The following is a 55147-nucleotide window of genomic DNA, read 5'->3' on the forward strand; positions in this document are numbered from 1 at the left end:
TTCCTCGACGCGGTGGCCGACACCCTGCCGCGCTCCCCCGCAGCCGCACTCGCCGCGGGCGCCCCCGCGTTCGCGGCACGGGTTCCGCGGCGCGCTCCCGAACTGCGCGACTGGGCGGCCGACGTGGCCGCCGGGCACGATGCGGGGGTACGGATCTCGCTGCGCGTCGAGGTGCCGGGGCTCGCCCAGGTCACGGACGGCGAGACCCTGCTGCCGTTCCGCGCCGTGCTGCAGATGCACAGCGTCAGCGACCCCGCGCTGGTCGCGGACGCGGCCCAGGTGTGGGCGGGTGCGGGCAAGGCGTTCGGGGCGCGGGCCCGGATGGACGCGCTCCTGTCCCTGCGGCGCGCAGCGCGCGCGTGGACGCCGCTCACCCCTCTGCTCTCGGCGTCCGTCCCGGACGCCGTGGAGCTGGCCGACGACGAGGTGACCGAACTGCTCGGGGAGGGCGCCCGCGCCTTGTCGGCGGCGGGTGTCGAGGTGCACTGGCCGCGGGAGATGGCTCGCAGACTGACGGCCCGCGCGGTGATCGGACCGCCCAAGGGCGATGGCCCCGACGCGCTCTCCTCGGACGCCCCGTCGTTCCTGTCGGCCGACGCGCTGCTGGCGTTCGACTGGCGGTTCGCCCTCGGCAACCAGGAGTTGAGCCGCGCGGAACTGGACCGGCTCGCCGAGGCGAACCGGCCCGTCGTGCGCCTGCGCGACCAATGGGTGCTCATCGATCCCGGGGAGGCCCGTCGCGCCCGCGCGCACGAGGACCGGAAGGTGACGCCGGTCGACGCGCTCAGCGCCGTTCTGACGGGCTCCACGGAGATCGACGGCCGCCGGGTCGAGGTGCGGCCCGCCGGCTGGCTGGCGACGCTCAGGGACCGCCTCGCGGACCCCGAGAACTCCGAGAGCACGGACATGGTCGGTCAGCCGGCCGGGCTCGCCGCCGACCTGCGCGACTACCAGCTGCGCGGTCTGAACTGGCTCGCCCGCATGACCTCCCTCGGCCTCGGCGCCTGTCTCGCCGACGACATGGGGCTCGGCAAGACGATCACGCTGATCGCGCTGCACCTGCACCGGCAGGACGCACGGGAGACCGCGGGCCCCACCCTCGTGATCTGCCCGACGTCCCTCATGGGCAACTGGCAGCGCGAGATCGAGAGGTTCGCACCCGGTACCCCCGTGCGCCGCTTCCACGGCGGCCGCCGGTCCCTGGAGGGCCTCGCGGACGGCGAGTTCGTGCTCACCACATACGGCACCATGCGGCTGGACGCCGCTCAACTGGCCGCGCAGAGCTGGGGCATGGTCGTCACGGACGAGGCGCAGCACGTGAAGAACCCGCACTCGGCCACCGCCAAGGAGCTGCGCACCATCGGCGCCCGCGCGCGCGTGGCGCTCACCGGCACCCCGGTCGAGAACAACCTCAGCGAGCTGTGGGCCATCCTCGACTGGACCACGCCGGGACTCCTGGGCCGCCTCGGCACCTTCCGCACCCGCTACGCGAAGGCCGTCGAGGGCGGCAAGGATCCGGCCGCCGCCGAGCGCCTGTCGAGGCTCGTCCGCCCCTTCCTGCTGCGGCGCCGCAAGTCGGACCCGGGGATCGCCCCCGAGCTGCCGCCGAAGACGGAGACCGACCGGGCCGTGCCCCTCACCAAGGAGCAGACCGGGCTCTACGAGGCCGTGGTGCGCGAGACGCTCGCGGAGATCCAGGAGGCCGACGGTTTCGAACGGCGTGGCCTGATCGTCAAGCTGCTCACCGCCCTCAAGCAGATCTGCAACCACCCGGCGCAGTACCTCAAGGAGGACAAGCCGCGCATCCCCGGACGCTCCGGGAAGCTGGAGCTTCTCGACGAACTCCTGGACACGATCCTGGCCGAGGGCGCGAGCGTCCTCGTGTTCACCCAGTACGTGCAGATGGCCCGCCTTGTCGAGCGTCACCTGGCACAGCGCGGCATCGCCACGCAGTTCCTGCACGGCGGCACGCCCGTCGCGGGGCGGGAGGCCATGGTGCGGCGCTTCCAGGACGGCGAAGTGCCCGTCTTCCTGCTCTCCTTGAAGGCCGCGGGGACCGGGCTCAACCTCACGCGCGCGGAGCACGTCGTCCACTACGACCGCTGGTGGAACCCGGCCGTGGAGGCGCAGGCCACCGACCGCGCGTACCGCATCGGACAGACCCGGCCGGTGCAGGTGCACCGGCTGATCGCCGAGGGCACCATCGAGGACCGCATCGCCGACATGCTGGTGCGCAAGCGGGAGTTGGCGGACGCCGTGCTGGGGGCGGGCGAGTCGGCGCTGACGGAACTGACCGATGCCGAACTGGCCGACCTGGTCGAGCTGCGAGGGGGCGCCCGATGAGTGACCACTACGACGAGTACGGCCATGACGCCGCGGCCACGGACCCGGACGAGGAGCGCACGTTCGCGGCGCTGCCCGTGGCGGGCGGAAGGAGCTTCGCCGAGACGTGGTGGGGGCTGGCCTGGCTGAAGGCGCTGGAGGACACGGCGCTCGACCTGAAGCAGCTCAAGGCGGGCCGCAGGCTGGCGCGGGCGGGGGCGGTCGGCGCCGTGTCGGTGCGTCCCGGCCGGATCACCGCGGTCGTCGAGGACCGCGGCGGCGCCGTGCACCGCTCGGACGTGCTGCTGCAGCGGCTCGGCGAGGACGACTGGGACCGCTTCCTCGCCATGGCCGTCGAGCGGGCCGGACACATCGCGGCCCTCCTCGACCGCGACATGCCGCCGCACCTCGTGGAGGACGCCGCCGCTGCCGGGGTCGAACTCCTGCCCGGCATCGGGGACCTGGAGCCGCGCTGCGACTGCGACGCCTGGGACCACTGCGCGCACACGGCCGCGCTCAGCTACCAGCTGGCACGCCTGCTCGACCAGGACCCGTTCGTGCTGCTTCTGCTGCGGGGGCGCGGCGAGCGGGCGCTGCTCGACGAGATCCAGGCGCGCACCACCGCGCGCGCCGCACCGGAGTCCGGGACGGCGCCCGAGGCGGAAGGGGCGGAAGGAGCGGAAGGGGTGGACGCGGCCGAGGCGTACGCGTCCGCCTTCGTGCTGCCGCCGCTCCCCGACCCGCCCGAACTGCCGACCGAGCCGGGGCTTCCGCCGTCCCTGGACACGGAGACGGCTCCCCCTGAGGGCACCGACGTCGCCGCCCTCGGGTTCCTGGGCGCGCAGGCCGCCGCGGAGGCCCACCGGCTCCTCGCGGACGCGCTCGCCCCCGGGCACGGACAGCGGGCGCCCTGGCCGGAGCCGACCGCCGCGCAGGACGCCGTACGGTTGGCCGCCGCGCGACCCGGGCGGCACATCGCCGAGCGGCTGGCCGCCGGGTCGGGCCGGGACCGCGAGGGCATGGCGCTCGCGGTGCGTGCCTGGGAGCACGGCGGCGCGGCCGCGCTCAGCGTCCTGGAGGACGAGTGGACCCCGGACCCGGACACCGCGGCACGCGCGCGTGCGGCGCTCGCGGCGGCCTGGGAACCGGACGAACGCCCCGCGCTCAGGGCCACCCGCGCCCGCTGGACCGTCTCGGGCGGCGCTGCCCAACTGCGCCTGGGCCGCGACGGACGCTGGTGGCCCTACCGCAAGGAGAGGGGGCGCTGGGCCCCCGCGGGCCCGGCCGCGTCCGACCCGGCGTCGGCGCTGGCCATGGCGCTGGAGGCGGGCGAGGAGTGACGCGACGCGGATGCGGGCCCGGAGCAGCCGGGCCCGCACGGCGATCCCGTGCCTAGCGGATCGCCATGCCCGACAGCGTGCGGGCGATGACCAGGCGCTGGATCTCGCTCGTGCCCTCGAAGATCGTGTAGATCGCCGCGTCGCGGTGCATGCGCTCCACGGGGTACTCGCGGGTGTAGCCGTTGCCGCCGAGGATCTGGATCGCCTGGGCGGTGACCTTCTTGGCCGTCTCGCTCGCGAACAGCTTCGACATGGAGCCCTCGGCGTTCTCGAACTTCTTGCCCGTGGTCGCCATCCAGGAGGCGCGCCACACGAGCAGCCGCGCGGCGTCGACCTGCGTCCGCATGTCGGCGAGCTGGAAGGCGACGCCCTGGTTGTCGATGATGGGGCGGCCGAACTGCTCGCGCGTCTTCGCGTACGCGAGCGCCTCCTCGTAGGCGGCGCGGGCGGTGCCGACGGCCATGGCGCCGACGGCCGGGCGCGAGGCCTCGAAGGTCGCCATGGCGGCGTTCTTCACGCGCTCGCCGCCCTTCCTGGCCTTCTCACGCGCGCGGGCGAGGCGCTCGTCGAGCTTGTCCTTGCCGCCGAGCAGGCAGGAGCCGGGCACCCGGACGTTCTCCAGGACGACCTCGGCGGTATGCGAGGCGCGGATGCCGTGCTTCTTGAACTTCTGGCCCTGGGACAGGCCCGGGGTGTTCGGCGGGACGATGAAGGAGGCGTGGCCCTTGGAGCCCAGCTCGGGGTCGATGGAGGCGACCACCACATGGACGTTGGCGATGCCGCCGTTGGTCGCCCACGTCTTGGTGCCGTTGAGGACCCACTCGTCCTTGGCCTCGTCGTAGACGGCCCGGGTGCGCATGGCGGCGACGTCGGAGCCCGCGTCCGGCTCGGAGGAGCAGAAGGCGGCCACCTTCACATCGTTCACGTCGCCGTACATCTGCGGGATCCAGGTGCCGATCTGCTCCTCGGTGCCGTTGGCGAGGACGCCCACCGCGGCGAGGCCGGTGCCAACGATCGACAGGGCGATGCCCGCATCGCCCCAGAACAGCTCCTCCATCGTCATCGGGATGCCGAGACCGGAGGGGTCGAAGAACTGCTGCGCGTAGAAGTCGAGGGAGTAGATTCCGAGCTTGGCCGCTTCCTGGATCACCGGCCAGGGGGTCTCCTCGCGCTCGTCCCACTCGGCGGCCGCGGGGCGGATCACATCGGCGGCGAAGCCGTGCAGCCAGTCACGGACTTCCTTCTGCTCGTCGTTGAGATCCATCGTGAACTCGGCCATGACCCCTCCAGGACTGCGAACACTGCATAGGTTACTTACGGTAACAGGAGTCTGTTACCGACCAGTAGACCATGTCAACCTCCGAGCGCACGTTCGATACCGGTCCTGGTGCGGGTGTTACCTTTCGCGGTGCGTCGAGCAATCGCAAGGGCGGGGAGATCGTCATGGAGACCACACAGCGGACCGATCAGCGCGCGGAACAGCAGTCCGCCGCGGAGCGTCGGCGGCGCGAGCTGCTCGAGGCCGCGGACCGCGTGGTGCTGCGGGACGGTCCTGGCGCCTCGATGAACGCGATCGCGGCCGAGGCCGGGATCACCAAGCCGATTCTCTACCGGCACTTCGGCGACAAGGGCGGGCTGTACGCCGCCCTCGCCATGCGCCACACGGACGCCCTGCTCTCCTCCTTGCGGGCCGCGCTCGACGCGTCCGCGGAGCGCCGTGAGCGCGTCGAGGCGACCCTGGACACCTACCTGGCGGCGATCGAGGCCAGACCGCAGGTCTACCGGTTCCTGATGCATCCGGCGGAGGGCTCGCCCGGCGACTCCGGGTTCGACGTGGGACGCCACTCGGCGCCTCTCCTGCGCCGCATGGGCGAGGAGCTGGCGGAGGTCATAGAGGAGCGCGTCGACCTCGGTCCGGCCGGCCAGCAGCTCGCCCGCGTCTGGGGCCACGGAATCGTCGGCATGATGCACGCCGCCGGTGACTGGTGGCTCGGCGAACGGCCGTGCACCCGCGCCGAACTGGTGCAGGGCCTCGCCGACCTGCTCTGGGGACGGCTCGCCGCCGCGGGCGACAAGGCGGGCGGTCCCGGGTTCTAGGACCCCGGAGAAGACCGCGGGGAACCGGCCTTCGCCCAAGGCGCCCATGCCGCCTGGCGCAGCACCCGGCGCCTGCGCCAGCCGGTGACCCGGTCCGTGTACGTACGGCCTTCGAGGTGGTCGCACTCGTGCTGGAGGCAGCGGGCGAACCAGCCCGTGCCGTGGATCACCACAGGGGCGCCGGTCGCGTCGAAGCCCTCCACGCGCGCGTGGTCGAAGCGCGGGGTGCCCGCTTCGAGGCCGGGGAGCGACAGACAGCCCTCGGGGCCCCGGATCACGTCGCCGTCGGCCTCGGTCAGGCGCGGGTTGACGACATGTCCGATGTGCCGCACATCGTCGTCGTCCTCGCAGTCGTAGACGAAGACCTGGAGGGCTTCGCCGACCTGGTTGGCGGCGAGGCCGACGCCCTGGGCCGCGTACATCGTGGCGAACATGTCCTCGACGAGGCGCGCGAGCCCCGGACCGAAGTCGGTGACCTCCGCGCAGGGTTGGTGCAGCACGGGATCGCCGAGCAGTGTGAGGGGTCGTACGCGCCCGGAAGCGCCCTGGATCGAGCCGTGTCGCATGGCCGTAAGGGTACGGTCCCCAGGGCACCCCGATCCGCCGGTGGTGCCGGAGTTCGGGCTTGTCAGAGGATCTCGATAGGCTGAGGCCGGAAAGCGATGCCCGGGCAGGCGCGGCGCCGTACGCAAGGAGGACCCAGGAATGTCAGGCAACTCGGAGTCGATGACTCCGCGGGCCAAGCTGGCCGTGACGGCCGGGAAGGCCGCGGCCGCGGTGTCACGGGCGGCGGGCCGCGGCAGCGGATCGGTGATCGGCGGCAAGGTCGCGCTCAAGTTCGACCCCGAGCTGCTCGGACGGCTCGCCCAGCACCTCGACGTGGTGCTCGTCTCCGCGACGAACGGCAAGACGACGACCACGCGTCTGATCGCCGAGGCGCTGCGGGCCAGCGGCCCGGTCGTGTCGAACGCGCTGGGCGCGAACATGCCCGCCGGTATCACCTCCGCCCTGGCCGGCGGTTCCGACGCCAAGTTCGGCGTCATCGAGGTCGACGAGAAGTACCTGGCGGGCGTCGCGCGCGACACCGCGCCGAAGGCGATCGCCCTGCTGAACCTCTCGCGCGACCAGCTCGACCGCGCCGCCGAGACCCGCATGCTCGCCGAGAAGTGGCGTGAGGGCCTGGCCGGCTCGAAGGCCATCGTGGTGGCCAACGCGGACGACCCGCTCGTGGTGTGGGCCGCCTCCTCCTCGCCGAACGTGGTGTGGGTCGCCGCCGGTCAGGAGTGGAAGGACGACGCCTGGTCCTGCCCGGCGTGCGGCGGCGTGATGCAGCGCCCCGGCGACGACTGGTTCTGCGGCGAGTGCGGCTTCCGGCGCCCCACCGCGAGCTGGGCGCTGCAGGGCGACTACGTCCTGGACCCGCACGGCTCCGCGTGGCCGATCCACCTCCAGCTGCCGGGCCGCGCCAACAAGGCGAACGCGGCGTCCTCGGCCGCCGTCGCCGCCTGCTTCGGCGTTCCGCCGCAGGTCGCCCTGGAGCGCATGTACCAGGTGCAGGCCGTGGCCGGGCGCTACGACGTCGTGCAGTTCCAGAACCGCGACCTGCGGCTGCTGCTCGCGAAGAACCCGGCGGGCTGGCTCGAAACGTTCACTCTGATCGACCCGCCGCCCACCCCGGTGATCCTGTCGGTCAACGCGCGCGGCGCGGACGGCACGGACACCTCCTGGCTGTGGGACGTCGACTACACGCGCCTCGCCGGCCACCCGATCTGCGTGATCGGCGACCGCAAGCTCGACCTCGCGGTCCGCCTGGAGGTCGCGAACCTGGACTTCCGGGTCTGCGAGACGCTCGACGAGGCGGTACAGATGTCCCCGCCCGGACGGATCGAGCTCATCGCCAACTACACCGCGTTCCAGGACGTCCGCCGCCGCGTGGGCAACTGACCGGACCCAGACGAGGATCACTTAAGGATCATGAGCATGAGCGACAACAGCCTGCGTCTGGTGTGGGTCTACCCCGACCTGCTGAGCACCTACGGCGACCAGGGCAACGCCCTGGTGGTGGAGCGCCGCGCGCGTCAGCGCCGCCTCCAGGTCGAGCGGTACGACGTGCGCAGCGACCAGCCGGTGCCGACCTCCGGCGACATCTACCTGATCGGCGGCGGCGAGGACCGGCCGCAGCGCCTGGCGGCCGAGCGGCTGCGCCGCGACGGCGGCCTGCAACGCGCGGTGGGCAACGGCGCGATCGTCTTCTCGGTGTGCGCCGGGTACCAGATCCTCGGCCACGAGTTCATCAACGACCTCGGTGAGCGCGAGCCCGGCCTCGGCCTGCTCGACGTCGTCTCCACGCGCGGCGAGGGCGAGCGGTGCGTCGGCGACGTACTGGGCGACATCGACCCGAACCTGGGCCTGCCGCCGCTGACCGGGTTCGAGAACCACCAGGGCGTCACGCACCTCGGCCCGTCCGCGCGGCCGTTCGCCCGCACCCGCATCGGCAAGGGCAACGGCACGGGGGACGGCACCGAGGGCGCCTTCAACGACACGGTGTTCGGTACGTACATGCACGGGCCCGTCCTTGCGCGCAACCCGCTGATCGCCGACCTGCTGCTGAAGCTGGCGCTCGACGTCAACGCGCTTCCTCCGGTGGACGACCAGTGGTACGAAGCGCTCCGCAATGAGCGGATTGCTGCCGCTACCGCTCAGCCCGCCTGAGCGCCTGAGCGCCCGAGCGCCTGCCCAGCGCGCCCCCTAAAGGGCGCCTCCGCGCCCATCTGAGCGGGGCTGTCCACCTGGCGGACGGCTCTACCGGAGATGTACTCGGGCGCGGATAAGGTAGCCGGAATTCAGCCGGACGGTGTGGTCCGGTCATCGGCCCACGTTTGCAAAGGTATTCCGGGCTTATGCGTATTGGTGTCCTCACCTCCGGCGGCGACTGTCCCGGTCTGAACGCGGTGATCCGTTCGGTCGTCCACCGTGCCGTCGTCGACCACGGCGACGAGGTCATCGGCTTCCACGACGGGTGGAAGGGCCTGCTCGAGTGCGACTACCGCAAGCTGGACCTGGACGCGGTGGGCGGCATCCTCGCCCGCGGCGGCACCATCCTCGGCTCCTCCCGGGTGCAGCCCGCGCATCTGCGGGACGGTGTGGAGCGGGCCAAGGGCCACGTCGCCGATCTCGGCCTTGACGCGATCATCCCGATCGGCGGCGAGGGCACGCTCAAGGCGGCCCGGCTGCTCTCCGACGCCGGTCTGCCGATCGTCGGCGTGCCGAAGACCATCGACAACGACATCGCCGTCACCGATGTGACCTTCGGTTTCGACACGGCCGTCGGGGTCGCCACCGAGGCCCTGGACCGGCTGAAGACGACCGCCGAGTCGCACCAGCGGGTGCTGATCGTCGAGGTCATGGGGCGCCACACCGGCTGGATCGCGCTGCACTCCGGCATGGCGGCGGGCGCGCACGCGGTGGTCGTGCCGGAACGCCCCTTCGACATCGAGGAGCTGGCCAAGAAGGTAGGCGAGCGGTTCGAGGCGGGCAAGAAGTTCGCCATCGTCGTCGCCGCCGAGGGCGCCAAGCCCCGGGTCGGCTCCATGGAGTACGACGAGGGCGGCAAGGACGTCTACGGCCACGAGCGCTTCGCCGGGATCGCGCGCCAGCTCTCCATCGAGCTGGAGCAGCGGCTCGGCAAGGAGGCCCGTCCGGTGATCCTCGGCCATGTGCAGCGCGGCGGCACCCCGACCGCGTACGACCGCGTCCTCGCGACCCGGTTCGGCTGGCACGCCGTGGAGGCCGTGCACCGGGGCGAGTTCGGGAAGATGACGGCCTTGCGCGGCACCGACATCATCATGGTGCCGCTCGCCGAGGCCGTCGAGACGCTGAAGACCGTGCCCGCGGAGCGCTACGCCGAGGCGGAGTGCGTCCTTTGACGACAGTGCGTTCTGTAGCCGGCGTGCACCCCGTAGCCACCTGAGTGATCTTTTTGTCGTTCCTTTAAGCAAGCTGCCCCCGGCCGAAACCTCGGCCGGGGGCAGTTCTAGTCTGGTGGCGCACAATCCGTACGAAACGCGAGCAACAGGAGCCGGCGGATGGATCACAGCGGGCACGGCATGATGACGGATCTGCCGCCGTTCACGCTGGGGCGCGGCCTCGGCTGGTCGGCCGACCCCTTCTTCCTCGTCGGCTGCCTCCTGGCGCTCGCCCTGTACGGATGGGGTGTCGTCCGGCTCGGGCGGCGCGGCGACTCCTGGCCGGTGTCGCGGACCGTCGCGTTCGTCGTGGGCGTCCTGAGCATCGGCCTCATGATGTGCACCAAGCTGAACGACTACGGCATGGTCATGTTCAGCGTGCACATGGTGCAGCACATGGTCATCAGCATGCTGTCGCCGATCCTGCTGCTCATGGGCGCGCCGATCACCCTCGCCCTGCGGGCGCTGCCGGTGGCCGCCAAACGCGGCTCCAAGGGCCCCCGCGAGCTGCTCCTGATGCTGCTGCACAGCCGCTACATGCGGATCATCACGCACCCCGCGTTCACCATCCCGCTGTTCATCGCGAGCCTGTACGCGCTCTACTTCACGCCGCTCTTCGACTTCCTCATGGGCTCGAAGGTCGGCCACATCGCGATGATGGTGCACTTCCTCGCCGTGGGACTGGTCTTCTTCTGGCCGATCATGGGCGTCGACCCCGGCCCGCACCGTCCCGGCTATGTGATGCGGATGCTGGAGCTGTTCGCGGGCATGCCGTTCCACGCCTTCTTCGGCATCGCGCTGATGATGGCCAGCACGGCGATGGTCGGCACGTTCGACGACCCGCCCGCCTCGCTCGGCATCGATCCGCTCTCCGACCAGGTGGCGGCGGGCGGCATCGCGTGGGCGTTCAGCGAGGTGCCATCCGTCCTGGTGCTGCTCGCGCTGCTCTTCCAGTGGAAGAAGTCCGAGGAGCGCCAGGCGCGCCGCAAGGACCGCGCCGCGGACCGGGACGGCGATCAGGAGCTGGCCGCGTACAACGCCTACCTGGCCTCGCTGAACGCGCGCGGACAGTAGCGCCACCGCCCCCTCACGGGTGACTATGGCCTTCTGGCCGCGGTCCGGGCGTCGCACGGCGCGTACGCCGTCCGGGCTGCCGGGAGGAGCGTGCGTGATGCCCGGTTCCACGAAGACGATGGGCGTGTTCACCGTCGGCGGTCTGGTGGCCGTCACCGCCTACACGGTGGCGCTCGGCAGCAACGGCTGGCTGTGGTTCGGCTGGGTCGTGCTCGGACTCATCACGGTGGCGATGGTGGCCTCGCGCAGCGCATGATGCCGCCCGATGCGGGCACTGTGGGCACCCACGCGCGCGTGCTGCCGTCCTACTACGCATGGGGGAGGCGACCGGCATGTTCTACCGGCTGCTCAAGTACGTGATCCTCGGGCCGCTGCTGCGGCTGATGTTCCGGCCCCGGATCGAGGGGCTCGAACACATCCCGGAGTCGGGGGCGGCGATCGTCGCGGGCAATCACCTGTCGTTCTCCGACCACTTCCTGATGCCGGCGATCATCAAGCGGCGGATCACGTTCCTGGCGAAGGCCGAGTACTTCACCGGCCCCGGCGTCAAAGGCCGGCTGACGGCGGCGTTCTTCCGCAGCGCGGGCCAGATCCCGGTCGACCGCTCCGGCAAGGAGGCGGGGCGGGCCGCGATCCGCGAGGGGCTCGGTGTGCTGCGCCGCGGCGAGCTGCTCGGCATCTACCCGGAGGGCACGCGCTCGCACGACGGGCGGCTCTACAAGGGCAAGGTCGGCGTCGCCGCGATGGCGCTGAAGGCACAGGTCCCGGTGGTGCCCTGCGCGATGATCGGCACGTTCGAGGCACAGCCGCCCGGCCAGAAGATCCCGAACATGCGGCGCGTGACGATCCGGTTCGGCAAGCCGCTTGAATTCTCCCGCTATGCCGGGATGGACGGCGAGAAGGCCATTCTGCGCGCCGTCACCGACGAGATCATGTACGCGATCCTCGAACTGTCCGGGCAGGAGTACGTGGACAAGTACGCGGCGCTCGTGAAGGCGGAGGCCGAGGAGGCGACGGCGCGCAGGTTCCCGAGGATGCCCCTCAGCTGACCCGCTGTCCGCCCCGCACTCTGCGCTGAGCAGATCGCCCCTCCCCGCGCGCGACGGCTGGGCGGTGACGGCGGCCTCGCGACCGGATCGGCTCCGCGGTCGTCCTCTCCAGTGGCGCGGTCTACGAGGACGGGCGCGGCCGGAACTTCGACACACAGGAGGAGCCGGACGGCATGCCGTGCCACCCCGCGCCGGTACCGGAGACGTGGCGGACGGTGGCGGTGGGCGACGCGACGTACGGGACGCGCAAGGTGCGCCTGGAGCGGAATCTCCTCGCGCTCGGCGAGAAGCTGCCGACGACGCTTCTGCGGGCGGGCGCGGTGTACGGGCCACACGGCCGCACACCGCGCGAGCCGAACTTCGTCAAGCAGATCCTCGACGGGCGCCACGCGCGCGTGCTCGCGTACGGCGGGGAGAGCCGCTTCGACCCGGCGAGCGTGGAGAACCTGGCGGAGCTGGTGCGGCTGGCTGCGGCCCGGCCGGGCTCGCGGGTGCTCAACGGGGCGGCCCCGGACTGCCCGGCGGTCGCCGAGATCGGCGCCATGATCGACACGCTGATGGGGGTGGAGACCGAGACGGTCCTTGTGGACGGCGCTCCCCCGGCGCCGACGGTCGATGGTCGATGGTGGCGAACTGCACGACCGGGCCCTTCGACTACGCGGCCGAGGACGCCTGGCCAGCCGCGCGGCGCTGACGGCATGAAGCAGCCCGGCCCCCGCCAGGAGAGGCGGGGGCCGGGCTCTGCGTGTCAGAGGGGCATCACGGCTTCGGGGTGGCGTGCGGGGCGCACGTCACGTCCTTGCTGTCGGTCTTGCCGGTGAGCAGGTAGGTGTCGACCCGGTCGTTGATGCAGGGGTTGGTCAGACCGGTGACGCCGTGCGAGCCCGCGTCCTTCTCGGTGATGAGACGGGAGCCCTTGAAGCGCTTGTGCAGCTCGACGGCGCCCTCGTACGGGGTGGCGGCGTCGCGCTCGGACTGGACGATCAGGACCGACGGCAGACCCTTGCCGGTCTTGACGTCGATCGGCGTCTGCTGCTTCGTCCTCCAGGTGGCGCAGGGCAGGTTCATCCACGCGTTGGCCCACGTCATGAACGGGTAGTCCTTGTGGAGCCGCGTGTTGTCCTTGTCCCACTTCTGCCAGCTGGTGGGCCACTTGGCGTCGGCGCACTCGACGGCCGTGTAGACCGCGTTGCTGTTCTCCGAGGCCGCGTTGCCCGCCGTGTCCGACATGTCGGGGGCGATGGCGTCGATCAGGGCCTGCTTGTCACCGGCGACGTACTTGCTCCACGTCTGGGCGACCGGCACCCACGACGAGTCGTAGTACGGCGCGCTCTGGAAGAAGCCGATCAGCTCGGCCGGGCCGACGACCCCGCCCAGCGGGCTCCTCTTCGCCTCGGCGCGCAGCTTCAGGTACTGCTGCTGCACCTTGGCGCGGGTGTCGCCGAGGTGGAAGGTGGCGTCGTTCTTGGCGACCCAGTCCTGCCAGTCCTTCCAGCGGCCCTCGAAGGCGATGTCCTGGTTCAGGTTGGCCTGGTACCAGATGTTGTCCTTCGCCGGGTTGACGACGCTGTCGACGATCATACGGCGGACGTGGGTCGGGAAGAGCGTGCCGTAGACGGCGCCCAGGTAGGTGCCGTAGGAGACGCCCAGGTAGTTGAGCTTCTTGTCGCCGAGGGCGGCGCGGATGACGTCGAGGTCGCGCGCGGTGTTCGGCGTCGTCATGTGCGGCAGCATCTCGCCGCTGCGCTCGTAGCAGCCGTCCGCGTACTCCTTGGCGAGCTTGCGCTGGGCGCGCTTGTCCGCCTCGCTGTCCGGGACCGGGTCGTCCTTGGGCGCCTTGACGAACTCCTGCGGGTCGATGCAGGAGATCGGCGTCGAGTGGCCCACGCCGCGCGGGTCGAAGCCGACGAAGTCGTACGCCTTCGCCGCCTTGGCGTAGATCGGATTCTTGGTCGTCACGCGCGTGGGGAAGCGCAGACCCGAGCCGCCGGGGCCGCCCGGGTTGTAGACGAGGGAGCCCTGGCGCTCGCTCTTGGTGCCCGTGTTGGCGATCCGGTCGACGGCGAGCTTGATCTGCTTGCCGTTCGGCTTGGCGTAGTCGAGCGGCACGGTGACAAAACCGCACTGGATCGGCTTGGCGAAGCCCCAGTCGGCGGGGCAGTCCTGCCAGTCGATGCCCTTCTTGGCGGCCTTGGCGGCGGCGACGGCGGCACCCACCGCCTCACGGGCCTGGCTGTGACCGCCGGTCGAACGCTGCTGCTCGGCGTTGGCGGGAGCGGCGACCGCCCCCGCTATCAGCGCCACGGCGGCGAACGCGCCCGCGGAGCCGATCACCACGTTCCGGCTGCCGCGACCCGTCTGTCGAGTCCGTCTCAAGTGAGGCCTCCCGCACATCGATACGATCGTTACGTCGATCGTGTTGCCGATCGGTACGCGGATCCTGTCGTGTGTGGGGTCCCTGACAACAGGGATGACGGGCGTTCTTTACCAATCCGATAAACGGTATGGCCACCCCGCTGACCGGTCAGGCCCACCGGGCGAGCGCGGCGTCCAGGGTGCGGCGCAGGCGCAGCGCGTCCGGGGCGACGGCGGTGACCAGGACGGCCGGGCCCGCGAGCGGGGTGAGCGCGGCGGTGCCGTCCGCGTCCAGGACGGTGGCGGGCGGCGGATCGGCCTCGAACTCCGGCCGTACGACGACGAGCTGGCCCAGCGCGCGATGGCCGGCCAGGACCGCAGGGCCGTCCCAGCCGCCCGGGGCGCCGGGGCCGCAGGCGAGCTCCTGGTCGAGCAGGGGGCGTCCCGCGCGGTGGAGTGTCAGGCGGCTGGTGAGGCGGCCCGGCTGCTCGCCCGCGCGGCCCAGGACCTGCTCCTCGCGCAGCACGAGGCGGGCGTCCGGGGCCAGCTCCGCGCGCGTGGTGACGCGCAGGTCGCTGCCGTTCACCGAGATCAGTTGCTCGGGCAGCCAGTCGAGGCGGGCGCCGTCGGCGACGGTGAGCCGGACGTCGTAGCGGGCCTCCCCCTTCGCCTGGCCGGGCAGGGCGAGGGTGGCGGCGACCGAGCCGACGTGCAGGTGGGCGCCTTCTTCCGCGCGGGCCTCCACGGTGAAGTGGTCGCCGCCGAGGGGGCCGCTCATGGCGCCGACGAGCATGACGCGGGCCTCGCCTCTGTCGGCGCCCCGGACGCGGCGGAGGGCGAACGAACCCTCGCTCTCCAGCACGGGCAGGGCGGTGCCGCCGCGTCCGTCGCCGCGGGCGGCAAGGCGGGCGGTGGAACGGACGCCCACGCGCGCGTGGCCGAGCGCGCTCACGCGGTCCACGCGGCGTACTGCTCCCGCACCCAGGCCGCGACCTCCGCCACGCCGCCCTCGGAGCGCAGGGACTGCAGCACGACGGGGAGTTCGGCGCGGGCCGCCTTGGCGTCGGCGGCCATGCGCGCGAGGTCGGAGCCCACGTAGGGGGCCAGGTCGGTCTTGTTGATGACGAGGAGGTCGGCGGTCGTGACGCCGGGGCCGCCCTTGCGCGGGATGTCGTCGCCGCCCGCGACGTCGATGACGAAGATCTGGGCGTCGACCAGGCCCTTGGAGAAGGTCGCGGTGAGGTTGTCGCCGCCGGACTCGACGAGGACGAGGTCGAGCGGCCCGGCGCTCCCGGCGAGGTCGTCCTCCAGGTCCTCGACGGCTTCGAGGTTGGCGGAGATGTCGTCGCGGATCGCGGTGTGCGGGCAGGCCCCGGTCTCCACGGCGGTGATCCGCTCGGGCGGCAGCACGGCCTCCCGCAGCAGGAACTCGGCGTCCTCCCGCGTGTAGATGTCGTTCGTCACGACAGCGAGGGAGAGTTCGTCGCGCAGGGCACGGCAGAGCGCGGCAACGGTCGCGGTCTTCCCGGACCCGACAGGTCCACCGAGCCCTATGCGCAGGGCGCGCCGGGTCCCGTCGGCCCGATGAGCATCGGCGGAGAGGGCGGCGGGGCCGTCGTGGGAGTGGGAGTGGTCGAGGTGCATGGGGCGGCTCCGGGGTCGTGGTGGGCGGTTTCGTGGGTGAGTCCTGGTCAAGGACGCGGGCAGCGTCGGGCGGGTGGCACGGGCCGCGGCTCCGGGACCGTGCGCGGCCGGCGCGTACGTCATGACGCGAACAGGCGGACCGGCCACCCCGCATGGGCCTCCGCCCCGATCTCAAGGAGCGGCGCGGACCCCGCGGGGAGCGCGTCCGGGCCCTCTGTCGTGGCGCGGCTCGCCGCCTCCACCGCCGCGTCCACCACCAGGTCCACGTCGGGCGCGAGCCGCGCCAGGGTGCGGGTCGCGTCGAACGGGTCGAGGCTCAGGAGGCGTACGACGGCGGTCGCGGGGCCGCTGACGGTCTCGTACGCGGAGCAGTACGCCGCGTCCTCGGGGCCGAGTCCGGCGGCCCGGGCGGTGAGGCCGAGGACGATGGGCTGATGGGCGCCCTTAGGGAAGCGCCGCGCGACCGCGTCCAGTTCGGGGGCGGGCCAGGTGGCCCGGGCGGCTCTCAGCAGCTGCCGGCCGAGTTTGCGCGCGGTCGTGCGGAGCGCCGCCGACGGGGTGCGGGCGTCGGCCGCCGCGTCGAGGGCGACGGGGTCGATGCCGAGCGCCGCGGCGGCCGCGAGGGAGGCCGCCACGGCGCCGCTGGTGTGCAGGCGGCCACGGCAGAACTCCTCCAGGCTCGCGGCGTCGCGGACGCGGCCCGCCTTGACCGCGGCCTCCGCCCCGCCGGAGTGGGCGTGCCCACCGGCGGGGAAGCGGCCGTCGGCCAGGACGAGCAGGGTCGCGCGCGTCATGACGTACTCACAGGGCGGCTCAAGGGAATCGGCGGTTCGAGGACTCAGAAGAGGAAGTACCGCTGGGCCAGCGGCAGTTCCGTGGCGGGCTCGGGTTCGACGAGTTCGCCGTCGATGGTCACGGCGAACGAGTCGGGGGCGACCTCGACGCGCGGCAAGGCGTCGTTGTTGCGCATGTCCGCCTTGGTGCGACCGCGGGTCGAGAGGATCGGAACGAACGTCCGTCCGAGGCCGAGGCGGTCCGGGAGGCCGTCCTCCAGCGCCCACTCGCTCGTGAAGTTCACCGAGTTCGCCGCGGGCGCCGCACCGTACGCGCCGAACATCCGGCGCGGCAGCACCGGCTGCGGCGTCGGGATGGACGCGTTCGCGTCGCCCATCTGCGCGTACGCGATCTGCCCGCCCTTGATGACGAGCTGCGGCTTCACGCCGAAGAACGCCGGGTCCCAGAGCACCAGGTCGGCGAGTTTGCCGGGCTCGACGGAGCCGACCTCGTGCTCGATGCCCTGCGCGATCGCCGCGTTGATCGTGTACTTGGCGACGTAGCGGCGGGCGCGCTGGTTGTCGGCGCGGGTGTCGCCGGGCAGGGAGCCGCGGCGGCGCTTCATGACGTGGGCGGTCTGCCAGGTCCGCATGATGACCTCGCCGATCCGCCCCATGGCCTGCGAGTCCGAGGACATGATCGAGATGGCGCCCAGGTCGTGCAGGATGTCCTCGGCCGCGATGGTGGTGGGCCGGATCCGGGACTCGGCGAAGGCGAGGTCCTCGGGGACCGCCGGGTTGAGGTGATGGCAGACCATCAGCATGTCGAGGTGTTCCTCGACGGTGTTGACGGTGTGCGGCCGGGTCGGATTGGTGGAGCTGGGCAGCATGTTGGGCAGCGACACCGCGGTGATCATGTCGGGCGCGTGCCCGCCGCCCGCGCCCTCGACGTGGAAGGCGTGCAGGGTGCGGCCGCCGACGGCGTCGAAGGTGTCCTGGACGAACCCGGCCTCGTTCAGCGTGTCGGAGTGCACGGCGAGCTGCGCGCCGGACTCCTCGCAGACGTCGAGGCAGGCGGAGATCACGGCCGGGGTCGCGCCCCAGTCCTCGTGGATCTTGAACCCGAGGACCCCGGCGCGCAGCTGGTCGCGCATGGACGCCTTGGACATCGTGTTGCCCTTGCCGAGGAACCCGATGTTGACGGGCTGTGCTCCATGGCCTCGAACATCCGGGTGAGGTGCCAGGAGCCGGGGGTGATGGTGGTCGCCTTGGAGCCCTCGGCCGGTCCCGTGCCGCCGCCGATCAAGGTCGTCACGCCGGAGGCGAGCGCCTCGTCGACGATGGTCGGCGAGATGAAGTGGATGTGGGTGTCGATGCCGCCCGCGGTGACGATCTTCCCGTTGCCCGCGACGATCTCCGTCTCCGGGCCGATGACGAGGTCGGGGTGGACGCCGTCCATGGTGTCGGGGTTGCCGGCCTTGCCGATCCCGGTGATGCGGCCGTCGCGGATGCCGATGTCGGCCTTGACGATGCCCCAGTGGTCGATGATCAGGGCGCCGGTGATGACCGTGTCGGGGGTGCCCTCCGCGCGCGTGGCGCGCGATTGGCCCATGGACTCGCGGATGACCTTGCCGCCGCCGAAGACGGCCTCGTCCCCGGAGCGGCCGGGTCCGCCGGAGCGGTCCTCCTCGATCTCGACGAGCAGATCGGTGTCGGCGAGGCGGACGCGGTCCCCGGTGGTGGGTCCGAACAGGTCGGCGTAGGCGGCGCGGGAGAGCTCAGGCATCGAGGGGTCCTCCGGTCTCGCCGCGCAGGCCGGGGACGGTGCGGGCGCCCGCGAGCGGTACGAGTCCGACCTCGACGGGGATGCCGGGCTCGAAGCGGACGGCCGTTCCGGCCGGGATGTCGAGACGACAGCCGCGGGCCGCGGCACGGTCGAGTTCGAGGCCGGGGTTGGCCTCGGCGAAGTGGTAGTGGGAGCCGACCTGGATCGGCCGGTCGGCGGCGTTGAGCACCGTCATACGTATGACGTCGCGGCCCTCGTTGAAGGCGACGGGTTCGTCGGCGAAGAGGATCTCTCCTGGGATCACGGTCGCGGTCCCGTCAGACGATCGGCTCGTGGACGGTGACGAGCTTGGTGCCGTCCGGGAAGGTCGCCTCGACCTGGACGTCGTGGATCATCTCGGGGATCCCCTCCATGACGTCGTCGCGGGTCAGCAACGTACGCCCGGAGGACATGAGTTCGGCGACGGTACGGCCGTCGCGGGCGCCCTCGAGGACGTGCGAGGTGATGAGGGCGACGGCCTCGGGGTGGTTGAGCCGCAACCCCCTGGCCCGCCGTTTGCCGGCCACGTCGGCGGCCACATGGATGAGCAGTCTCTCCTGCTCGTGCGGGGTCAGTTGCACGCGTCCCACCTCACAGTCTCGCCATGGGCCGTGCGGGGCCCGGCTGCCGCGGCCACCGCGACGGGTATAGATGTAACACACAAGTAGCGCGCATGATCTTGCGCATCCTGGTTACGAAAACCCCTGGTGGCGTGCGGTGCAGGCTAGTTGGGCGGAGTTTCAACGAGGTTAACCGTCGCTTGACCACCCCATTGCCGTCAGCTGACCTCACCCATACTCATCAGGCCGCGCAGCCCGACCTGCAACGTCTCGACCGGCATCTCGCCGAAGAGCGCCTGCTGGGTGAGGAACCCTTGCGCCGCGGACATCATCGTGCGTGCCACCGCGTCCGGATCCGCGTCCGAGCGCATCATCCCGGCGTCCTGATACCCCCGCACGATCTCGATCCAGACCGCGCGGACCCGCTCGAAGCCGTCCCGGATCAGGGCGGCGAGATCCTCGTTGCGCAGCGTCTCCGTCCACACCTGCACCACGAGGCGCGGGAAGTACGACGTGCCGTCGATCCGCAGACCCGGCCGCTCCCGCAGCACCTCCCCCATGACGATGCCGACGAGCTCGTACGGCGGAGGAGGCGGGGTCCGCAGACCCGCCGCCACCTCGAAGCCGGCCCGTACGTCGTCGAGCACCTCCGTCACGATGGCGTGGATCAGCTCGTCCTTGCCGCGGAAGTAGCGGTAGACGGCGCCTGCCGAGAGGTCCACCTCCTTCAGGACGTCCTGCATCGACGTGGCGTGGAAGCCGTTGCGGGCGAAGCAGAGGGCGGCGCCGTCCATGATCTGGCGGCGCCGGGCGTCGAGGTGCTCTTGGGATACGCGGGCCATGGTCGCCAACGTAAAACGAACATTCCTTCTTGACAAGCGTGCGCGGCCTCGGGACAGTGAGGGCACAACGTAAAACGAACGCTCATTCTCTTAACTGCAAGCCGAAGCTCACCGCTGGAGCCCTCATGCCCTCCTCCCCGACCCACGGCCGCAACGTGATCACCGTGGTGCTGCTCGTCCCGTTGCTCGCCGCGCTGGCCCTCTGGGCGTTCGCCTGGCCCGCAGCGCGGACCGCGCCGCGGGACCTCCCGCTCGGCGTCGCGGGGCCCGCCGCCGCGGCCGCTCCCCTGGACCGGCAACTGCGCGCGCAGGACGGGGCGTTCGAGGTGCACCGGTACGCGGACGAGGCCGCCGCCCGCGCGGCGATCGAGGACCGGGTCGTATACGGAGCGGTGGTGGCCGCGCCGGACGGGCCCCGGGTCCTGACCGCCTCGGCGGCCAGCCCGGTCGTCGCACAGCTGCTGCAGCAGGCCGTGACGGCGCAGGCACCTCAAGGCGCCCGGGTGACGGCGGTCGACGTCGTACCGGCCCCCACGGCCGATCCCCGCGGCGCGGCGCTGAGTTCGAGCGTGCTGCCGCTGGCGATCGCCGGGGTGGCGGGCGGGTCCGTCGTGACGCTGCTGCGGCTGCGCGGGGCGCGGGCGGCCGGCGCGCTGCTCGCCGCCTGCGCGGTGGTCGGCGTCGCGGCGGCCGCGCTCGCGCACAGCTGGCTCGGCGTCCTGACGGGCGACTGGTGGGCGGAGGCCGGGGTGTTCGGCCTGTCGGCGCTCGCGGTGGGGGCGACGGTTGCCGGGTGCGCGGCGCTGTTCGGACCGGCGGGGATCGGCGTGGGCGCGCTGCTGATGGTGCTGCTCGGCAACCCGTTCTCCGGCGTGGCCTCCGCGCCCGAGCTGCTGCCCGAACCGGTCGGCCCCCTCGGCCAGTTGCTGCCGCCGGGCGCGGGCGGGACGCTGCTGCGCTCGGTCGCCTACTTCGACGGGGCGCGGGCCGCGGCACCGGCGCTGACGCTCACCGTGTGGGCGCTGCTCGGCCTGACGGCCGTCCTGCTCGGGGCGCGTCGCGGGCGGCCGGCCACCGAGGCAGCCGAGCGGACGACGGAGCCGGCGCAGGCCCCGCTCCCCGTGAGCTGACCGGGCTGACCGGGCTGCCGAAGAGCGGCCCACGGTCACCGACCGGCCGTGCACCCCCGCTGTAGCGGACGGGGGTGCACGGCCTTCTCGTGCGTGGCGTGCGTGGCGTGCGTGGCGTGTGACGTGCGCGCCCGCGCTACCTGACGTCCGGCCCCCGGTGCTCCGCCGCGATACCGAACCGCCGGCGTTCGCCCGGAGCGGACGGGAGGGGATCGACGCGGGAGACGGAGCTGATCATCGGCTCCTCCGCGGGCTCGGCGGCGGCGCGGTCGAGGGCTTCGAGTCGCTCCAGGTCAGCGGCGGAGACGAGGGCGACGAGGGGCTTGCCGTGCCGGGTGACCACGACGCGTTCGGCCCCGTACACGACGCGGTTGATCAGATCCGCCAGCTCGGCCCGGGCTTGCGTCACCGGAATCTCGTAGGCCATGCTCCCCATCGTACGAGATGTACGTCCTGTACATTTTTTACAGCCGCTGAGCCGCAGCGAGGCGCGAAGCGATGAGCACAGGAGGCGCGAGCACCATGACCCGTCCGTCCGGCCGCCATGTCCTGCCCGAGTTCACGGAACGCACCACCTCGGGGCACCGCACGCTCGACCCGTACGCGAAGCTGCTCGAGGAGCGCATCGTGCTGCTCGGGACGCCGATCGACGACACGTCGGCCAACGACGTGATGGCCCAGTTCATGCACCTGGAGTACGCGGCGCCCGACCGCGACATCTCGCTGTACATCAACTCCCCCGGCGGCTCGTTCAGCGCGATGACGGCGGTCTACGACACGATGCGATACGTCAGTTGCGAGGTGGAGACGGTGTGTCTCGGGCAGGCCGCGTCCGTCGCCGCCGTGCTGCTCGCGGCCGGGGCGCCGGGCAAACGCCTGATGCTGCCGGGCGCCCGCCTGGTGCTCGACCAGCCGGCGCTGCCCGAGCCCGCGCGGGGCCAGCCCACCGATCTGGAGATCCAGGCCCGCGAGATGGTGCGGACGCGTGAGCGGCTCGAGGAGCTGCTCGCGCGCCACACCGGGCAGGAGCGGGAGCGCGTCAGCCGGGACATCGAGCGGGACACCGTGCTCGACGCGCGGCAGGCGGTGGAGTACGGCCTGGTGGACCGGGTCGTGCGGAACCGCGGGAGCGTGCCCGGCGCGCAGGCCGGGCGGTGACCCGCCGGTGTTCCCGCCCGAACTTCCGCCCCTGCCCGCCCTGACCCGCGCCGAGTGCGCGCTCGTGGACAGCTATCTGGCGGTGGTCGACCTGCTCGCCCGTATCAATCCGGCGCGCGGCGAGGACACGTACCGGGGGCTGCGCGCGGCGCAGGCGCTGGTGAGCCGGGCGACGGAGCTGCGCGAGGCGCTCGAACTGATGCACCGAAGGGGTGAGAGCGAGGTGCACGCCGCAACCCTGGAGCGGGCTCTGCGCGTCCTCGACGGTGAGAGGCGCACTCAGCGGATCACTTTGCCGCCTGAGACGGTCGCGTGAGGTCATCGAAGGTCGAGTTCGGTCAACCGCGGTCGGTCGAGGTCCCCTTCGGTCGCTTTCGACACGAACGGTCGGCGCCCATACCGAAACGGCCCAGATGGTGGACCGCCGAACAGCCTAGATTCCCGTACGTCGACGAGGCGGCCCGAGTTGCGCTCCGGCCGTACGCGCACAGCGGAATCAGGCGTTCCGTGCCTGGTGCGCGCGTGGTCGGGGGTCGTTGCCGGGGCTCGAAAGGCGCACTGTCCACCTGAACGGGTCAAGCGTGAGGAGCCTCACTTACCGCCGGTTCAACTCGGATTCCACCCCACATGTGCGTGAAGATCCCTTCGACGACGACAAGCCCCCGCCGCCGCGGCGGGGCGGTCCGTGCGGACGCCGAGTCCTGCCGCCGTACGGATGCCAGGTCGACAGAAGTGCATCGGCAGGAGTGGAGGACCCAGGCACGACGGGCCACCGGCCCACCTTGACGAAGGTGGTGTCCGAGCGGCCCTTGGGGTGAAGCCGCGCACGCGGCCGGGCATCTTCGCCTGCCCGAACCCGACAGGTCATCCTTCACAGGCGGCTGACGAAGGGTTGCGCATGACTGCGCTCAATCGTGTTCCGTCGCTGCTGACCCGGGCCGGCACCGCGTCGGCCCTCACACTGGCGGTCGCCGGTGCGGGGCTGATGGTCCCCGGCACCGCGTCCGAGGCAGCGGCGGCCACGGCCTCGACCAAGGCTCTGAAGGTCGCGGCCTCGAAGAAGGGTGCACCGTACAAGTGGGGGGCTTCGGGCCCGCACTGGTTCGACTGCTCGGGGCTCACGCTCTACTCGTTCAAGCGGGCGGGGAAGAAACTGCCGCGCACCGCGGCCCAGCAGTACAACAAGACCCGTCATGTCTCCGCGTCCCACCGCAAGACAGGTGACCTGGTCTTCTTCCATTCGGGCCGGAGCGTCTACCACGTCGGCATCTACGCCGGGAAGGGACGCATCTGGCACTCGCCGAAGACCGGTGACGTCGTGCGGCTGCAGAAGATCTGGACGAAGAGCGTCTGGTACGGCCGGGTGCGCTGAGCGCGCCCTTGCGTGACACCGTGGGGGCGGGCCTGGCGCCGGGCACGTCCCCACACCCACGCGCACACGTGTGACCCGGCCACACCGCCTCAGCAGGCGGTGCCGCGGCGGGACACGCCGCCGTTGAGCCCGGTGATCCACGGCAGCGAGATCCATACGGTCTTGCCGCCCTCCGCCGTGGGCGCGACCGACAGGCGTCCGCCGCACTCCGCGGTGAGGCTGCGGACGATCACCATGCCCCGCCCGTTGTCCTGCGCGACGGCGGCGGGAAGTCGCTTGGGATAGCGCGGGTGGCTGTCGGTGACGCCGATCCGCAGCTGTTCGTCGCGTTCGAGCTCCACGTCGATGGTGAACGTGGGCGACTGGCCCAGGGTGTGCTGCACGGCGTTGGTCGCGAGCTCCGAGACGATCAGGCGCACCGTGTCCGCCGCGTCGGTGTCCCCCGGCAGCCCCCACTCGGCCAGCACGGTGCTCACGTACCGGCGGGCGGCGGAGACCGAGGCGGCGGTGCTCGGCAGCGTGACGGATGCTTCCTGGTGGTCTGCCATGGCGACGTCGTCCCTTTCCCACCGGGGCCGCACCTGCGACTCTGGCGGTGCGCTGGCGTGCGGCCTCCGACTTCTGCTTCGCGCCAGACTGCCATCTGGATGCCCTCCGGTGCTGACGATCCCGCGAGAAATGCATATATCTGTCGCTCGATGCGGTGAACTCTGCGACGGTAGACCGTATTTGGGCGCGCGCACACCGGTTCCTCTACCGTCTGCTCAAAGGCCGTGCTGATCGGGATGGGAAGGAGCCCGGTGACGCGGCCCGTGGAGCGTTGAGGAGTCGGCATGAAGTACGGTCCCGCGGTGCGTCGTCGCAAACTCGGTTCGGAGCTGCGCGCGTTACGAGTCCAGGCCGGTCTGACGAGCGGCCAGGCGGCCCGGCTCGTCGGCTGGCACCAGTCGAAGGTGAGCCGGATCGAGACAGGACGCAGCGGCGTGAAAGCGTCGGACGTGCTGCGGTTGCTCGACGCGTTCGAGACAGCCGATCCGCACCGGCGCGACCTCGTCGTGGCGCTGGCCGGTGCGGAGGATACGGGCGGTCAGCACTGGTGGCAGGCGTACCGGGGGCTGCTGCCGCCGTCGTACCGCGACTTCATCAGCCTGGAGTCGCAGGCGTGCCGGATCCGGACGCTGGAGACGAGCGTGGTGCCGGGGCTTCTGCAGACACCCGAGTATGCGCGCGCGGTCACACGTTCCGTGCTGCCGGACTCGCCCGACTCACATGTCGAGGCGCTGGTCGAAGTGCGGCTCGCACGTCAGGAAGTGCTGCGGGCGCAGCCCCCGTTGCAGTTGAGCGCGGTGCTCGACGAAGGGGTATTGCGCCGCGAAGTGGGAGGACCGGGGATTCTGCGGCGGCAGGTGGCACACCTGGCCGAGGTGGCACATATGGAACATGTCCGGATTCAGGTGCTCCCATTCTCCGCGGGTGGCCACATCGGCCTCACCGGCCCTTTCGTTGTGTTTTCATTTCCGAACACTTCTGATCTGGATGTGGTTGTTCTCGACCATTTGACGAGTAGCCTCTACCTGGAACGGAAAGAAGACCTCACGGCGTACACCGACGCCTTCGATGCTCTTCTCCTCCGTGCCATGTCACCCGAGGACTCGTTGGAATTCATCGCACAGATCGCCGGATAACGAGGACGAGGACGCCGACACCTCGCCCCCGCCCGGCACTGCGAAGGGGGCACCATGAATGCACTGCCTCGGCATGTTCCTTCCGTTCCCTCAAGCTCGTCGCTGAGCGGCGCGCGGTGGCGGCGCAGCAGCCGCAGCACCGGCGCCAACAACTGCGTCGAGACAGCCCCCCTGACCTCGGGGCACACGGCCGGACTCGTGGGTGTCCGCGACTCCAAGAACACCGCGGGACCCGCGCTGCTGTTCGCCCCCTCCGCATGGGAGGGGTTCATCGACTCCTTACGGTGAACGCGCCGGTCGGAGCCGTGCGGCTGATCACCCGAACCGCCTCGCCGAGCTGTTCACCGGTGAGGTCGGCGCGGGCGGTCAGCCGCAGCCGTGAGACGCCGTCCGGCACGGACGGCGGACGGAAACATCCCACCGACAGACCTTCCGCACGACACTCCGCGGCCCAGCGCACCGCCTCGTCCGGTGACGGGGCCCGCACCGAGACGACCGCGGCGTCCGGCCGCACCGCCGACAGGCCTTCGGCGGTGAGCAGTTGGTGCAAGGTGGTCGCCACTTCGCGGGCGCGGTCCGCGCGGTGCGGCTCACGGCGCAGCAGACGCAGGGCGGCCAGCGCCGCCCCGGCCGCGGCGGGCGCGAGGCCGGTGTCGAAGATGAACGTACGGGCCGCGTTGACGAGGTGCTCGATGACGTGCGCCGGGCCGAGGACCGCGCCGCCCTGACTGCCGAAGGACTTGGAGAGGGTGACGGTGACCACCGTGTCCGGGGCACCCGCGAGCCCCGCCGCGTACGGGGCGCCGCGGCCGCCGGGACCGAGCACGCCCAGACCGTGCGCGTCGTCGACGAGCAGCCCCGCCCCGAACTCGCGGCACATTACGCCCAGTTCGGTGAGCGGCGCCCGGTCCCCGTCGACGGAGAACACCGTGTCCGAGACCACGACGGCCGGTCCTTCGTGGGCGGCGAGGGCCTTGCGGACGGCGGCCGGGTCGGCGTGCGGCACGACCTGGGTGGTGGCGCGCGCGAGCCGGCAGCCGTCGATGAGCGAGGCGTGGTTCGCGGCGTCGGACACGATCAGCGCACCGTGCGGGGCGAGCGCGGTGACGGCGGCGAGGTTCGCCGCGTAGCCGGACGACAGGACGAGCGCGGCCTCGGCACCGCAGAACCCGGCCAGTTCGCGCTCCAGTTCGGCGTGGAGTTCGGTGGTGCCGGTGACCAGGCGGGAGCCGGTCGCGCCGCCTCCCCAGCGGCGCGCGGCCTCGGCGGCACCCGCGACGACCTCGGGGTGCCGGGCCAGGCCCAGATAGTCGTTGCTCGCGAGGTCGAGGAGCGGGGAGTCGGCCGGGCGCGGACGCACCGTGCGGACGAGCCCGGCGGCTTCGCGGGCGCGGCGCTGCTCGTCGAGCCAGCCGAACGCCCGCGTGGAGCTAGTACCCATGACTCCCTCTGCTGGTGGATGCGCGGGTGGAACTCACGTAGATGCTTTTGCAGATGCTTTTGTAGGTAATGCACAGACCCTAGTCGCCTCGCCACCGGGTCACGGTGTGGTAATACCCACACGTCGAACGCAGTCCTTTGTACGAAGTCTCCTTTCGCCGGGGCGGCCCGATAGGCAAGGATCAGGCGCCATGGACCTGCTGAACACGCTGGTGGACAAGGGGCTGCGGCGCGAGCCGCCGAGCCGTGAAGAGGCGCTCGCCGTGCTGGCGACGTCGGACGAGGACCTGCTCGACGTGGTGGCGGCGGCCGGGAAGGTGCGCCGTACGTGGTTCGGGCGCCGGGTCAAGCTGAACTACCTGGTCAACCTGAAGTCGGGGCTCTGTCCCGAGGACTGTTCGTACTGCTCGCAGCGGCTGGGCTCCAAGGCGGAGATCCTCAAGTACACCTGGCTGAAGCCCGACGAGGCGTCCAAGGCGGCCGCCGCCGGGGTCGCGGGCGGCGCCAAGCGGGTGTGTCTCGTGGCGAGCGGGCGCGGCCCGACGGACAACGACGTGGAGCGGGTCGCGAAGACGATCGACGCGATCAAGTCCGAGAACGAGGACGTCGAGGTGTGCGCCTGTCTGGGGCTGCTCTCCGACGGGCAGGCGGAGCGGCTGCGCGGGGCGGGCGCGGACGCCTACAACCACAACCTGAACACGTCCGAGGCCACCTACGCGGACATCACCACGACGCACACGTATGCGGACCGGGTCGACACCGTGCGCAAGGCGCACGCGGCCGGTCTGTCGGCGTGCTCCGGGCTGATCGCCGGGATGGGCGAGAGCGACGAGGACCTGGTCGACGTCGTGTTCGGCCTGCGCGCCCTCGACCCGGACTCGGTGCCGGTCAACTTCCTGATCCCCTTCGAGGGGACGCCGCTGGCCAAGGAGTGGAACCTCACGCCGCAGCGCTGCCTGCGCATCCTCGCCATGGTCCGCTTCGTCTGCCCGGACGTGGAGGTGCGGATCGCGGGCGGGCGCGAGGTGCATCTGCGCTCGATGCAGCCGCTCGCCCTGCACATCGCCAACTCCATCTTCCTCGGCGACTACCTGACCAGTGAGGGGCAGGCGGGCAGGGCCGACCTGGAGATGATCGCGGACGCCGGGTTCGAGGTGGAGGGGGCCGGTGAGGTGACGCTGCCCGCACACCGGGCGGGTGGCTGCGGGTCCGCGTGCGCCGGGGACGGTGCGGAGGTGACCGCGGACGTGGCGGCCGAGGGGGCGGCCGAGGTGCCCGCGGCGCGGACCGATCTGGTGGCCGTACGGCGGCGGGGCGCGGGGACGGATGTCGCGCCGAATGCCTGACGCACGTGTGACCGAGTTGCTCGCGCTCGACCGGCAGCACGTGTGGCATCCGTACGGGCCCATGCCGGGCCGCCAGGAGCCCCTCGTCGTGGAGTCGGCGGCCGGGGTGCGGCTGCGGGTCGCCGGGCACGGGGAGCTGGTCGACGCCATGTCGTCCTGGTGGTCGGCGATCCACGGCTACCGCCACCCCGCGCTCGACGAGGCGGCGCGCGGGCAGCTTGAGCGGATGAGCCATGTCATGTTCGGCGGGCTCACCCATGAGCCCGCCGTGCGGCTCGCGAAGCGGCTCGTCGACATGACACCGGACGGCCTGGAACATGTGTTTCTGGCCGACTCCGGGTCGGTCTCGGTCGAGGTGGCCCTCAAGATGTGTCTGCAGTACTGGCGCTCGCTCGGCCGGCCCGGGAAACGCCGGCTCCTCACGTGGCGCGGCGGGTATCACGGCGACACCTGGCAGCCGATGTCCGTGTGTGACCCCGAGGGCGGGATGCACGGGCTGTGGGCCGGGGTGCTGCCGGAGCAGGTGTTCGCCGACGCGCCGCCGTCCGCGTACGAGGAGTCGTACGCGGAGGGGCTGCGGGAGCTGGTCGGACGGCACGCGCACGAGCTGGCCGCGGTCGTGGTCGAGCCCGTGGTGCAGGGGCGGGCGGGATGCGGTTCCACTCCCCCGCGTATCTGCGGGTGTTGCGGGAGGTGTGCGACGCGCACGACGTGTTGCTCGTGTTCGACGAGATCGCGACGGGGTTCGGGCGGACCGGGGCGTTGTTCGCGGCGGAACATGCCGCGGTGACGCCGGATGTGATGTGTGTCGGCAAGGCGCTCACGGGCGGGTACATGACGCTCGCCGCGACGCTGTGCACGGCGCGGGTCGCCGGAGGTATCTCGCGCGGTGCGGTGCCGGTGCTCGCGCACGGGCCCACCTTCATGGGAAACCCGCTGGCGGCGGCGGTGGCGTGCGCGTCCATCGACCTGTTGCTGGGGCAGGACTGGCTTGCCGAGGTCAAACGTGTCGAGGCCGGTCTGCGTGCGGGCCTTGCCGAGGCGGCGGAGGTGCCGGGGGTGCGCGAGGTACGTGTCTTCGGCGCCATCGGGGTCGTCCAGCTCGACCACGAGGTGGACGTGGCGGCGGCTACGCGGGCGGCGGTCGCGGAAGGTGTCTGGCTGCGGCCGTTCCGCGATCTCGTCTACACCATGCCGCCGTACGTCACCGGGGACGAGGACGTGGCACGGATCGGGCGCGCGGTGTGCGCGGCGGCGCGGAAGGGGTGAGTGTGGTGGGTGCGACAGGTACGCCGGGTGCATCGGGTACTGCAGGTACGCCGGGTACGACAGGTACGCCGGGTGCGGGGCAGGTGCTGGTGGTCACCGGGACCGGGACAGAGATCGGCAAGACGGTGACGACGGCTGCGATCGCCGCTGTCGCGGTGCGGGCGGGGCGGTCGGTGGCCGTGCTCAAACCCGCGCAGACAGGTGTCGCGCCGGGTGAGCCCGGGGACGTCGACGAGGTGGTGCGGCTGGCGGGGGCCGCCGTGACGCCGGTCGAGCTGGGCCGCTTTCCCGAGCCCCTCGCGCCCGGGACGGCCGCGGCGCGGGCCGGGATGGAACCCGTACGGCCTGCGCGGGTCGCCGAGGCGGCGGAGAAGCTGGCTGCGTCGCACGATCTGGTGCTTGTCGAGGGGGCAGGTGGGCTGTTGGTGCACTTCGACGCGGAGGGGGCGACGTTGGCCGATGCGGCGCGGTTGCTGGGGGCGCCTGTGCTGGTCGTCGCCCGGGCGGGGCTGGGGACGTTGAACTCCGTTCAGCTCACGGCGGAGGCGCTTCGCTGGCGGGGGCTGTCGCAGCTCGGGGTCGTCATCGGCAGTTGGCCCGGGGAGCCGGGGTTGGCTGAGCGGTGCAATGTTCGGGACCTGCCTCGTGTGGCGGGGGCCGGGGTGGTGGGGGCGGTGCCCGAGGGGGCGGGGGCCTTGCCGGAGGATGCGTTCCGGGTGCGGGCGTCCGGGTGGCTGGGGCCCGAGTTGGGCGGGGTGTGGGATGGGGAGGGGTTTGCGCGGCGGGTCGTTTGAGGGGGCTGCGCGGCGCGGGCCCGGAGGGGGAATGCGGCTTCGGCGGGGTGCCGGGCGGGTGGGCGTCTGCCGTGTGCTCGTGCGATGCCGGGTGTCGCTGCGTCGTGGCTGGGCGCGCCGTTCCCCGCGCCCCTGAGATGCGCACTTCGTGCGCCATCTCAGGGGTGCGCCGCACCATGCTCGGGCAGTGGCTGATATGCGCCTTTCGTGCGGCATCCCGGGGGTGCGCCGCATCGTGCTCGGGCGGTGGCTGAGGTGCGCCTTTCGTGCGGCATTTCGGGGGTGCGCCGCACCATGCTCGGGCGGTGGCTGAGATGCGCCTTTCGTGCGCCATCTCAGGGGTGCGCCGCACCATGCTCGGGCGGTGGCTGAGATGCGCCTTTCGTGCGGCATCTCGGGGGTGCTCCGGGCTGGGTCTCTGCTCGGGCGGCGGTGCGAGAGTTCGTTCGTTCTGGGGGTGGGGCGGGAAGAATCGGTGGGACCAGTCGGGGTGGCTTAGGAGGGTTTCATGGTGGGCCGGAAGCCGTTCCCTGTCAGGAAAGCGGCGCGGGACGTGGTGCGTCATCCCGTCTTCGCCCGGTTCTACGCCCGGTTCAGCGAACGGGCCGAATCCTTGATGGCGCCGGTGCGGAGCGAACTGCTCGGCGGGCTGTCCGGGCGGGTCATCGAGGTCGGCGCGGGGAACGGGCTGAACTTCTCGCACTACCCGGGGACCGTCTCGGAGGTCGTCGCCATCGAACCGGAGCGCACACTGCGGCAGTTGGCCGTGGAGGCGGCCCAGCGCGCCGAGGTGCCGGTGGATGTCGTGCCGGGGGCGGCGGAGGCGTTGCCGGTGAAGAGCGAGGGGTACGACGCGGTCGTGCTGTCGATCGTGCTGTGCAGCGTGCGGGACGTCCCGCGGGCGCTCGCGGAGGTGCGCCGTGTGGTGCGGCCGGGCGGGGAGGTCCGGTTCTTCGAGCATGTCAGGGCGCCGCACCGCACCATGCGGACGGTGCAGGCGGCGCTCGACCGGACGGTGTGGCCGCGGTTGTTCGGGGGGTGCCATGTGGGGCGGGACACGGTGGCGGCGCTCAGGGACGCCGGGTTCGAGGTGGGGCCGTACCGGAAGCTGCTGATGCCCGAGCGCGGGCCCCGGCTGCCCACCTCCTACTGCGTCCTCGGCACGGCACGGCGTCCCGGACTCAAGGACACGTAGGGCGCGCGAGCGGCTATCCTCGTACCCGACCCGAATGCACAACTGACTTACGGAGTAAGGGAGTTGGGGTGGGGGATGCAGACGTGGTCACGGAGGTCGTCGCCGCGCGGGCCAGGGGCCTGACGAAGGCGTACGGCTCCGGGGAGACCCAGGTGCTCGCGCTCGACGCGGTGGACGTGGACATCGCGCGCGGCCGTTTCACGGCGGTCATGGGGCCTTCGGGCTCGGGCAAGTCCACGCTGATGCACTGTCTGGCCGGGCTCGACACCGTCTCGGCGGGACAGGTGTGGCTCGGCGACACGGAGATCACGGGGCTGAAGGAGCGGGAGCTGACACGTTTGCGGCGCGACCGCATCGGGTTCATGTTCCAGTCCTTCAACCTCATACCCACGTTGAACGCGCTCGAGAACATCACGTTGCCGATGGACATCGCGGGCAAGGCCCCGGACCGCGCGTGGCTCGACCAGGTCATCGACACGCTCGGGCTCCGGGACCGGCTGAAGCACCGGCCGGCGCAACTGTCCGGCGGGCAGCAGCAGCGGGTGGCGTGCGCGCGGGCCCTCGCGGCGCGTCCTGAGCTGATCTTCGCCGACGAGCCGACGGGGAACCTGGACTCGCGGGCCGGTCTGGAAGTGCTCGGGTTCCTGCGGGAGGCGGTCGACCGGCTCGGGCAGAGCGTGGTCATGGTCACGCACGACCCGGGCGCCGCCGCCCACGCCGACCTGGTGCTCTTCCTCGGTGACGGACGGCTCGTCGACGAGATGCGCGAGCCGACGGCCGAGGCCGTCCTGGAGCGGATGAAGCGGTTCGACGTCGCCTCCGCGCGCGGCGCCGCGGTCGAACACCAAGCCGGACAACAAGCCGGACAACAAGCCGGACAGCAGGCCGGTCACCACGCCGACCAGCGCGCCTCCGGGCAGTAGCCGTGCTGAGGGCGACGCTGCGGAGCTTCCTCGCGCACAAGGGGCGCCTGACGCTGTCGGCGCTGGCCATCATCCTGTCGGTGGCGTTCGTCGCGGGCAGCCTGATCTTCTCGGACACGGTGGCCCGCACCTTCGACCGGCTGTTCGCCTCGACCTCGGCGGACGTACGGGTAAGCCCGAAAGAGGACAACCTGAGCGAGGCGGTGGCGTCCGGCGAGGTGCGGACGCTGCCCGCGTCGCTCGCCGTGCGGCTCAGGACCGTCGCCGGGGTCGCCGCCACACACATCGACGCCGGGGTCGAGAACATCACGGTCGTCGACCGCGCCAACGAGTCGGTCGGGCCGACCAGCGGCGCCCCGACCATCGCCACCAACTGGGAGCCCACCGACCGCAGTCCGGTCCGGCTGACGTCGGGCCACGCGCCCCGGGGCGGCGGGCAGGCGCTGCTCGACGCGGACACCGCCGACAAGAAGCACGTACGCATCGGGGACACGCTCACGGTCCTCGCGCGGCCCGGCTCGTTCAAGGTCGAGGTCGTCGGCATCGCGACATTCCGCACGACCAACCCGGGCGCCGCCCTGGTGTACCTGGACACCCGCACCGCGCAGCGTCGGCTGCTCGGCGGGGCCGGCCGGGCGACGAGCATCTCGCTCGACGCGGCGGACGGCGTGAGCAACGCGCAGCTCAAGCGGAACGTCACGCAGCGGCTCGGCACGGCGTACGAGGTGAAGACCGCCGCCGAGGACGCCAAGTCGTCGGTCGAGGACCTCGGCGGCTTCCTCGACGTCATCAAGTACGTGATGCTGAGCTTCGCCGGGATCGCCGTCCTCGTCGGTGTGTTCCTCATCGTCAACACCTTCTCGATGCTGATCGCCCAGCGCACCCGTGAGCTGGGGCTGCTCCGGGCGCTCGGCGCCGACCGGCGCCAGGTGCGGCGTTCGGTCCTCACGGAGGCGGTGCTGCTCGGCCTGGTCGGTTCGGCGGTCGGGCTCGGGGTCGGCGTGGGGCTCGCCGCGGGTCTCATCCGGCTCATGAGCGTCTTCGGGATGAACCTCAAGGGCACGGAGATGGTGATCGGGTGGGGGACGCCCGTCGCCGCGTTCGCGGTGGGGGTCGGGGTCACGTTCGTGGCCGCGTACCTGCCCTCGCGGCGGGCGGCCCGCGTCTCCCCCATGGCGGCGCTCGTGGACGCCGAGATCGCCGGGGTGGGGCGGCCGCTGCGGGTGCGCGCGCTCGTCGGCCTGCTGGTCGGGGCGGCGGGCGTGGCCGCGCTCGTCGGCTGTGCGACGGCCGAGCAGACCGGTACGGCCGGTTCGCTGCTCGCGCTCGGCATCGTGCTGACGCTGCTCGCCACGGTCGTCGCGGGGCCGCTGCTGGTGCGCCCCGTGATCCGGGTCCTCGGCGCCGCGTTCCCGGCCGTGTTCGGCTCGGTCGGCCGGATGAGCCAGCGCAACGCGCTGCGCAACCCGCGCCGTACCGGTGCCACGGCGGGCGCCCTCATGGTGGGGCTCGCGCTGGTCGCGGGCATGTCGGTGGCGAGCGCCTCGATGAGCAAGTCGTTCGACGAGCAGATCGACAAGACGCTCGGCGCCGACTTCACCGTGCAGAACGCCAACTTCGCGCCGTTCCCGCAGGAGGTCACCGAGAAGGTCAAGGACACCGCGGGCGTCGGCCTCGTCGTACGGCAGCGGTTCACGCCGATCGCGGTGCACACGCCGGACGGCACACGTGTCGAGACGACCGCCGCCGGGTACGAGGCGCGGCTCGACGACGTGGCACATGTGACGTATGCGCAGGGCTCCACGGCGGCGGCGCTCGCGCCCCGCCACCTCGCGCTGCAGAAGGACTACGCGGACGAGCACGGGGCGCGGGTCGGCAGTGTGCTGCGGGTCGAGCTGCCCGGCGGGCGTCGTGCCGCGTTCCGGGTGGGCGCCCTCACCGACCAGGAGGGCGGCGGCTTCGGCATGCAGGGCGGCTTCTTCATGGGGCTCACCACGCTGGAGCGGTACGTTCCCGGCGGCCAGGACTCCGCGGTGTACGTGAACGCGGCGCCCGGCACCTCGGCGGGGACGCTGCGCGCGAACCTGGAGAAGACGCTCGACCCGTATCCGCAGGTGCAGGTCCGTGACCTGGCCGACTACAAGAAGCTCGTCCACGACCAGATCGCGGTGCTGCTGTACCTCGTGTACGCGCTGCTCGGCCTGGCGATCGTCATCGCGGTCCTCGGCGTCGTCAACACCCTCGCCCTGTCGGTCGTCGAGCGGACCCGGGAGATCGGGCTGCTGCGGGCGATCGGGCTGGCGCGGCGGCAGCTGCGGCGCATGATCCGCCTCGAGTCGGTGGTGATCGCGGTGTTCGGCGCGGTCCTCGGGCTGGCGCTGGGCCTGGTGTGGGGTGTGGCCGCGCAGCAGGTCCTCGCCCTGGAGGGGATGGAGGCGCTGGCGATCCCGTGGACGACGATCGCGGCGGTCGTCGTCGGCTCGGTCCTGGTGGGACTCGCCGCGGCGCTGCTGCCGGCGCTGCGCGCGTCGCGGATGAACGTGCTCGCGGCGATCGCGCACGAGTGAGCGGCCGGGGCGTCCGCCATGTGAAAAAGGGCGGCGCCCCGGCGCGGGCCGGTGATGGGATCGGGCCATGAGTGATCTCGCGAACGACCCGCGTGCGGGCCACCCCGGTGACGTACGCCCCGATTCCCCCGGCGGGCTCCGCATCCGGCCCGCCTCCCCCGCCGATCTCGACGCCGTCCTCGCCTTCTGGAAGACCGCCGCCGAGGGCACGAGCATCAGCGACGACCGCGCGGGCGTGGAGCGCCTCGTCGCGCGCGACCCGGAGGCGCTGCTGCTCGCGGAGCGGCCCGGCGGGGATCTGGTGGGGACCGTCATCGCCGGTTTCGACGGCTGGCGCTGCCATCTGTACCGGCTCGCGGTGCGGCCCGACGCCCGTCGGCAGGGCATCGGCTCGGCGCTGCTCGCCGCCGCCGAGGAGCGGTTCGCGGCGCTGGGCGGACGGCGCGGCGACGCGATGGTGCTCGACCGCAACGAGCGGGCGCACGCCGCGTGGAAGGCCGCCGGGTACGCGCCACAGGCGCAGTGGAGCCGCTGGGTGAAACCGCTGACCGCGGGGTGAGACCGGCACACACAACCACGATACTTTGCCGATCCTTTACTATGGAGGCGTCACCCCGACTTCTGCGAAAGGTGTGAGCGTCCGCCCATGGGCGAGCCCCCTAGTACCCGGTCCCTTCTCCAGCGCGTTCCCCGCGAGCGCGCGTCACTCCCCGCCCTGGCCGATCATGGGACGGAGGTGACCCGATGACCGAAGTGCTACTGCTCGCCGTCGCAGTGCTGCTCTCGCTGGCCTGCGGCGCTTTCGTCGCGGCGGAGTTCTCGCTCACCACCGTCCAGCGCGGCGACCTCGAAATGGCCGCCGAACGGGGTGAGCGAGGCGCCACCGGCGCCCTGAAAGCCGTACGGAACCTTACGTTCCAGCTCTCCGGCGCCCAGCTCGGCATCACCGTCACCAACCTGGTGGTCGGCATGCTCGCCGAGCCGTCCATCGCCGTGCTCATCGCCGGTCCGCTGGAGGCGGTCGGCATCCCGCGCTCGGCGTCCACGTCCGTGGCGCTCGTCCTCGGCACCGCCCTGTCGACCGTCTTCCTGATGGTCGTCGGCGAGCTGGTGCCGAAGAACTGGGCGATCTCCTCGCCGCTGGCCGTCGCCAAACGGGTGGCGACGCCGCAGCGCTGGTTCAGCGCGGCGTTCCGCCCGTTCATCACGCACCTGAACAACACCGCGAACCGGCTCGTCCGCCGCTTCGGCATCGAGCCGACCGAGGAGCTGGCCTCCGCGCGCGGACCGCAGGAGCTGATGGCGCTCGCCCGGCACTCCGCCAAGGAGGGCGCCCTGGAGGCGGACACCGCCGAACTGTTCGTCCGCACGCTCAACCTGGCCGACCTGACCGCCGAGAACGTGATGACGCCCCGCGTCCAGGTCATGGCCCTCGACGTGCAGGCCACCTGCGAGGACGTGGCGAACGCGACCCGCGCGACCGGCCTGTCCCGCTTCCCCGTCTACCGCGGCAACCTCGACTCCGTCGTCGGCGTCGCGCACATCAAGGACATCCTGGCGGTGCCCGCCGGACAGCGGCCCCGCAAGCGCGTCTCGGAGCTGCTGCGCGAGCCGCTGCTCGTCCCGGAGACGCTGACCGTGGACCGGCTGCTCGACCGGCTCTCCGGCAAGCGCACCATGGCCGTCGTCATCGACGAGTACGGCGGCACCGCGGGCGTCGCCACCCTGGAGGACATCGTCGAGGAGGTCGTCGGCGAGGTCCGCGACGAGCACGACCCGCACGAGACCCCCGACATCGCCCCCGCCGGCACCGACGAGGACGGCCGCACCCTGTACTCGGCCGACGGCGCCGCCCGCACCGACCAGCTCGCGCGCGTGGGGCTGCGGGTGCCGGACGGCCCGTACGAGACGCTGGCCGGGCTCGTCGCCGCCGAGCTGGGCCGGATCCCGGACGTCGGCGACCGCGTCGAGGTCACCGGATGGCGGCTCGACGTCGTGGACGCGCAGGGCCACCGCGCCGCCCGCGTCCTGCTCCACGCACCCCTCACCACCACCCCGCACGAGGAGGAGGCCCGATGACCGCCGTCCAGTTGCTGATCGGCCTGGCGACCCTGGTCGTCAACGCCTTCTTCGTCGGCGCCGAGTTCGCGCTGATCTCCGTACGCCGCAGCCAGATCGAGCCCTACGCGGAGGAGGGCAACCGGCGGGCGCACAGCGTCCTGTGGGGGCTTCAGCACGTGTCGGCGCTGCTCGCCGCGGCGCAGCTCGGCATCACCCTGTGCACCCTGGTGCTCGGCGTCGTCGCCGAACCCGCCATCGCGCACCTCCTGGAGCCGCTGTTCGACGCGGTCGGGGTGCCGCACGGCCTGGTCCACCCGATCTCGTTCGTGATCGCGCTGACCGTGGCGACGTATCTGCACATGCTGCTCGGCGAGATGGTGCCGAAGAACATCGCCCTTGCCGAGCCGGTGCGCTCCGCATTGCTGCTCGGTCCGCCCCTGGTGGCGCTGGCGCGGGCGCTGCGCCCGGTCATCTTCACCATCAACGCCTTCGCGAACACCCTGCTCAAACTGTTGCGTGTGGAGACGAAGGACGAGGTCACGGCCACGTTCTCGGACGACGAACTGGCCCGTATGGTCAAGGACTCCTCCGAGGCGGGCCTGATCGACGACCGGGCGCAGGAGCGCCTGCACGACGCGCTCGAACTGGGCCGGCGCCCCATCAAGGACGTCGTCCTGCCGCTGGAGAAGGTCGTCTACGCGCGCGTGGGCGTCACTCCCGAACAGCTGGAGGAGCTGTCGGCGACGTCCGGCTTCTCCCGGTTCCCCGTCGTGGACCAGGGGCGGCGCATCGTCGGCTACCTGCACGTCAAGGACGCGCTGGACGCGATGCCGCGCGATCTGCCGTTCCGGGTCCCCGACATGCGCTCCATCGCGCGCGTACGGGAGACGACGCCGCTGGACGACGTGCTGACCGCCATGCGCGGCAGCCGTACGCACGTGGCGGCGGTGCTCGGCGCGGACGGGCGGCTCGCCGGGATGGTGACCATGGAGGACGTGCTGCGGGAGCTGTTCGGCCAGCCCGCCTGAGCGGTTCAGGGGGTGCGCGCGGGCCCCGCGTCCTCGGTCGGTGTCTCCAGGATCCCGGGGCCGCGCGCGCCGACCTCCGCCGTGCCGACGGCGGTGAGGACCGCCAGCACGGTGGCGAGGCCCGCGGTGCCGAGCGCCGCGGGCCAGTCCACGTCGAGCAGGTTCGTCGCCCCGGCGACGAGGACGGCGGCCAGGGCCTGCGCGAAGGTCCGGATGGCACGCTCGGCGGTGGCTTTCCAGAAGGACGCGGTCCACATGGTGTTCTCCCCCGTGTGCTGACGTATGCGACGACGTTCTCGGCATACCGCCGCAGGGGGCCGCTGCCCAGACCTCCCGCGCGAGCCCCGGAGCGCCGGGATACGATTTCCGACGCCATGCAGACGAATCCCCACTACACCAGCCTTGTCGCGGTCGGCGACTCCTTCACCGAGGGCATGTCGGACCTGCTGCCCGACGGTTCCTACCGCGGATGGGCGGACCTGCTGGCCGCCCGGATGGCGGCGCGGACGCCCGGCTTCCGGTACGCGAACCTCGCCGTGCGCGGCAAGCTCATCCAGCAGATCGTCGACGAGCAGGTCGACGTGGCCGCCGCGATGAAGGCGGACGTCGTCACGCTCGTCGGCGGCCTCAACGACACCTTGCGGCCCAAGTGCGACATGGTCCGCGTCCGGGACCTGCTCACGGAGGCCGTCGAGAAGCTCGCCCCCTCGTGCGAGCAGCTCGTCCTGATGCGCAGCCCCGGCCGCAACGGCCCCGTGCTCGAACGCTTCCGCCCGCGCATGGAGGAGCTGTTCAGCTGCGTCGACGAACTGGCGGCGAAGCACGACGCGCTCGTCATCGACCTGTACGGGGTGCCGGTCCTCGCCGATCAGCGGATGTGGGACGTGGACCGGCTGCACCCGACGGCGGAGGGCCACCGCCGCATCGCCGAGGCCGTGTGGCAGGGCCTCGGCTACGAGGCCGAGGACGAGTGGCGGACGCCGCTGGACACCGCGGTGCTGCCGAACTGGCTGGCGCGGCGCGTGGCCGACGCCCGTTTCGCCAAGCAGCACCTGGTGCCGTGGATCGGGCGCAGGCTGACCGGCCGCTCCTCCGGCGACGGGCGCCCGCCGAAGCGCCCCGAACTGGCGCCCTGGGCGCAGGACTGACCGGCCCCCTGCGCCGAGCACGCGCGCATACCACGGGACATCATGGCTGAATGCCCCCTATGCCCCCTACGCGCCCTCGGTCCCGCGGGCACATGAGCCGGCGCGTCTTCACCCTGCTGCTCGCGGGCTGCGCCATGAGCGGCACCGCGGGCGCCACCGGCGGCTGCTCGGCGGACGGCGCCGACGCGGCGGACGACGCCGTCGAGCGGGCCTACACCTTCCTGGACCGCCGCGTCGACGAGGCGGCGGGCCCGCACCAGGGGCTGCCGCGCAGCTACACCGGCGGCCGCATGGCACAGCACCACTCCGCCATCGCCTTCACCTACGACGTGGCGGTCATGATCGTCGCGTACTGCGAGCGCGGCCGGGACGGCGACCTGAGGCGGGCCGACGCGCTGGCCCGTACGCTCCTCGCCCTCCAGGACCAAGACAGCGAGGGTGACGGCCGGCTGCGCCAGTCCTACGTCTCGGGCAAGGTCCCCGCCGGGCAGAGCGTGCCCGGCACGGCCGCCGCAGACTCCTTCACCGGCACCTCGGCCTGGGCCGGGCTCGCACTGCTCCGCGCCCACCACGGCACCGGCACGGCCGCCTACCGCACCGGAGCGCTGCGGACGGCCCGCTGGATCGAGGAGCACACCCGCGACGGCCGGGGCATCGACGGGTACACGGGCGGCCTCACTTCCGGCGGCACAGAACTCCGCTGGAAGTCCACCGAGCACAACATCGACGTCACCGCCTTCTTCCGCGCCCTGGCGGACACCACCGGGGACGGCGCCTGGCGCACCCGCGCCGACACGGCCGCCGCCTTCGTGGACGCGATGTGGGACGAGGGACAGGGCGCCTTCTGGACCGGCACCGGCACGGACGGGAAGACCGTCAACCGCTCACCCGTGCCGGAGGACCCGCAGACCTGGTCCTATCTGGCCACCCGCGACGCCCGGCACGCGCGTTCGCTCGACTGGGCGCTGAAGAACCTGGCCGCGGAGGACGGCGGGTTCAGCGGGGTGTCCGTGAGCGACGCCGACACGTCGAAGGTGTGGTGCGAGGGCACCGCCCATCTGGTGTGCGCGCTGCGGGCGCGAGCGGGCAGCGGCGACGACGAGCGGGCCGGACGCCTGCTGAAGTCCCTCAGGGCCGCCCAGTCCGGCGCGCCGAACGCGGACGGGTTCGGGCTCGTCGCGGCCTCCTCGGACGGCCTGGACACGGGCGACGGCGACAAGCTGTACGCCAGTCTGCACACCGGGACGACAGCGTGGTTCGCGCTGGCGGCGCGGGGCGACAACCCCCTCGTACCGGACCGGTGAGTATCAGGACCGGTGAGGTTCAGGACCGGTGAGGATCAGGACCGGCCCGGGGTCAGAGCAGCCAGCGCCACCGGGCGACGAGGAGCGCCAGGATCACCAGGACGACCACCAGCTCCCACCAGAGCAGCCGCCGGTCGCCGCGCCGGTCCTGGCGGGTCAGGTCGCGGGTGCGGCGCGTCAGGTCCGCGCGCGGGTCGTCGTCTCCGGTCATGATCCGGCCGCCACCTTTCCGGTCTTCTCGGTCTTGTCCCAGCGCAGCTCCGCGTGGCGCATCTCCTGGACGAACGCGGCGACCAGGCAGGCCGCGAGGAGCGAGCCGTAGCCCGCGAGGTGCAGGAGCGGCGGGGCCAGCCGGCGCAGCCGCGTGCCGGTGAGCAGCTTGGCGCCCCACGCGATCGGCATGGAGAGCGCGAGCCACGCGTAGACGATGATCATGACGATGTGCACGGAGCCGTCGGCGGGCAGCAGCCCCGAACGTTCGAGCAGCGGCATGAAGATGCCCGGCAGAGCGGTGATCACGAGGATGGCGGTGGCGATCGCCCCGGGGTAGATCAGCGCCTCGAACCAGCTGCGGCGGAAGGTGGCCGGGTCGATGACGGCGCAGAGCAGCGTGATCAGCAGGTAGCAGACGAGGTTGATCACCCAGAGCAGATGGAACAGCGGCCAGGCCCGGTCGTGGTCGGTGAAGTACAGGAACAGCAGCGACGCCGAGCACAGCACGAGCAGGACGGGCGTGGCGAGCAGCGAGAACCAGATGAGGCCGAAGAGGACCGAGCCGAGCCGGTGGTGCTCACCGCGCGCCGAACGGCCCCGGAACCAGATGTCCTTGTACCGCTTGGTGACCTGGAGGTTGCCGCGCGCCCAGCGCAGCCGCTGCTTCCACAGTCCGGCGAGGTCGGCGGGTTCCTCCGCGAGGACGGTGGCGCAGCCGTCGAACTCGACGCGACGGCCGCCCAGTTGCGTCTCGAAGGTGGTGACGGTGTCCTCGGCGAGGGTGGTGGTGTCGACCTGGCCGCCGATCGCCTCCAGGTTGGCGCGGCTGTGCAGTTGGGCGCCGCCGGCGAGGCAGGCGACGACGCCGAGGACGTTCTGGGCGCGGCGGGCGGCGGCCTGGGCGGTGATGTACTCGTAGGCGATGTAGCGGGTGAGGTAGTTGCCCTGCTTGCCGCTGCCTTCCTTGATGTAGGCGGTCACGGCGCCCACGTCCGGGTCGGCGAGGTGCCGGGTCATCCGCCAGAGCGCGTCGCCGTCGAGGACGACGTCGGCGTCCATGATGAGCACCGCCTCGGCCCAGTCGTCGCGCAGGACGTGGGCGAGGCCGTGGTTGAGGGTGTGGGCCTTGCCCTGGCCGCCGTTGGCGCGCCGCAGGTGCGTGACGTTGGCCGGGTAACGGCTCTCCAGGTCCCGCATGACCTCGGGCGTCCCGTCGGTGCTGCCGTCGTCGATGACGACGACGCGGAGCCGGTCGTGCGGGTAGCGCAGCGCGAGGAGTCCTTCGACGGAGGCGGTGAGGACGGGCGCCTCGTTCCAGGCCGGGATCAGGACGGCGGTGCGCGGCAGGTACGGCTCGTCCTGGTCCTCGTACAGGTGCCGGAAGCGCTGGAAACCGATGAGGAGGAACTGGACCACGGCGGTGACCAGCGGTACCGCGCCGAGGAAGACGATGACTTCGGCGACGGTGTGCAGGACTTCCCCGAAGGTGTTCACGGCGCCTCCCCCGCGGCCCCGCACCGTGCTTCCGTGTCGGCCAGCGCCTGCGACACCCAGGGGAAGACCCCGACGGCCCCGGCGCGGTGCGCGTCACTGCCCGCGGCGATCCGGACCCCGGCGCGGGCCAGGAGGGCGGCGGTGCGCGGGGCGGGGCAGCGCCACTTCTCGTTCAGCTCGACGGCGATGTCGTGGGCGCGGCAGGCGCGGGCCAGCGGGGCGAGGAGGGCGGCGTCGAGGTCGGCCTCGTCGAGCCCCGCCTTGGGGACCACGCTGAACAGGTGGGCCAGGTGGGCGGAGCGGCCCGCCGGGATCCGGCCCACGGCGCGGGTCGTCGCGAGGACGAGCATCTCCAGCGCGGCGGCGCGGGTGAGCGTGCCCGCGTCGAGCCTCTCGCGCACGGTCTCCGGGTGTGCGGGCCCGTCGGGCGTCGGGAAGCGGTGGTCGGCGACGGCGATGTGGTCGATGCCGGTCAGGTCGTCCGGCAGGTCGATCCGCCCCTCGGTGTCCATGATCTTCGCCTCGACACCGCAGACCAGGTGGACGGGTGTGCCGGCCCTGGCGGCGCGGACGGCGGCCACGTAGTGCGGCAGGTAGGCCGTGTCGGCGCGTACGTGGTCGGTGAGGACCAGGGTGTCGAGGCCGGCCGCCTCGGCGGCGGCGACGACCCGGTCGAGCGGGTCGTGGCCGTCGGAGAAGTCGGTGTGGGTGTGCAGGTCGGTGCGGAGCACCGGGTGGGCGTGGGGCGCGTTCATGCCGACCCGTCCCCCTCCCCCGGGCGCGCTTCGCGTACGTCGCCCATGTCGCCCAGCTCGGCGGGGTGCAGGACGACGTCCTGCCAGTGGCGTACGACGGCGGTCTCGCGGTGCTCGATGCGTTCGGGCAGGACGGCGCCGAGGAGACCGGCGACGGCCCAGCCCGGCATGTCCACGCCCGCGGCGACGGTGAGGGAGAGGCCGCCGGGCGGGCGCGGGTTGACCTCAAGGAGGGCGGGTTTGCCGTCCTTGTCCTCGCGGACCTGCACGTTGAGGACGCCGCGCAGCCCGAGCGCGCGCACGGTGTCGGCGGCGAGCGCGGACAGTTGGGGCACGCGCAGGACCCGGCCCGCGACCACGATCCCGGAGTCGGTCTTGTCGCGGGCGCGCGGCACGGCGGCGACCACGCGTCCCGCGGTGTCGGTGAGCACGTCGACGGAGTACTCGGTGCCGGGCAGCAGCTCCTGCACCAGGTACGAGCCGTCCTGCGGGAGCCGGGTGAGCGCGGCGGCGTCCTCGACACGGGTCACGCCGCGCGACCCGGAGCCGGTACGGGGTTTGGCGAAGGCCGGAAAGCCCCCGGTGTAGGCCCCCGCGTCCGGGCCCACCAGTGCGGAGACCGGCACGCGCACCGCGCCCTCGCACGCCTCGGCGAGCCGCCATTTGTCCAGGCAGGTCTCCAGGGCGGGTACGGACGGGACCAGGACGCGTACGCCCTCGGCCGCGAAACGGTCGGCGACCCGCGACAGGGCCACGAGTTCGGCGTCCACGGTCGGGACCAGGACGTCGACGGCGTACCTGCGGCACAGGGTCAGGACGGCGTCGGCGAAGGACGGGTCGTCGCCGGGCGGCAGGAGCAGGCGGTAGGCGCGGGGCACGAGGTACAGGCCCGCGCCGTTGGGGTCGATGTCGGCCGCGTACCGCTCCGCCCTGCCGTCGAGGGCGCGCAGGAAGCAGACGCCGGAGGGGCCGCCCGCGCCCGTGACGAGGACGCGCGGCGGGCGGCCGAGGGGCGCGGCGAGGTCGGGAGCCCGGTCAGACATGATCGGCCGGGAAGTGTCCGAGCGGGGCTGCGTCACGGATGACCTCCAGAGGTTCGGCGTAGCGGGCCTGGGAGAAGCGGCCCCAGTAGCGGACGGTGGAGCGCAGGAGGTCCTCCTCCAGGTACCAGCGGCTCGCGGCCTGGGAGCCGTGGGCGTTGATCGCCGAGAGCTTCGCCGCCACGTCGGACTCGCTCAGGCCGATGAAGCGGGTCGGGTGGTAGGCGACGGTCGCGGAGGGCGACTGGTAGCAGGCGAGGCGCTGGACCCGGCGGCAGGCCACGAGGGTGGCGCGGTGCACGGCGCGGTGGTCCTGGTGGGTGTCGCTGTCGGAGTGGACGAGCACGACGTCCGGGCGGGTGTCGGCCACGGTGCGCTCGATGGTCTGGACGGTACTGCTGTCGTCGGCGATGCGGCCGTCGGGCAGGTACTCCATCACCAGGCGCGCCCCGAGGACCTCGGCGGCGCGGCGGGCCTCCTTGCCGCGCTGCACGGGGTCGCCCCCTCCCGCGCCCTGGGACAGGGTCAGGATGGTGACGTCCCAGCCCTCGTCGACGCGGCGGTGGATGGTGCCTCCGGCGCCGATCTCGACGTCGTCCGGGTGGGCGCCGACGACCAGCATGTTCACCTTCTCCGGGCGGGCCACGGCGGGCCTGCTGTGCAGGGCCCGGGTGACGGCCGCGACGAGGAGGCCGGGGTCGCCGCGCTCCACCATGTCGGCGGCGTGGCCGCGCAGGGCGGCGACGGCGCGGCGGGTGGTCGGCGCGTCCTCGGCGACGACGACGGGGACGAGCGGGTGCTGCGCGTACCAGCGTTCCAGGAAGGCGGTGAGGGCGTCGTCGCCGCCGGTGAGGCCGGTGTCCCAGACGGCCACGTCCCACACCGCCGCGCCCGGCGGCGGCGTGCGCCCGGCCCGCAGGAACTCCTCGGGGGACCCGACGACGGTCACATGCGTGGCGCCGTGCGCCCGCAGCATCACGGCGGCGGCCGACGCCGCCCGCTCGTCGTGGTCCGCCAGGAGGAGGTTCTTGCCCGCGAGCAGGGGCTGGGCGTCGTGGGCGGGAGGGCTCCAGTCGCCACTTCCGAGCCCGGACACAAAGGGCATTTCGGACATATGAAACACCTTACAGTGACCTGTCCCACACCCCGCCAGAGGCGGACGGCCTGCCTGCCCGCGGGACCTGTGACCTGTACGTTCCTCCAGCGCACCGATGGTGCGGAGCCTGTAGGGACGCCCGGTAAACTCCCTCCACGTGACTGCGCCTGCCAAGCCCCGTATCCCGAACGTTCTCGCCGGACGCTACGCCTCCGCCGAGCTCGCCACCCTCTGGTCGCCGGAGGAGAAGGTGAAGCTGGAGCGCCGCCTCTGGCTCGCCGTGCTCAAGGCCCAGAAGGACCTCGGGATCGAGGTGCCGGACACCGCGATCGCCGACTACGAGCGCGTGCTCGACCAGGTCGACCTCGCCTCGATCGCCGAGCGCGAGAAGGTCACGCGGCACGACGTGAAGGCGCGGATCGAGGAGTTCAACGCCCTCGCCGGGCACGAGCAGGTCCACAAGGGCATGACCTCCCGCGACCTGACGGAGAACGTGGAGCAGCTGCAGATCCGGCTCTCCCTCGGACTGGTCCGCGACCGCACCGTGGCCGTCCTCGCCCGCCTCGCCAAGCTGTCCGGCGAGTACGGCGAGCTGGTCATGGCGGGCCGCTCGCACAACGTCGCCGCGCAGGCCACCACGCTCGGCAAGCGCTTCGCGACCGCCACCGACGAGCTGCTCGTCGCCTACGGCCGCGTCGAGGAGCTGCTCGGCCGCTACCCGCTGCGCGGCATCAAGGGCCCGGTCGGCACCGCGCAGGACATGCTCGACCTGCTCGGCGGCGATGCCGACAAGCTGGCGGACCTGGAGCAGCGGATCGCCGCCCACCTCGGCTTCAGCCAGGCGTTCACCTCGGTCGGCCAGGTCTACCCGCGCTCGCTCGACTACGAGGTCGTCACCGCGCTCGTGCAGTTGGCCGCCGCACCGTCCTCCACCGCGAAGACGATCCGTCTGATGGCCGGGCACGAGCTGGTCACCGAGGGCTTCAAGCCGGGCCAGGTCGGCTCTTCGGCGATGCCGCACAAGATGAACACCCGCTCCTGCGAGCGCGTCAACGGCCTCATGGTCATCCTGCGCGGCTACGCCTCGATGACCGGCGAGCTGGCGGGCGACCAGTGGAACGAGGGCGACGTCTCCTGCTCCGTGGTCCGCCGTGTGGCGCTCCCCGACGCGTTCTTCGCGCTCGACGGCCTGCTTGAGACGTTCCTGACGGTGCTCGACGAGTTCGGCGCGTTCCCCGCCGTCGTCGCCCGCGAACTCGACCGCTACCTTCCGTTCCTCGCCACCACCAAGGTGCTCATGGCGTCGGTGCGCGCGGGCGTGGGCCGCGAGGAGGCCCACGAGGCGATCAAGGAGAACGCGGTCGCCTCCGCCCTCGCCATGCGCGAGCAGGGCGCCGAGCGCAACGAGCTGCTCGACAAGCTGGCCGCCGACGCCCGCATCCCGCTGGACCGGGCGCAGCTCGACGAGCTGATGGCCGACAAGCTGTCGTTCACGGGCGCCGCCGCCGGCCAGGTGGCGCAGGTCGTGGCGCGCGTCGAGGAGATCGTGAAGCAGCACCCCGAGGCCGCCGGTTACGCCCCCGGGGCGATCCTCTGACCCGGCCGACCCCCGCGGAGCTCGAGGCCGCTCGCGACCGTCTGGTACCGGACGTCGCCGCGAGCGGCCTCTCCGTGCTCTTCTGCGGCATCAACCCGGGCCTGATGTCGGCGGCCCTGGGCCAGCACTTCGCGCGGCCCGGCAACCGCTTCTGGCCCGTCCTGCACCTGTCCGGCTTCACCCCGCGCCGTCTGCGCCCCGACGAGCAGGAGGAGCTGCTCTCGTACGGGCTCGGCATCACGAACGTCGTCGCACGGGCCTCGGCGCGGGCGGACGAGCTGAGCCCCGAGGAGTACCGGGAGGGCGGCCGCGTCCTGGAGGAGAAGGTCGCCCGGCTGCGGCCCCGCTGGCTCGCGGTCGTCGGCGTGACCGCGTACCGGTCGGCGTTCGCCGATCCGAAGGCGAAGATCGGCCCGCAGGAGCGGACGATCGGCGGCGCCCGGGTCTGGGCGCTGCCGAACCCCAGCGGGCTCAACGCGCACTGGACGACGGAGACGATGGCGGAGGAGTTCGCGCGCTTGCGGGTGGCGGCGTCCTCCGCTGACTCCGGCCCCTCCCCCGACCCCGGCCCCTCCCCCGACCCCGACCGGTAGCCGGCGGTTACGGCTTGCGGGCCACGACCCCGAACTGGGCGACCAGCGGGCCCTCCTCGCCCTCCGCCGCGCGCCAGCGGGCGCAGGAGACGAGCCCGGGTTCGACGATCTCCAGACCGTCGACGAAAGCGGCGACCTCGGCACCGGTGCGGGCGGTGATCGGGGGCGTCGCGTTCTCGTTCCAGAACTTCATCGCCGCCTCGTTGCCCTCCCCGCCCAGTTCGAGGGTCGGGTGGGTGAGCACGACGTAGCTCCCCGACGGGATCGCCTCGACGAGCCGCCGCACGATGGAGGTGGCCTCGTCGGTGTCGACGACGAAGTTCAGGATGCCGAGGAGCATGACCGCGACGGGCTTCTCGAAGTCCAGCGTCTCGGAGGCGGCCTTCACGATCGCGCGCGGGTCGCGCGCGTCCGCGTCCACGTAGTTCGTGGCGCCCTCGTCGGAGCTGGTGAGCAGCGCGCGGGCGTGGGTGAGCACGATCGGGTCGTTGTCCACGTACACGACGCGCGCGTCCGGGGCGATGCGCTGGGCGACCTCGTGCGTGTTGTTCGCGGTGGGCAGGCCCGTACCGATGTCGAGGAACTGGCGCACGCCGGCCTCACCCGCGAGGAAGCCGACGGCGCGGCCCAGGAAGGCGCGGTCGGCGCGGGCGACCTCGCCGATGCTCGGGTACATGGACGTGACCATGGAACCGACCTGCTCGTCCACCTCGTAGTGGTCCTTGCCACCCAGCCAGAAGTTCCACACGCGGGCATTGTGGGCGATGTGACTGGCGATCCGCTCCCCGGGCTGCGCGCCGTCGTCGCTCATGTGCTCTCCATAGGGTGTCGGGCGGCCTGGCGGGCCGGGCGTGGTCCAAGATCCCATGGTGGCACGTGAGTTCCGTGTCGGGCACCCCGGGCGGGATCACGGCGGGGCGACGTCCGTGACGACCGCGAGGAGCTGGTACGGCTGGTCCTCGCCCTGGCGGGAGACGGCGAGGGCGACCCATCGCTCGCCGACGCTCCACAGGTGCAGGTCCTGGGCGCAGGCGCTGAGCCAGCCCCAGGGCTCGGGTATCTCCTCCCCCTGCTCGGCGCCCCGGATGTGCACGCTCCACAGACTCAGCCGGTACGGCTCTCCCCAGCGCCCGGTGAGCAGCGCGGTCAGACCGTCCCGGTCGGCGTCCGCCTGAGCCTCCGCCAGATCGCGCGCCCCGCCCCGCTCGGTCAGCCCCGCCATGACGAACCCGGGGCCGCCCCAGCCCGCGACGGACCCGCCGTGGTCGTCCGGGAAGGGGTCGGCCCACAACTGGTCGATCGTCGCGAGTTGCTCCGCGATGTTCATGCCTTCCAGTAAAGCGGCCACCACTGACAACGGGCCGACGGGCCGTCAGTCCCCGTGCGGCACCGGGCCTACGCGTCCCTGCGGCGCACGGCCCACCATCCCGCGAGCTGGGCCGCGGCGGCCCACAGCGCGGTCACGGCGAGCCCCGTCCACGGCCCGAGGTGGCCCACCGCGTCCTGGCGCAGCACCTGTTGGCCGGCCCGGTCCGGCAGGAAGTCGGCGGCGGCGCCCGCGACGTCGCCGACCACGAACGACACGACGAGGAGGAACGGGACGAGGATGCTCAGCACCGCCACCGCGCTGCGCAGCACAGCCGCCAGCCCCGCCGCGAAGAGTGCCATCAGCGCGAGATACACCCCGCCGCCGAGACAGGCCCGCAGCGCGCCCGGGTCGCCGAGGTGGAGCGCGTCGGGCCCCATGAAGGACTGCCCGGCGAGGAACGCCCCGAAGGTGGTCACGGCGCCGACGACGAGAGCACACCCCCCGACCACCGCCGTCTTCGCGCCGTAGAGCAGGGTCCGGTCCGGAACCGCCGCGAGGGACACCCGCAGCGCACCGTTGAGGTACTCGCAGGACACCGCCGTGGCGCCGAAGGCGAGCGCGGCGATCTGCCCGAAGTTGAGGGCGTAGAAGGCGCCGAGAAGCAGGTCGTCGCCGGTCTCGGCCTCGGCGCGGCCCACGGTCGCGCAGACGAGGACCGTGACGGCGACGGTGACGACGAGGACGGCGAGGAGCGAGCCGAGAACGGCCCGCAACGACCTGATCTTGATCCACTCGGAGTGCAGGACGGCGGCGACGGACACCGTGGACATGGCGGTCAGACCTCCTGGAAGGGGTGGGCGGCGGCGAACTCGGCGTCGGCGGCCGTCAGGGCCAGGTAGGCGTCCTCCAAGGACGCGGACTCGTCGGCGAGTTCGAGGACGGGGATGTGCTCGGCCGCCGCCAGGGCACCCACCTCGGCGGCGGTCGCGCCGGCGACGGTGCGGCGGCCCTCTTCGGCGGGCGTGAGCGTGTGGCCCACGCGCGCGAGGGCGGCCGCGAGCCGCTCCGGCTCCGTGGTGCGCACCCTGACGCGCCGCGCGCTGTGCGCGGCGATGAAGTCCCCCATCGTCGCGTCGGCGAGCAGCCGTCCGCGGCCGAGGACGACGAGGTGGTCGGCGAAGGTCGCGGTCTCGTTCATGAGGTGGCTGGAGACCAGTACGGTGCGTCCCTCGCGCGCGAGGTCGCGCAGCAGCGCACGCATCCAGACGATGCCTTCGGGGTCGAGGCCGTTGGACGGTTCGTCGAGCAGCACCACGGCCGGGTCGCCGAGCAGCGCCGCCGCGACCCCGAGCCGCTGCCGCATCCCGAGCGAGTACGTCTTCACGCGCCGCCCGGCGACCGCCGCGATGCCGACCTGTTCGAGCACGTCGTCCACGCGGCGTACGGGGATGCGGTTGGCGGCGGCGAGGACACGGAGGTGAGCGCGGGCCGTACGGGCGCCGTGCGCGGCCTGCGGGTCGAGCAACGCGCCGACCGTGCGCAGCGGTTCGTCGTACGCGGCGTAGGGGCGGCCCCCGACGAGCACGCGCCCGGAGGTGGGCCGGGCGAGGCCGAGCGCGAGACGCATGGTGGTGGACTTGCCCGCGCCGTTCGGGCCGAGGAAGCCGGTGACGCGGCCGGGCCCGACCCGGAAGGTCAGCCCGTCCACGGCGCGCGTGGCACCGTACTCCTTGGTGAGGTCCTGGACGTCGATGCTGGTCATGGCAGCAGCGTGGCCGGTCGACCGGGCCTTGGTCCTCCCCCGCCCGTGGGGACCGTCTCCCCCGCGCGGGGGAGCCGTCGGCGCCGGTGCGGCTGGCACGATGACCGCATGCCCGGCCTCCTCGCACCTTTGACGCGCACGGTCACGTACACCCGCTGGCTGCATCTGCTGTGCGCCGCCGTCCTCGCCTTCGTGTGCGGCGCGGTCTATCCGGGTCTCTCGTCGCCCTCCCCGCGCGCGTGGGTCCTCGTCTACGTCGTTCCCGTACCGCTGCTCGTCCTCGCGGCCATGGTGCCGGTGGTCCGGCGCGCGGAGGGGCTGCAGGCGCGGCTGATGCTCTTTCCCGGCGGCCACGCGCGCGTGGCGGGCGACGGCGCGGAGAGCGGCGTCTCGGTCACCCCGTCGGCGTCCTGGCGGGACCGGGGCAGGACGGCGGCGTGGCTGGTGCTGCGGCTGTTCCTGGGGCTCACCGTGGCGCTGCTGACCGGGCAACTCGCCGCCGCCGTCATCGAACTGACGGGTGCGGCGGCAGGGCGCCCGGTCAGCACGGTCTCCCTGCTGCCGCTGCCCGCGTCGGGCCTGTGGTGCGCGCTGCTCGTCCCCGTCGTCCTCCTCGTCCTGCTGTACGTGGTCGACGGTGCGGGCCGGCTGTCGGCGCGGGCCGCCGGGCTGCTGCTCGGCCCGTCCGCGGCCGAGCGTCTGGCCGCCCTGGAGGAGCGCACCGAGCGGCTGCTCGAACGCAACCGCATCGCGCGGGAGCTGCACGACTCGCTGGGCCACGCGCTCACGGTCGCGGTGGTGCAGGCGGGCGCGGCGCGGGCGGCGGGCGACCCGGAGTTCACGGACCGGGCGCTCGCCGCCGTCGAGGAGACCGGGAGGGCCGCGCTGGAGGATCTGGAGCGGGTCCTCCTCGTCCTGCGCGAGGCGGAGCAGCCGGTGCGCGGACGGCCCACGCTGCGCGAGGCGGACCGGCTGCTGGACTCGGCGCGGGCGTCCGGGGCGACGGTGGACATGACCGTGGAGGGCCCGCTGGAGACGGTTCCCGGGCCCGTCTCCCGGGAGGGTTACCGCATCCTCCAGGAAGGGCTCACGAACGTGCTGCGGCACTGCGGCACCGTCCCGGTCCGGATCGCCCTCACCGTCGCCGACGGACGGCTCAGCCTGGACGTCCGCAACGACCTCCCGGCGGGCGCGCCGCCCGCGGCCGGCGGCACGGGGAGCGGGCTGCGCGGGGTGCGGGAGCGGGCGGCGCTGCTCGGCGGACGGGCCCGCACGGGGGCGGTGGGGGGCGAGTGGCGGGTGCAGGTGGAGTTGCCGGTGGCGTGAGCGGAGGGGGTCGTGTGGTCCGCGTGGTCGTGTGCTCTGCGTAGTGCGCGTGGTCTGTGTAGTGCGCGTGGTCTGCATGGTCGGTCTGGCGCGCGTGGTCTGCCTGGTGCGCGTGGTCTGGGTGGTGCGCGTGGTCTGCCTGGTGCGCCCGCGCCGTCTGGTCCGCGGAGGCGTGGCCTAACCTGAGCCGCGTGCCGATCACCGTGCTTCTCGTCGACGACGAACCCCTGGTCCGCGCCGGGCTGCGCGCCGTCCTCGCGGCGCAGCCCGACATCGAGGTGGTCGGCGAGGCCGCCGACGGCGCGGCCGTCGTCCCGCTCGTGCGCGAGCTGCGCCCCGATGTCGTCGCCATGGACGTACGGATGCCGCTGCTCGACGGGATCGAGGCCACGCGCGCGGTGCTGCGTGCCGTGGAGCGGCCGCCGAAGATCGTCGTCATCACCACCTTCGAGAACGACGAGTACGTGTACGGGGCGCTGCGCGCGGGCGCCGACGGGTTCCTGCTGAAGCGGGCGCGGCCCGCCGAGATCGTGCACGCGGTGCGGCTCGTCGCGGCGGGCGAGTCGCTCCTCTTCCCGGCGGCGGTGCGCAAACTGGCCGCCGAGTACGGCAACGCGTCGGCGCGGGCAGACCTGGAGCGGGCCGCGCTGACCGAGCGGGAAGCGGCCGTGCTGCGGCGGATGGCGCGCGGCCTGTCGAACGCGGAGATCGCCGCGGATCTCGTCGTCGGCACCGAGACCGTCAAGTCGCACGTGAGCGCCGTGCTCGCCAAGCTCGGGGCCCGTGATCGCACCCAGGCGGTGATCGCCGCCTACGAATCCGGTTTCGTCGCGCCGGGCTGAGGGGCTCTCGTCCGTTTTGGCCGTGCCCGTGTGAGCATTCGTCGCCACATGAGTGCACCCGACTCTCGCCGCTGCCGGTCGCGGCGAGTACCATCCGGCGAACACGCGCAACTGCTGGGAGGACGGACGTTGGGGCAGCTGACCGGCGGGGATCCCTCTCTGCTCAGGCGGATCAACTCCGCGGTGGTGCTGCATGCGCTGCGCTCCGCGGATTTCGCGACGCTCACCGAGATCACCCGGGTGACGGGCCTCTCGCGGCCCACCGTCGAGGGCGTCGTCGAGGGGCTCATCGAGACCGGGCTCGTCGTGGAGACGACCGTCGAGGAGCCCGGCGCGCGGCGCCAGGGGCGGCCCGCGCGGAAGTTCCGCTTCCGGGCCGAGGCGGGGTATCTGCTCGGCCTGGAGATCGGCCCCCACCGGGTCGCGGCGGTGCTCTCCGCGCTCGACGGGCGCATCCTCGGCTCGGCGTCCAAGGAGGTCGACGAGGCCGCGCCCGCGGAGGAGCGCATCGAGCGGCTGCGCGGGACCGTCGCGGATCTGCTGCGGCGGGCCGGTGTCGCGCGGAGTTCGCTGCGCGCGGTCGGTGTGGGCAGCCCGGGCATCGTCGAGGCCGACGGGACGGTGCGGCTCGGAACGGCGCTGCCCGGGTGGACCGGGCTGCCGCTCGGGGAGCGGCTGCGGCGCTCCTTCAAGTGCCCCGTGATCGTCGAGAACGACGCCAATACCGCCGCCGTGGCCGAGCACTGGAAGGGGGCGGGTGTCGAGTCCGACGACATGGTGTTCGTCCTCGCGGGGCTGAGCCCTGGCGCCGGTGCGCTCATCGGGGGGCGGCTGCACCGGGGGTACGGGGGTGCCGCCGGGGAGATCGGGGCGCTGCATCTGCTGGGGCGCGGGGTGCGGCCCGAGACGCTGCTCTCGACCACGGACGAGCCGCTGCATCCGCTGGACGAGCAGGCCGTCGCGGAGGTGTTCGCGCTGGCCCGCAAGGGGGACGAGCGGGCGCAGGCCGCGATGGAGCGGTTCATTCAGCGGCTGGTGCACGACGTCGCGGCGCTCGTGCTTGCGCTCGATCCGGAGCTGGTGATCGTGGGCGGGTGGGCCGCGGGGCTCGACGGGGTGCTTGATCCGTTGCGGCGGGAGCTTGAGCGGTACTGTTTGCGGCCGCCCCGGGTTGCGTTGTCCCTGCTTGGGGAGGCGGCTGTGGCGACTGGGGCGTTGCGGCTGGCTCTGGATCATGTGGAGGCGCAGCTGTTCGCCATGGAGGGGGCGGTTACCTCTCGGTGAGCGCGGGAGTGACTGCCCGGCCGTCGCCGTTGGCGGCCTCCTGTTGTGTGTGGCTGAGCGCGCAGTTCCCCGCGCCCCTGGCGGGGCTGGTGAGCAGCCCGGTCCGATGCCTGCGCCCCGCGCACCCTACGCGCGCGTGACTGCCCCGTCTTCGCCGTTCGCGGCCTCGCGTTGTATGTGGCTGGGCGCGCAGTTCCCCGCGCCCCTGGCGGGGCTGTGATCAGCCCGGTCCGATGTCTGCGCCCCGCGGCCCTGGCCGGGGCTTTCTTCAGGACGCCCTTGTTGTCGGCGTGTGGTGGATTTCCACGCCTGGGGTGTCGCCGAAGGTGAGGCGGCAGGTGTCTGCCCTGTATGTGGCCAGGGAGACCGCCGCTGTGTCGCCCTCGCTGAAGTAGCGGGTCGTGACGACCAGGACGGGGGCGCCGGGGAGGCGGTCCAGTTCCTTGGCGTCGTCGGCTCGGGCCGAGCCGAGTTCGACGGCGCGGTCCTGTCCGTCGAGGCCGAAGCGCTGGAGTTCGCGCAGGACGGCACGCGCGCGGGCGGCGCCGGACGGGGCGTCTATGGCGGTGAGGTCCGGCACCGAGGCGGACGGCACGTAGAGCAGCTCGGCGGCGACTGGCTGGCCGTGCGAGACGCGGGTGCGGCGCAGGACGTGCACGGTCTCGCCGGGCGCCGTGCCGAGCATCTCGGCGACCGCGGCCGGCGGCAGCGCGGGCGTGCAGTCGACGGCCTGCCACGCGTCCCCGCTGGCGCCGGGCCAGTCCTGGTCGGTGGAGGCGACGGCGACGCCCATGCGGGGCGGCGCGACGGTGGTGCCGACACCGCGGCGACGCTGGAGGCGTCCTTCGAGTTCGAGCTGTTCGAGCGCCTGGCGGAGCGTGGCGCGGGCGACGCCGAAGCGGGCCGCGAGATCGCGCTCGTTCGGCAGGATCTCCCCGACGGCGAACTCGGAGTCGAGCGCCTCGCTGAGCACGGTCTTGAGGTGCCAGTACTTCGGCTCCGGTGCCGCTTCCAACTGCGTGGTCCCCACCCTGTCCTCCGCAACAGCCGTGTCCCGGCGGCTTTTTAGCGCCCTTGTTTATTAAAGGTTCCTGCACTAACTCTGCGAGAGTAGGGCCGCCTCCGAACTTGGTCAAGACCAATCCTCGGTCGGTTACCGTCCGCATGGGCGCTCTGCCGCAGAGCGTTCATGGAGGGCCGCACTCCGTTCACGAGGCGTTCGCACAGCAGGAGCACGGCAGGAGCACAGCAGGAGCACGGCAGGAGCACAGCCGGACCACAGCGGGGCCACCGCCGGACCACGGCAGCGGGGCCACCGCACAACGGGCGAGGCCCGCCGGTCACCCTCGACCGGCGGGCCTCGCCCCGAACCTTCCGACCGCTACACGAGCGACCGCAGCTTGTCCGGGTTCCGCACGATGTAGATGTGCTGCACCTTGCCGTCGACGATGCCGAGCTGGAAGACGGCGTCGACCTTGCCGCCGTCGAGCACGAGCAGTCCGACGCCGCCGTTGAGCTCCATGAGGCGGAAGTCGAACCATTCCGCGCCGCCTTGCCGCGAGGCACCCGC

The 55147-nt window shown here is 72.4% G+C and carries 54 protein-coding genes, 3 pseudogenes and 1 riboswitch (1 of these 58 only partly in view); of the genes and pseudogenes, 32 read left to right on the forward strand and 25 right to left on the reverse strand.

Annotation, left to right across the window (positions count from 1 at the left end):
* Together N5I75_RS30690 and N5I75_RS30695 are read left to right on the forward strand one after the other, a co-directional pair.
* Positions 1-2343 (forward strand): DEAD/DEAH box helicase (locus N5I75_RS30690; RefSeq protein WP_476682807.1); only part of this gene is annotated, 2343 nt, incomplete at its 5' end.
* Positions 2340-3662 (forward strand): SWIM zinc finger family protein, encoded by a 1323-nt coding sequence (locus N5I75_RS30695; RefSeq protein ID WP_476682809.1) that lies wholly within the window; start codon positions 2340-2342, stop codon positions 3660-3662. The genes N5I75_RS30690 and N5I75_RS30695, both read left to right, overlap by 4 nt.
* Positions 3663-3714: 52 nt before the next feature.
* Here N5I75_RS30695 and N5I75_RS30700 read toward each other — a convergent pair whose 3' ends face one another.
* Positions 3715-4941 carry an acyl-CoA dehydrogenase family protein gene (locus N5I75_RS30700; protein WP_476682811.1) on the reverse strand — a complete coding sequence of 409 codons (1227 nt, stop codon included), beginning with the start codon at positions 4939-4941 and terminating at the stop codon, positions 3715-3717.
* Between the two features lie 164 nt (positions 4942-5105).
* Between N5I75_RS30700 and N5I75_RS30705 the strand changes: the two genes are divergently transcribed.
* On the forward strand, positions 5106-5759 hold the full coding sequence (locus N5I75_RS30705; RefSeq protein WP_476682813.1) for a TetR/AcrR family transcriptional regulator: 654 nt from the start codon (positions 5106-5108) through the stop codon (positions 5757-5759).
* Here N5I75_RS30705 and def read toward each other — a convergent pair.
* The gene (def, locus tag N5I75_RS30710; RefSeq protein ID WP_476682815.1) at positions 5756-6325 is read right to left on the reverse strand and encodes a peptide deformylase; all 570 of its coding nucleotides are present in this window, start codon (positions 6323-6325) and stop codon (positions 5756-5758) included. The two genes, N5I75_RS30705 and def, sit on opposite strands and share 4 nt — an antisense overlap.
* A 139-nt stretch (positions 6326-6464) precedes the next feature.
* On the opposite strand from def, the gene N5I75_RS30715 reads away from it, so the two are divergent.
* The 7 genes and pseudogenes from N5I75_RS30715 to N5I75_RS30745 all read left to right on the forward strand — a co-directional run.
* A complete protein-coding gene (locus N5I75_RS30715) occupies positions 6465-7703 on the forward strand; it encodes a MurT ligase domain-containing protein (RefSeq protein WP_476682817.1) in 1239 nt (412 codons plus the stop codon).
* Between the two features lie 36 nt (positions 7704-7739).
* Positions 7740-8471 carry a type 1 glutamine amidotransferase gene (locus N5I75_RS30720; RefSeq protein ID WP_361063278.1) on the forward strand — a complete coding sequence of 244 codons (732 nt, stop codon included), beginning with the start codon at positions 7740-7742 and terminating at the stop codon, positions 8469-8471.
* 188 nt (positions 8472-8659) lie between these two features.
* Entirely contained in the window at positions 8660-9685 is a 1026-nt protein-coding gene (locus tag N5I75_RS30725) for a 6-phosphofructokinase (protein ID WP_476682819.1), read from the forward strand.
* Positions 9686-9844: 159 nt separating this feature from the next.
* On the forward strand, positions 9845-10798 hold the full coding sequence (locus N5I75_RS30730) for a cytochrome c oxidase assembly protein (protein WP_476682821.1): 954 nt from the start codon (positions 9845-9847) through the stop codon (positions 10796-10798).
* A gap of 97 nt (positions 10799-10895) precedes the next feature.
* A complete protein-coding gene (locus N5I75_RS30735; protein WP_324768595.1) occupies positions 10896-11054 on the forward strand; it encodes a hypothetical protein in 159 nt (52 codons plus the stop codon).
* Between the two features lie 76 nt (positions 11055-11130).
* On the forward strand, positions 11131-11847 hold the full coding sequence (locus N5I75_RS30740; RefSeq protein ID WP_476683136.1) for a lysophospholipid acyltransferase family protein: 717 nt from the start codon (positions 11131-11133) through the stop codon (positions 11845-11847).
* A gap of 83 nt (positions 11848-11930) precedes the next feature.
* Positions 11931-12491: pseudogene (locus N5I75_RS30745) on the forward strand (NAD-dependent epimerase/dehydratase family protein); the annotation flags it as partial.
* A gap of 115 nt (positions 12492-12606) precedes the next feature.
* Here N5I75_RS30745 and N5I75_RS30750 read toward each other — a convergent pair.
* The 8 genes and pseudogenes from N5I75_RS30750 to N5I75_RS30785 all read right to left on the reverse strand — a co-directional run bounded on the left by N5I75_RS30750 (position 12607) and on the right by N5I75_RS30785 (position 19846).
* Positions 12607-14184 (reverse strand): alpha/beta hydrolase, encoded by a 1578-nt coding sequence (locus tag N5I75_RS30750; protein ID WP_476683140.1) that lies wholly within the window; start codon positions 14182-14184, stop codon positions 12607-12609.
* Between the two features lie 187 nt (positions 14185-14371).
* A complete protein-coding gene (locus tag N5I75_RS30755) occupies positions 14372-15163 on the reverse strand; it encodes an urease accessory protein UreD (protein WP_476682823.1) in 792 nt (263 codons plus the stop codon).
* Entirely contained in the window at positions 15151-15846 is a 696-nt protein-coding gene (gene ureG, locus N5I75_RS30760) for an urease accessory protein UreG (RefSeq protein ID WP_476682825.1), read from the reverse strand. Before ureG ends, N5I75_RS30755 begins: the two co-directional genes overlap by 13 nt.
* A gap of 119 nt (positions 15847-15965) precedes the next feature.
* Positions 15966-16640, reverse strand: a complete 675-nt coding sequence (locus N5I75_RS30765; protein ID WP_476682827.1) for an urease accessory protein UreF — start codon at positions 16638-16640, stop codon at positions 15966-15968.
* 44 nt (positions 16641-16684) lie between these two features.
* A pseudogene (locus N5I75_RS30770) lies at positions 16685-18405 on the reverse strand (urease subunit alpha).
* A complete protein-coding gene (locus N5I75_RS30775) occupies positions 18398-18709 on the reverse strand; it encodes an urease subunit beta (protein WP_476682829.1) in 312 nt (103 codons plus the stop codon). Before N5I75_RS30775 ends, N5I75_RS30770 begins: the two are co-directional and overlap by 8 nt.
* 13 nt (positions 18710-18722) lie before the next feature.
* Positions 18723-19025: an urease subunit gamma gene (locus N5I75_RS30780; protein WP_394435792.1), complete on the reverse strand. Its 303-nt coding sequence runs from the start codon at positions 19023-19025 to the stop codon at positions 18723-18725.
* 197 nt (positions 19026-19222) lie between these two features.
* Entirely contained in the window at positions 19223-19846 is a 624-nt protein-coding gene (locus N5I75_RS30785) for a TetR/AcrR family transcriptional regulator (protein WP_476682832.1), read from the reverse strand.
* Between the two features lie 125 nt (positions 19847-19971).
* On the opposite strand from N5I75_RS30785, the gene N5I75_RS30790 reads away from it, so the two are divergent.
* On the forward strand, positions 19972-20976 hold the full coding sequence (locus tag N5I75_RS30790) for an ABC transporter permease (RefSeq protein WP_476682834.1): 1005 nt from the start codon (positions 19972-19974) through the stop codon (positions 20974-20976).
* 136 nt (positions 20977-21112) lie between these two features.
* Here the strand turns inward: N5I75_RS30790 and N5I75_RS30795 are convergent, their stop codons facing one another.
* Positions 21113-21403, reverse strand: a complete 291-nt coding sequence (locus N5I75_RS30795) for a type II toxin-antitoxin system Phd/YefM family antitoxin (RefSeq protein ID WP_476682836.1) — start codon at positions 21401-21403, stop codon at positions 21113-21115.
* 95 nt (positions 21404-21498) lie between these two features.
* Between N5I75_RS30795 and N5I75_RS30800 the strand changes: the two genes are divergently transcribed.
* The 3 genes from N5I75_RS30800 to N5I75_RS30810 all read left to right on the forward strand — a co-directional run bounded on the left by N5I75_RS30800 (position 21499) and on the right by N5I75_RS30810 (position 23506).
* Positions 21499-22134, forward strand: a complete 636-nt coding sequence (locus N5I75_RS30800) for an ATP-dependent Clp protease proteolytic subunit (protein WP_476682838.1) — start codon at positions 21499-21501, stop codon at positions 22132-22134.
* A 7-nt stretch (positions 22135-22141) separates the two neighbouring features.
* The gene (locus tag N5I75_RS30805; protein ID WP_476682840.1) at positions 22142-22450 is read left to right on the forward strand and encodes a hypothetical protein; all 309 of its coding nucleotides are present in this window, start codon (positions 22142-22144) and stop codon (positions 22448-22450) included.
* 390 nt (positions 22451-22840) lie between these two features.
* Positions 22841-23029, forward strand: a riboswitch (cyclic di-AMP (ydaO/yuaA leader).
* A gap of 3 nt (positions 23030-23032) precedes the next feature.
* Positions 23033-23506, forward strand: a complete 474-nt coding sequence (locus tag N5I75_RS30810) for a C40 family peptidase (RefSeq protein WP_476682841.1) — start codon at positions 23033-23035, stop codon at positions 23504-23506.
* Between the two features lie 89 nt (positions 23507-23595).
* Here the strand turns inward: N5I75_RS30810 and N5I75_RS30815 are convergent, their stop codons facing one another.
* Complete coding sequence (locus N5I75_RS30815; protein WP_476682843.1) at positions 23596-24054, reverse strand: ATP-binding protein; 459 nt, start codon at positions 24052-24054, stop codon at positions 23596-23598.
* A gap of 285 nt (positions 24055-24339) precedes the next feature.
* Between N5I75_RS30815 and N5I75_RS30820 the strand changes: the two genes are divergently transcribed.
* Together N5I75_RS30820 and N5I75_RS30825 are read left to right on the forward strand one after the other, a co-directional pair.
* Positions 24340-25191 carry a helix-turn-helix domain-containing protein gene (locus N5I75_RS30820; protein ID WP_476682845.1) on the forward strand — a complete coding sequence of 284 codons (852 nt, stop codon included), beginning with the start codon at positions 24340-24342 and terminating at the stop codon, positions 25189-25191.
* Between the two features lie 54 nt (positions 25192-25245).
* Complete coding sequence (locus N5I75_RS30825; RefSeq protein WP_476682847.1) at positions 25246-25479, forward strand: DUF397 domain-containing protein; 234 nt, start codon at positions 25246-25248, stop codon at positions 25477-25479.
* Here the strand turns inward: N5I75_RS30825 and N5I75_RS30830 are convergent.
* Positions 25460-26632: an 8-amino-7-oxononanoate synthase gene (locus N5I75_RS30830; protein ID WP_476682849.1), complete on the reverse strand. Its 1173-nt coding sequence runs from the start codon at positions 26630-26632 to the stop codon at positions 25460-25462. The two genes, N5I75_RS30825 and N5I75_RS30830, sit on opposite strands and share 20 nt — an antisense overlap.
* Before the next feature lie 190 nt (positions 26633-26822).
* Here N5I75_RS30830 and bioB point away from each other — a divergent pair, with 190 nt between their 5' ends.
* From bioB to N5I75_RS30875, 9 genes and pseudogenes are all read left to right on the forward strand, one after another.
* Positions 26823-27977: a biotin synthase BioB gene (gene bioB / locus N5I75_RS30835; RefSeq protein ID WP_476682851.1), complete on the forward strand. Its 1155-nt coding sequence runs from the start codon at positions 26823-26825 to the stop codon at positions 27975-27977.
* Positions 27970-29246 (forward strand): annotated as a pseudogene (locus N5I75_RS30840) (adenosylmethionine--8-amino-7-oxononanoate transaminase). Before bioB ends, N5I75_RS30840 begins: the two are co-directional and overlap by 8 nt.
* A gap of 83 nt (positions 29247-29329) precedes the next feature.
* Complete coding sequence (bioD, locus tag N5I75_RS30845) at positions 29330-30040, forward strand: dethiobiotin synthase (protein ID WP_476682853.1); 711 nt, start codon at positions 29330-29332, stop codon at positions 30038-30040.
* Positions 30041-30548: 508 nt separating this feature from the next.
* Positions 30549-31235 carry a class I SAM-dependent methyltransferase gene (locus N5I75_RS30850; protein WP_476682855.1) on the forward strand — a complete coding sequence of 229 codons (687 nt, stop codon included), beginning with the start codon at positions 30549-30551 and terminating at the stop codon, positions 31233-31235.
* Positions 31236-31303: 68 nt separating this feature from the next.
* Positions 31304-32158: an ABC transporter ATP-binding protein gene (locus N5I75_RS30855; RefSeq protein WP_476682857.1), complete on the forward strand. Its 855-nt coding sequence runs from the start codon at positions 31304-31306 to the stop codon at positions 32156-32158.
* Between the two features lie 2 nt (positions 32159-32160).
* The gene (locus N5I75_RS30860) at positions 32161-34725 is read left to right on the forward strand and encodes an ABC transporter permease (RefSeq protein ID WP_476682859.1); all 2565 of its coding nucleotides are present in this window, start codon (positions 32161-32163) and stop codon (positions 34723-34725) included.
* Positions 34726-34792: 67 nt separating this feature from the next.
* On the forward strand, positions 34793-35284 hold the full coding sequence (locus N5I75_RS30865; protein WP_476682861.1) for a GNAT family N-acetyltransferase: 492 nt from the start codon (positions 34793-34795) through the stop codon (positions 35282-35284).
* Between the two features lie 185 nt (positions 35285-35469).
* A complete protein-coding gene (locus N5I75_RS30870; protein ID WP_476682863.1) occupies positions 35470-36804 on the forward strand; it encodes a hemolysin family protein in 1335 nt (444 codons plus the stop codon).
* Positions 36801-37814, forward strand: coding sequence for a hemolysin family protein (locus N5I75_RS30875; protein WP_476682865.1), 1014 nt, complete (start codon positions 36801-36803; stop codon positions 37812-37814). The genes N5I75_RS30870 and N5I75_RS30875 overlap by 4 nt, the downstream gene beginning before the upstream one ends.
* Before the next feature lie 5 nt (positions 37815-37819).
* Here the strand turns inward: N5I75_RS30875 and N5I75_RS30880 are convergent, their stop codons facing one another.
* On the reverse strand, positions 37820-38071 hold the full coding sequence (locus N5I75_RS30880; protein ID WP_476682867.1) for a holin: 252 nt from the start codon (positions 38069-38071) through the stop codon (positions 37820-37822).
* Positions 38072-38188: 117 nt separating this feature from the next.
* On the opposite strand from N5I75_RS30880, the gene N5I75_RS30885 reads away from it, so the two are divergent.
* Together N5I75_RS30885 and N5I75_RS30890 are read left to right on the forward strand one after the other, a co-directional pair.
* Entirely contained in the window at positions 38189-38962 is a 774-nt protein-coding gene (locus N5I75_RS30885; RefSeq protein ID WP_476682869.1) for an SGNH/GDSL hydrolase family protein, read from the forward strand.
* A 92-nt stretch (positions 38963-39054) separates the two neighbouring features.
* Positions 39055-40266 (forward strand): Tat pathway signal sequence domain protein, encoded by a 1212-nt coding sequence (locus N5I75_RS30890; protein WP_476682871.1) that lies wholly within the window; start codon positions 39055-39057, stop codon positions 40264-40266.
* A 52-nt stretch (positions 40267-40318) separates the two neighbouring features.
* Here N5I75_RS30890 and N5I75_RS30895 read toward each other — a convergent pair whose 3' ends face one another.
* Genes N5I75_RS30895 through N5I75_RS30915 form a run of 5 tightly spaced genes read right to left on the reverse strand, consistent with a single transcriptional unit; the run spans position 40319 to position 44882 of the window.
* Positions 40319-40477, reverse strand: a complete 159-nt coding sequence (locus N5I75_RS30895) for a hypothetical protein (RefSeq protein ID WP_476682873.1) — start codon at positions 40475-40477, stop codon at positions 40319-40321.
* Positions 40474-41973, reverse strand: a complete 1500-nt coding sequence (locus N5I75_RS30900; protein WP_476682875.1) for a glycosyltransferase family 2 protein — start codon at positions 41971-41973, stop codon at positions 40474-40476. The genes N5I75_RS30895 and N5I75_RS30900 overlap by 4 nt, the downstream gene beginning before the upstream one ends.
* Entirely contained in the window at positions 41970-42728 is a 759-nt protein-coding gene (locus N5I75_RS30905; RefSeq protein WP_476682877.1) for a PHP domain-containing protein, read from the reverse strand. Before N5I75_RS30905 ends, N5I75_RS30900 begins: the two co-directional genes overlap by 4 nt.
* Positions 42725-43771, reverse strand: a complete 1047-nt coding sequence (locus tag N5I75_RS30910) for an ATP-grasp domain-containing protein (protein ID WP_476682879.1) — start codon at positions 43769-43771, stop codon at positions 42725-42727. Before N5I75_RS30910 ends, N5I75_RS30905 begins: the two co-directional genes overlap by 4 nt.
* Complete coding sequence (locus tag N5I75_RS30915; protein WP_476682881.1) at positions 43764-44882, reverse strand: PIG-L deacetylase family protein; 1119 nt, start codon at positions 44880-44882, stop codon at positions 43764-43766. Before N5I75_RS30915 ends, N5I75_RS30910 begins: the two co-directional genes overlap by 8 nt.
* Positions 44883-45021: 139 nt before the next feature.
* Between N5I75_RS30915 and purB the strand changes: the two genes are divergently transcribed.
* A complete protein-coding gene (gene purB, locus N5I75_RS30920; protein ID WP_476682883.1) occupies positions 45022-46461 on the forward strand; it encodes an adenylosuccinate lyase in 1440 nt (479 codons plus the stop codon).
* Positions 46458-47054, forward strand: coding sequence for a G/U mismatch-specific DNA glycosylase (mug, locus tag N5I75_RS30925; RefSeq protein ID WP_476683142.1), 597 nt, complete (start codon positions 46458-46460; stop codon positions 47052-47054). The genes purB and mug overlap by 4 nt, the downstream gene beginning before the upstream one ends.
* A 7-nt stretch (positions 47055-47061) precedes the next feature.
* On the opposite strand, the gene N5I75_RS30930 is transcribed toward mug, so the two are convergent.
* The 4 genes from N5I75_RS30930 to N5I75_RS30945 form a co-directional block, all read right to left on the reverse strand.
* Positions 47062-47865, reverse strand: coding sequence for an SAM-dependent methyltransferase (locus tag N5I75_RS30930; RefSeq protein WP_476682885.1), 804 nt, complete (start codon positions 47863-47865; stop codon positions 47062-47064).
* Between the two features lie 96 nt (positions 47866-47961).
* Complete coding sequence (locus tag N5I75_RS30935; protein WP_476682887.1) at positions 47962-48381, reverse strand: hypothetical protein; 420 nt, start codon at positions 48379-48381, stop codon at positions 47962-47964.
* Positions 48382-48449: 68 nt separating this feature from the next.
* Complete coding sequence (locus N5I75_RS30940) at positions 48450-49193, reverse strand: ABC transporter permease (protein WP_476682897.1); 744 nt, start codon at positions 49191-49193, stop codon at positions 48450-48452.
* Positions 49194-49198: 5 nt separating this feature from the next.
* Complete coding sequence (locus tag N5I75_RS30945; RefSeq protein WP_476682899.1) at positions 49199-50125, reverse strand: ABC transporter ATP-binding protein; 927 nt, start codon at positions 50123-50125, stop codon at positions 49199-49201.
* A gap of 108 nt (positions 50126-50233) precedes the next feature.
* Between N5I75_RS30945 and N5I75_RS30950 the strand changes: the two genes are divergently transcribed.
* The 3 genes from N5I75_RS30950 (at position 50234) to N5I75_RS30960 (ending at position 53577) form a co-directional block, all read left to right on the forward strand.
* Positions 50234-51451 (forward strand): sensor histidine kinase, encoded by a 1218-nt coding sequence (locus N5I75_RS30950; protein ID WP_476682901.1) that lies wholly within the window; start codon positions 50234-50236, stop codon positions 51449-51451.
* Positions 51452-51642: 191 nt separating this feature from the next.
* The gene (locus tag N5I75_RS30955; protein ID WP_476682903.1) at positions 51643-52293 is read left to right on the forward strand and encodes a response regulator; all 651 of its coding nucleotides are present in this window, start codon (positions 51643-51645) and stop codon (positions 52291-52293) included.
* Positions 52294-52422: 129 nt separating this feature from the next.
* Positions 52423-53577, forward strand: a complete 1155-nt coding sequence (locus N5I75_RS30960; RefSeq protein WP_476682905.1) for an ROK family transcriptional regulator — start codon at positions 52423-52425, stop codon at positions 53575-53577.
* 268 nt (positions 53578-53845) lie between these two features.
* On the opposite strand, the gene N5I75_RS30965 is transcribed toward N5I75_RS30960, so the two are convergent.
* Together N5I75_RS30965 and sigJ are read right to left on the reverse strand one after the other, a co-directional pair.
* Positions 53846-54607 (reverse strand): GntR family transcriptional regulator, encoded by a 762-nt coding sequence (locus N5I75_RS30965; RefSeq protein ID WP_476682907.1) that lies wholly within the window; start codon positions 54605-54607, stop codon positions 53846-53848.
* Between the two features lie 351 nt (positions 54608-54958).
* Positions 54959-55147, reverse strand: partial view of an RNA polymerase sigma factor SigJ gene (sigJ, locus tag N5I75_RS30970; RefSeq protein ID WP_476682909.1) — the final stretch only. The gene runs 696 nt beyond the window's last position; 189 of the gene's 885 nt are visible here — the last part of the coding sequence; the start codon falls outside the window, past its right edge; its stop codon occupies positions 54959-54961.

The organism is Streptomyces sp. R818 (assembly GCF_056172735.1).

Excerpts from the sequence above, each read along its gene's own strand:
- N5I75_RS30850 (WP_476682855.1), top strand. The coding sequence starts at position 30,549 with ATGGTGGGCCGGAAGCCGTTCCCTGTCAGGAAAGCGGCGCGGGACGTG.
- N5I75_RS30765 (WP_476682827.1), bottom strand. The coding sequence starts at position 16,640 with ATGACGCGCGCGACCCTGCTCGTCCTGGCCGACGGCCGCTTCCCCGCC.
- N5I75_RS30895 (WP_476682873.1), bottom strand. The coding sequence starts at position 40,477 with ATGACCGGAGACGACGACCCGCGCGCGGACCTGACGCGCCGCACCCGC.
- N5I75_RS30940 (WP_476682897.1), bottom strand. The coding sequence starts at position 49,193 with ATGTCCACGGTGTCCGTCGCCGCCGTCCTGCACTCCGAGTGGATCAAG.
- N5I75_RS30890 (WP_476682871.1), top strand. The coding sequence starts at position 39,055 with ATGAGCCGGCGCGTCTTCACCCTGCTGCTCGCGGGCTGCGCCATGAGC.
- N5I75_RS30815 (WP_476682843.1), bottom strand. The coding sequence starts at position 24,054 with ATGGCAGACCACCAGGAAGCATCCGTCACGCTGCCGAGCACCGCCGCC.
- N5I75_RS30885 (WP_476682869.1), top strand. The coding sequence starts at position 38,189 with ATGCAGACGAATCCCCACTACACCAGCCTTGTCGCGGTCGGCGACTCC.
- def (WP_476682815.1), bottom strand. The coding sequence starts at position 6,325 with ATGCGACACGGCTCGATCCAGGGCGCTTCCGGGCGCGTACGACCCCTC.
- N5I75_RS30795 (WP_476682836.1), bottom strand. The coding sequence starts at position 21,403 with ATGGCCTACGAGATTCCGGTGACGCAAGCCCGGGCCGAGCTGGCGGAT.
- N5I75_RS30830 (WP_476682849.1), bottom strand. The coding sequence starts at position 26,632 with ATGGGTACTAGCTCCACGCGGGCGTTCGGCTGGCTCGACGAGCAGCGC.
- N5I75_RS30715 (WP_476682817.1), top strand. The coding sequence starts at position 6,465 with ATGTCAGGCAACTCGGAGTCGATGACTCCGCGGGCCAAGCTGGCCGTG.
- N5I75_RS30825 (WP_476682847.1), top strand. The coding sequence starts at position 25,246 with ATGAATGCACTGCCTCGGCATGTTCCTTCCGTTCCCTCAAGCTCGTCG.
- N5I75_RS30905 (WP_476682877.1), bottom strand. The coding sequence starts at position 42,728 with ATGAACGCGCCCCACGCCCACCCGGTGCTCCGCACCGACCTGCACACC.
- N5I75_RS30875 (WP_476682865.1), top strand. The coding sequence starts at position 36,801 with ATGACCGCCGTCCAGTTGCTGATCGGCCTGGCGACCCTGGTCGTCAAC.
- N5I75_RS30945 (WP_476682899.1), bottom strand. The coding sequence starts at position 50,125 with ATGACCAGCATCGACGTCCAGGACCTCACCAAGGAGTACGGTGCCACG.
- N5I75_RS30800 (WP_476682838.1), top strand. The coding sequence starts at position 21,499 with ATGACCCGTCCGTCCGGCCGCCATGTCCTGCCCGAGTTCACGGAACGC.
- N5I75_RS30865 (WP_476682861.1), top strand. The coding sequence starts at position 34,793 with ATGAGTGATCTCGCGAACGACCCGCGTGCGGGCCACCCCGGTGACGTA.
- N5I75_RS30820 (WP_476682845.1), top strand. The coding sequence starts at position 24,340 with ATGAAGTACGGTCCCGCGGTGCGTCGTCGCAAACTCGGTTCGGAGCTG.
- N5I75_RS30720 (WP_361063278.1), top strand. The coding sequence starts at position 7,740 with ATGAGCGACAACAGCCTGCGTCTGGTGTGGGTCTACCCCGACCTGCTG.
- N5I75_RS30910 (WP_476682879.1), bottom strand. The coding sequence starts at position 43,771 with ATGTCTGACCGGGCTCCCGACCTCGCCGCGCCCCTCGGCCGCCCGCCG.
- N5I75_RS30810 (WP_476682841.1), top strand. The coding sequence starts at position 23,033 with ATGACTGCGCTCAATCGTGTTCCGTCGCTGCTGACCCGGGCCGGCACC.
- bioB (WP_476682851.1), top strand. The coding sequence starts at position 26,823 with ATGGACCTGCTGAACACGCTGGTGGACAAGGGGCTGCGGCGCGAGCCG.
- N5I75_RS30695 (WP_476682809.1), top strand. The coding sequence starts at position 2,340 with ATGAGTGACCACTACGACGAGTACGGCCATGACGCCGCGGCCACGGAC.
- N5I75_RS30735 (WP_324768595.1), top strand. The coding sequence starts at position 10,896 with ATGCCCGGTTCCACGAAGACGATGGGCGTGTTCACCGTCGGCGGTCTG.
- N5I75_RS30870 (WP_476682863.1), top strand. The coding sequence starts at position 35,470 with ATGACCGAAGTGCTACTGCTCGCCGTCGCAGTGCTGCTCTCGCTGGCC.
- N5I75_RS30730 (WP_476682821.1), top strand. The coding sequence starts at position 9,845 with ATGGATCACAGCGGGCACGGCATGATGACGGATCTGCCGCCGTTCACG.
- N5I75_RS30935 (WP_476682887.1), bottom strand. The coding sequence starts at position 48,381 with ATGAACATCGCGGAGCAACTCGCGACGATCGACCAGTTGTGGGCCGAC.
- N5I75_RS30705 (WP_476682813.1), top strand. The coding sequence starts at position 5,106 with ATGGAGACCACACAGCGGACCGATCAGCGCGCGGAACAGCAGTCCGCC.
- ureG (WP_476682825.1), bottom strand. The coding sequence starts at position 15,846 with ATGCACCTCGACCACTCCCACTCCCACGACGGCCCCGCCGCCCTCTCC.
- N5I75_RS30915 (WP_476682881.1), bottom strand. The coding sequence starts at position 44,882 with ATGTCCGAAATGCCCTTTGTGTCCGGGCTCGGAAGTGGCGACTGGAGC.
- N5I75_RS30725 (WP_476682819.1), top strand. The coding sequence starts at position 8,660 with ATGCGTATTGGTGTCCTCACCTCCGGCGGCGACTGTCCCGGTCTGAAC.
- N5I75_RS30790 (WP_476682834.1), top strand. The coding sequence starts at position 19,972 with ATGCCCTCCTCCCCGACCCACGGCCGCAACGTGATCACCGTGGTGCTG.
- N5I75_RS30950 (WP_476682901.1), top strand. The coding sequence starts at position 50,234 with ATGCCCGGCCTCCTCGCACCTTTGACGCGCACGGTCACGTACACCCGC.
- N5I75_RS30880 (WP_476682867.1), bottom strand. The coding sequence starts at position 38,071 with ATGTGGACCGCGTCCTTCTGGAAAGCCACCGCCGAGCGTGCCATCCGG.
- N5I75_RS30740 (WP_476683136.1), top strand. The coding sequence starts at position 11,131 with ATGTTCTACCGGCTGCTCAAGTACGTGATCCTCGGGCCGCTGCTGCGG.
- N5I75_RS30785 (WP_476682832.1), bottom strand. The coding sequence starts at position 19,846 with ATGGCCCGCGTATCCCAAGAGCACCTCGACGCCCGGCGCCGCCAGATC.
- N5I75_RS30930 (WP_476682885.1), bottom strand. The coding sequence starts at position 47,865 with ATGAGCGACGACGGCGCGCAGCCCGGGGAGCGGATCGCCAGTCACATC.
- N5I75_RS30700 (WP_476682811.1), bottom strand. The coding sequence starts at position 4,941 with ATGGCCGAGTTCACGATGGATCTCAACGACGAGCAGAAGGAAGTCCGT.